Below are 57,671 nucleotides of genomic sequence, written 5' to 3'. Positions count from 1 at the left end.
CCGGCTTGAATCCTTGAGTAGGGCAAGAAGTCTGAGCTCGGGTTCACCTTTGCGCAGCTCCCATTTGACGAGCTGGCGGGCGCGGATGGCGTGTGCTGAGATCATGTTTGCTATTTGCCGCATTCTCCGACGAATTTGTAACGTGTTTCAGTGGCCGTCGGCACCATTGCGGAACACGGCCGCGGTGCGCGCGGCAGCCTCGCTCCAGCTGCTGTAACTACCGGCCCAAGAGCGCATCGATTCGCGGTCGACGGTGCCTGCCTTCGCGCGCGCTTCGGCGAGGCCGAGCGCCAGTCCGTCGACGCCGAGCTCGACCGGGTAGAGCCGCTGTCCGCCGGCGAGATCGACGAGGTGGTTGACCTCGGGTCCGATGACGGGGCAGCCCATGCTCAGTGCCAGCAGGGCGCTGCCGGACGTGAAGAAGCCGCGATGCGCAATGACGGCGCCGTCCGCCGCGGCGAAGTACAACGGCACGTCATCCTTCGAAATCCGCTTTGCGCACACCAGGATTCGCGGGTCTGCCCGGGCGAGCTCGAGGTCCGCCGACACGTCACCCTGCGGGTTTCCGGCCAGGATCAGGCGGTCCTGGTCCCTGGCGACCTTCTGGAAGGCGCGGATGATGTCGCCGATTCCCTTGTAGGGGCGCAGCAATCCGAATGACAGGGCGACGAAGCCGTCGATGGGCAGGCCGAGCTTGGTGCGGGCTGCCAGCTGCGACGGCGGCGCCGGGTGTGAGTCGATGTAGTGCGGGTGCCGAACCACGGTGCATGGCCCCGTGTATCCGAATTCCGCCGCGAGCGTCTCCTGGGCGCTGGGGAAATGGATGAACACATGGTCGACGAGCGCGAGCAGGTCCTTGCGGATACTGCGGCCCAGTTCGGGGTGTGGATCGTCGTGTGGCACGAGATTGTGCGCGGTCCAGGCAATGCGCACGCCGCGCCGTTTCAGTATTTGCAATTGCCGGTTGAATGCCGCGGCGCGCGCTTCGTATATCCAACGCACATGGCTGGTGTGCGCTTCTGTGGACCAATGCAGATGCAACCAATCGCCGGCATGTAGGCGAGCGGATTCGATGCTCAGAATATGGGGCGCAGAAACTTCCAGGCCTTCGGTGCGTAACCCATCGATCATGTTGGGCAGATACGGGTTGTCCAACCAGTGTGGCCACACCGCCACTCGAATCGGCTTTGTGTCCTTGGCGGCAGAGGTATCCAGAGCGTGCGGTGCAGGCCGAGTAAGCGGGCGAGCCATGCAGCGGACTCTACAGTTCGATGCGGCAAATCTGCCATATATCTGTGAATTACGGCCGGGCACGGATATTTCCTTTTGGTTACCAATGCGAACGGTCTCTGAGCAGCGACTTCGGGCTGGCCGGAAATTGTCGGAGTTCGACCGTCGAATACAATTCTGACGCGCACAGCAATTGCGTTGCCCGCATATCTCTGGCAAATAACGGACAGTGCCTGGGCGGTTGGCTCGGGTGTCGATCGGCAATCCTGTAACGGCGCCCACCGTGATTTTTCGGTCGTCAATCGGCGACATCGCACCTGTTGCATGACCACGGCAACGACGCGACGGGCGGATTCGGGCCCATCGGTGTTGATCGAGCAAACCCGAGGGTCCATGCCCAAATCCCCGTCCCAGGCCGGCGCCGCAGTGCTCGCGGTCAGGGGTGGCGTCGCCCAGTTGGCCGAACGGCAGTTCGCGGCGACTCGACGAGGCCCCGGCGAGATGGTGTGGTGTACTTAGCTACGACGGCTGCTGCTCTCGAATATTCCCGGGTCCGTGCGTCCCGACCGTGCGTGGAGCGCGCTCAGAATGATTGACCGGCGACCCCTCGGTGGTCGGAAAATTGCTGCTACGACGGGGAGTTCGGCTGTATGAGATTGAGCGTGATTGGAACGGGTTATCTGGGCGCCGTTCACGCCGCTTGCATGGCACACATCGGGCATGAGGTCGTTGCTTACGACACCGATGCGTCGAAGATCGCCGCGTTGTCGGCCGGCACCTCGCCGTTCTACGAGCCGGGGTTCGACGAGCTGCTCGCTACCGTGCTCGCCACCGGGCGGCTGCGCTTCACCGATTCCGCGCAGGAAGCGGTGTCCGGCGCCGCGGTGCACTTCGTCTGTGTCGGAACGCCGCAGTTGGCCGGTTCCGACGCCGCGAACATCGAGTACGTCAACAGTGCCTTCCGCGCGGTGGTGGCCAACGCTGACTGCGACGGGCTGATCGTCGGCAAGTCCACCGTCCCGGTCGGTACGGCCCAGCGCCTGGCCGCAGAGGTCGCGAAGACGTCATCAGGTCTCGAGGTCGCGTGGAATCCGGAGTTCCTCCGTGAGGGCAAGGCGATCGAGGACACGTTGCAGCCGGACCGTCTGGTGTTCGGGGTCACTTCCGAGTACGCAGAGAAGGCGCTGCAAGAGGTCTACGGGGCCCTGCTCGATGGCGGCACGCCGTATCTGACGGCGGACCTGCCGACGTCGGAACTGGTGAAGGTCGCTGCCAATGCTTTTCTGGCGACCAAGATTTCGTTCATCAACGCCATGGCCGAGGTGTGCGAGATCGTCGACGCCGACGTGACGGTGCTGAGCCGCGCGCTGGGGTACGACGATCGCATCGGTAAGCGATTCCTGAACGCGGGCCTGGGTTTCGGCGGCGGCTGCCTGCCCAAGGACATCCGTGCGTTCAGCGCCAGGGCCGGTGAGCTGGGGGCCTCGGACGCGCTCAGGTTCCTGCACGAGGTCGACAAGATCAACCTGCGCCGGCGCGAGAAGGCAGTGTCCGTGGCGCGCGCGGTCGTGGGTGGGGAATTCCTCGGCAAGAGCATCGCCGTGCTGGGGGCGGCGTTCAAGCCCAACAGTGACGACGTGCGTGACTCGCCGGCGCTGAACGTGGCTGCCGCGATGCACTTGAAGGGTGCGGACGTCCGCGTCCACGATCCGAAGGCGATCGACAACGCCAAAGCTCGGTTCCCGACGCTCGGTTACTTCGACACCGCCGAGGACGCCTGCCGGAACGCGGATCTGATCGTGCTGGCGACTGAGTGGGACGAATACACCAACATCGATCCGGCGGCGTTTCGCTCGGTCGTGAAGGAGCCGCGCCTGCTGGACACCCGCAACGTCATCGACCGGGAGAACTGGTCGCGCGCCGGATGGCAGGTGTATTCCCTCGGCCGCGGCGGATTGCACGTCTGATCCGCGGCCGCGCCGCTGCTCGACGAACTTGCGATAGAGGAGATTGATCCATGGCGGGTCAGACGATCGACGTGATCATTCCGGTCCGCGACATGGCTGATCACCTTCCGAACCTGCTTCGGCCGTTGCTCGATCAATTGTCCGAGGGTGACCGGGTCACGGTCGTCGACGACGCTTCGGCCGACGACACAGCTGCGGTCGCGCGTTCGCTGGGTGCCAACGTGGTGACGCTGACGAACAGTCGCGGTCCGTACTACGCGCGGCAGGTTGCCGCGAGCCGGTCGGACGCCGACATCCTGCTTTTCATCGACGGGCGCTGCCGGCCCCTGCCGGGTCTCCTTGATGCGCATCGGGCTCTCCAGGGGCTACCGAGAGTTGCGTTGTCCTGCACCAACGTTCGTACTTTGTCGGGGCCGACGGTGGCCGCCCGGATGGCGGCGAAGATGCAGCCGTTCATGTTGCCCCGCGGGGGCGGGGCGATGAAGGCGGTCGTCGGGATGGTGCCGGCGCGGCCCGACTACTACCCGACCTGCAATCTCGGCATCGACCGGATCGCCTTCGAGAAGGTGGACGGGTTCCGGGCCATGCGTGGCGGCGGTGACCTCGACATCTGCTGGCGGATCCAGGATCAGTCGCTCGGCATCATCGCCACCGACACCCGGGTGCTGATGGAATGGGAGCCACGGACGGCGATTCGCGATCTGGCCAGCCAGTGGAAGCGTTACGGCAATAGCAACGCGTACATCCGCTGGGCGCACCGCAACGACACTCTCGGCAAGGGCACCCAGGCCCCGGCGCGGGTCTCACCGGCGGTGGCCTGGACGACGCTGCGGGCCGAACTGCGGCGTCCGCCGTCGGAGCTGGCGGCTACCGCGATCCTCGGAATCGCTTTCCAATACGGCTATTTCGCCGCGCAGTTCAAGCGCAAGGAGTTCGAGATGCCGGTGCATTTCGACGTGGCTCGGGACACCGACTCCGCCTAGGCGAACGCCGGCCCGCGACGGCTGACCCGACTGGCTCAGCCGTCGACTTTGCCGCCTTCGACGGCGGCGCGGTACGAGCGCACGGCCATCGGGACGACGACCGCCGCGATCACCACCATCCACAACGACGCCACGGCCAGGGGCTGCCAGAACGCGCCACCGGAGGACAGCGCCCGCATGGCCGCCGCCGCTGGTGCGATCGGCTGGTAGTCGGCAAGGGGACGCAGTGCGGCCGGAATCCGCGCCGGCGGGATCAGGGTGGCGAACGCCAAGCCCATGCAGGCGGTGTTCGTCCAGGTGAGGATCATGCGGCCCTGCGGTCGCAGGGCCAGGGTGATCACGATGGTCGCGAAGACGAGCACGATGACCACCGGGACCAACAGGTAGACCAGGAACGCGATCCAGTTGCCCGAGAAACGGAATCCCATCAGGTAGCCGGTCGCCACGACGAACGCCGATGCCGCGAAGGTGCGCAGCGCCTCGGCCAGCAGGGCGCCGGTCAGGGGAGAGGTCCGTCGAACGGGCATGATCCACAGCCGGGTGAGCAGGCCGCTGTCGCGGTCGTGGGGCACGGCCAGACCGGCCCCGATGGCGCCCGACATGGCGCCGGCCAGCGTGCAGACCGGGATCAGGATGTCCAGGCCGCTGTTGCCGGTGAGACGGACCATGGACTTGCCGACCAGGATGCCGTAGATGAGGAGCAGCAGGGTCGGAAACACCAAGGCCTGCACCGGCACCATCGGGTACCGACGCCACTGGATGAAGAGTCGGCCGGCGAAGATCCAGCTCTCGGTGAGCAGTGAATGTTGGTGCTGCGAACTCCGATTCACGATGATCGCTCCTGAAGTCGAACGGCGAAGGCGCCGAACACGAGCAGCAGCCCGACCGTCCACGCCAGGCTGGCGCCGAGGTTGCCCGTATCGATGTGGCCGCTGGTGAATCCGCGCAGTGCGTCGGTGATCTGCGAAACCGGTTGGTAGCGCACGAAAGAATGCAGCCACGAAGGAAATGCCTCGACGGGCGCCAGGCCGGTCGACAGCATCACGAGGAACAGTTGGGGGATCAGCAGCAGCTGGCTGGCCACCTCGGCGCGTCCGGCCTTCGATCCGGTGGCGTCGGCACCGAACGACACGGCCAGGGTCAGGGTCAGCGCCAGCACGATGAAGGCTGCCGCATAACCGATTCCGGTGGTCACCCGGAAGCCCAGCAGATACGCGGCCAGCACTGATGCGACCAACGCCAACAGGCCGCGGATCAGGCAGTAGGCCATCCGGGCCATCAGCGGCGCATAGGGGGAGATGGGCAAGGTGCGCATTCGGGAGCCCAGGCCGCTGGCCTTTTCTCCGGCGGCCCGATCGGTGGTGGTCAGCGCACCGAACAGCATCGCCTGCACGACCACCGCCGGCAGGATGTACTGCACATAGCTCATGTCGCCGGTGGCGATGACACCGCCGAGCATGAACGTGAGGCCGATCAGCGTGGAAACCGGCACCAGTACGGCGAAGACGAGGTCCAGCCAGCCCTTGCGGAGGAGGCGGCCCGTCAGGAGTCCGAACGCCGTCACTTGGACTTGACCGGGGTGGTGAGGTGCAGGAACACCTCGTCGAGCGAGGGCCGGCGCAGCGAGATGTCGATGAGGTCGACGCTGATCTCATCCATGCGCCGAAAGACCTCGGTCAGGGTCGCGACCCCGTTTGGCGCCGGCACGGACACCGTCGTGGCGTCGGTGTCGACCTCGACCTCGTCGAAGTCGGCCAGGGCAGTCGCGATGCGCGGCAGGTCATCTGGGTTGAGCGGGGTCATCTCGCAGTAGCTGGAGCCGGTCTGGCGCTTGAGCTCGTCGGCGGTGCCGCGGGCGACGATCTGACCGGCGTTGAGGATGACGATCGAATCGCTGAGGATGTCGGCTTCTTCCAGGTACTGCGTTGTCAGCAGCACGGTGATGCCCTGGGCTTTCATGGACGACACCAGATTCCAGACGTCGCGGCGGCTGCGCGGGTCGAGGCCGGTGGTCGGCTCGTCGAGGAACAGCACCTTCGGTGGGACGACCAGGGACACCGCGATGTCGATACGCCGGCGCATGCCGCCGGAATACCCGCTGACCTGACGGTCCGCGGCGTGGCCCATATCGAATTGGGTGATCAGTTCGTCGGCCCGGCTGCGGGCTTCGCCGCGTCGCAGGCCTCGCAGGCGGCCGAACAGGACGAGGTTCTCGCGTCCGGTCAGCCGCAGATCGAGCGCGGCGTCCTGCCCGGTGACGCCGATTGCCTGACGAACTTTCCCGGGCTCCTTGGCCACGTCGTAGCCGGCGACGATCGCCTGGCCCGAGCTCGGCTTGAGCAATGTGGACAGGATCTTGACCGTCGTCGTCTTGCCGGCACCGTTGTGTCCCAGCAACGCACACACAGAGCCGGTGGGGACGGAAAAGCTCACGTCGCGGAGTGCGGGAACGGACCCGCCAAAAGTCTTGGCGACGTTAATGAGCTCGATCACGGACTCATACGATACAGAGAGCCACAGCGCATTCAATTCGCACAGCGCTCGCCGCGATGTGGACATCGTCACTATGCGCGGCTGTTTGCCCGGTGCCTCGAGACCGCGATCGGTTGCCGGATCTCTACGTCGGCGACAAATTTCCGGGCAAATGCATTGCGGCGCTCGGCGGCGTGGCGGAAGACAGTGCTGATCGGGCGGCGAACGTAGCGCCGTCTGTGCCGGTCACCGGACAGAATCGACGGATCCGGACGGTCTCGGACGGCAAGTTGGCTGAGCGTTGATGGGGTAGCGGTTGACCAGGCATCAGCTATGTCTTAGAGTTTGCTGAATTCGAAAATATCCCTTCCCTGTGCGAGGACGTGGCATGGTGCAACTCGAGGTTCTCCCAGTGAAGGCGACGCGCCGGAGGGGTCGCCCGGCGGGCACTGATTCTGCTCAGACCCGGGCCCGTATCTTGGATGCCGCGCGCGAGGTGATTGCCGTCCGTGGCTACCATGCCACCACCATCCAGGCCATTGCCGAGATCGCGGAGTTGAGCCGTCCGACGCTGCATTACCATTTCCAGACGCGCGAGGACATCTACCACTGCCTGCTGAATGAGATCGCCACCACGATCGATCTCTGCATTACCCGCGCGGGCGCGGAATCCACGCTGCCGTCCCAGATTTCGGTGCTGATCACCGAATTCCGCAATGCCGGCGTCCATGAACCGGACAGCGTCGCGCTGCTCGTCAGCTCCTACCTCGAGGCCGACCGATTGCCGGCCCCGAGGCGGGATGCGAAGGCCGCCGTCCGCAAATTCATGGATCAGGCCGTGCGCGACGCCGTGGCGCGCGGGGAGTTGCCCGCCGAGACGGCTGTGGCTCCTGTTGCCGATCTGCTGTACACCATGGTGTGGGGACTCGGGTTCTACGCCGGGCTGGTGGCCGACCGGGACCGCGTCGAGGCGGTAACTAAGCAACTGCAACTGGTGTTGCACAAGGGGTTGCTGGTGGCTCCGGTGGCAACTGAAGTATGCGTGGCCGAAGAGCGCGTCCCCGCGGGCGTCGCCGCCTTGTCGTAGTCGTCCTGACGACACAGCACCCGACACGCCGAACCGTGTCGGTGGCCCGTTTTAGACTGGCAGCCCTATGAGCCAGTTCGTGCACCTCCACAATCACACCGAGTACTCGATGCTGGACGGTGCGGCGAAGGTCAAGCCCATGATCGCCGAGGCTCTGCGGTTGGGCATGCCCGCCATCGGCATGACCGACCACGGAAACATGTTCGGCGCCAGCGAGTTCTACAACATCGCGACCAAAGAGGGCATCAAGCCGATCATCGGCATCGAGGCGTACATCGCGCCCGCGTCCCGCTTCAACACGAAGCGCGTCACCTGGGGCGATCCGAGCCAGAAGGGCGACGACGTCTCGGGTAGTGGTTCGTATACCCACATGACGATGGTCGCCGAGAACGCGACCGGCCTGCGCAATCTGTTCAAGCTGTCGTCGTTGGCTTCGTTCGAGGGACAGCTCGGTAAGTGGTCCCGCATGGACGCGGAGATCATCGCCGAGAATTCCTCGGGCATCATCGCCACCACCGGCTGCCCGTCGGGTGAGGTGCAGACGCGGCTGCGGCTCGGCCACGAGCAGGAGGCGCTCGAGGCCGCCGCGAAGTGGCAGGACATCTTCGGCAAGGAGAATTTCTTCCTCGAGCTGATGGATCACGGCATCGAGATCGAGCGCCGGGTTCGCGAGGGCCTGCTCGATGTCGGCAAGAAGCTGGGCATTCCGCCGCTGGCGACCAACGACTGCCACTACGTCACGCGCGAGGCCTCGCACAACCACGAGGCGCTGCTCTGTATCCAGACCGGCAAGACGCTCTCGGACCCGACTCGGTTCAAGTTCGACGGTGACGGCTACTACCTCAAGTCGGCCGCGGACATGCGGGCCATGTGGGACCACCAGGTACCCGGTGCCTGCGACTCCACGCTGCTGATCGCCGAGCGCGTCCAGTCCTACGCCGACGTCTGGAAGTTCCACGACCGGATGCCGATCTTCCCGGTGCCCGAGGGCGAGACGCAGGCCAGTTGGCTGCGTAAAGAGGTGCTGCGTGGCCTGGACCGGCGCTTCCCGACCGGCCCGCCGCAGGAGTACCTCGACCGTGCTGACTACGAGATCAACGTCATCGTGCAGATGGGCTTCCCGGCGTACTTTCTCGTCGTCGGTGACCTCATCAGCCACGCGCGCGAAGTCGGTATCTGGGTCGGCCCGGGCCGAGGGTCGGCAGCAGGTTCGCTGGTCGCGTGGGCGATGGGCATCACCAACATCGACCCCATCCCGCACGGTCTGCTGTTCGAGCGGTTCCTCAATCCCGAGCGCGTGTCGATGCCCGATATCGATATCGACTTCGACGACCGCCGCCGCGGCGAGATGGTGCGCTACGCCAGTGAGAAGTGGGGCAGTGACCGCGTCGCCCAGGTCATCACCTTCGGTACCATCAAAACTAAAGCGGCACTGAAGGATTCGGCGCGAGTCCACTACGGGCAGCCGGGCTTCGCGATCGCCGACCGCATCACCAAGGCGCTGCCGCCGCCGATCATGGCCAAGGACATCTCGGTGTCCGGGATCACCGATCCCACCCATGAGCGGTACAAGGAAGCCGCCGAGGTCCGCGCACTGATCGACACCGATCCCGACGTGCGGACCATTTACGAGACGGCCCGCGGTCTGGAGGGCCTGGTTCGCAACGCCGGCGTGCACGCCTGCGCGGTGATCATGAGTTCCGAGCCGCTGATCGACGCCATCCCGATGTGGAAGCGGGCCCAGGACGGCGCCATCATCACCGGCTGGGACTACCCGTCGTGTGAGGCCATCGGCCTGCTGAAGATGGACTTCCTGGGTCTGCGCAACCTCACCGTCATCGGTGACGCCCTGGAGAACATCAAGGCCAACCGCGGCATCGATCTCGATCTCGATCACCTGGGTCTGGAGGACCCGAAAACCTACGAGCTGCTGGCGCGCGGCGATACCCTCGGGGTGTTCCAGCTCGACGGGTCCGCGATGCGCGATCTGCTGAAGCTGATGCGCCCGACCGGCTTTGAGGACATCGTGGCTGTCCTGGCGCTGTACCGGCCAGGCCCGATGGGCGTGGATGCGCATACCGACTACGCGAAGCGAAAGAACGGGCTCCAGGAGATCAAGCCCATCCACCCGGAGCTCGAAGAGCCGCTGCGCGACATTCTTTCCGAGACTTACGGTTTGATCGTTTACCAAGAACAGATCATGCACATCGCGCAGAAGGTCGCGGGCTACTCGCTCGGCCAAGCAGACCTGCTGCGTCGCGCGATGGGTAAGAAGAAGAAGGAAATCCTCGACGAGGCCTACGGCGGATTCGCCGACGGCATGAAGCAGAACGGCTTCTCTCAGGCGGCGATCACCGCATTGTGGGACACGGTGCTGCCGTTCGCCGGCTACGCGTTCAACAAGTCGCACGCTGCCGGGTACGGCCTGGTGTCGTTCTGGACCGCCTATCTCAAGGCCAACTTTCCGGCCGAGTACATGGCAGGTCTACTGACCTCGGTCGGCGACGACAAGGACAAGGCCGCGGTGTACCTGGCGGATTGCCGCCGCCTGGGAATTACGGTGCTGCCGCCGGACGTCAACGAGTCGGTGCACAACTTCGCCTCGGTCGGTAAGGACATCCGCTACGGGCTGGGCGGTGTGCGCAACGTCGGCGCCAATGTGGTGCAGTCCATCATCGCGGGCCGCACTGACAAGGGGAAGTACACCGATTTCTCCGACTACCTCAGCAAGATCGACATCACGGCCTGCAACAAGCGCGTCACCGAATCTCTGGTCAAGGCAGGTGCTTTCGACTCGCTGGACCATGCCCGCAAGGGCCTGTTCCTGGTCCATGCCGACGCCGTCGACTCGGTGCTTGGCACCAAGAAGGCCGAAGCCATGGGCCAGTTCGATCTGTTCGGCGGCGGTGATGCCGGCGACGCCGGCGATGCGGCGTTCACCATCAAGGTGCCCGAGGACGAATGGGACGACAAACACAAGCTCGCCCTGGAGCGAGAGATGCTCGGCCTGTACGTTTCCGGTCATCCGCTCAACGGCGTCGCGCACCTGCTCAATGCGCAGGTGGACACCCAGATAACGGCCATCCTCGAGGGCACCGTCGCCAATGACACCCAGGTTCGCATCGGCGGCATTTTGGCGGGCGTGGTACGGCGGGTCAACAAGCAGGGATTACCCTGGGCCTCAGCACAATTGGAAGATCTCAATGGTTCGGTAACGGTGAACTTCTTCCCGAAGACCTACGCCGTGTTCGGTGCCGACATCATGGACGACGCCATCGTGCTGGTGAGCGGCAAAGCCCGAGTCGAAGACGAGCGGATCTCGATCTTCGCCAGTGACCTTGTGGTGCCGGACTTTTCGAATGCGCAAGCGGACCGTCCGCTCGCGGTCAGCCTGCCGACCCGGCAATGCACCCCGGAGAAGGTCAGCGCGCTCAAGCAGGTGCTGGCACACCATCCGGGCACCTCGCAGGTGCACCTTCGGCTGATCAGCGGGGACCGGATCACCACGCTGGAACTGGACCAGACCCTGCGGGTCACACCATCTTCGGCGTTGATGGGCGACTTGAAGGCGCTGCTGGGTCCGGGCTGCCTCGGCGGGTGATGACAGGTCCGGGCGAATTCAGAAGCGGTATCGCAGAATCCGCGCCTTACGCGCGCCGGCTTTGGTGAGCCCGGTGAGCCGAGTTGCGATACGCAGGGCACCCGGAAATAGCTCGACCTCAGGCTGGTGCGCCAGACTGGTCTCTTCGAGCAGCTGCATTCGTGGATTCCACGTCAGCGGATGCCGTGCGTCCTTGAATCCCACGTAACCCAATTGGCTGCCAACGTCTTTGAACATCTTCTGCGGTAGGTACTTGAACGCGGCCAGGCTCAGCGGTCCGAACTGCCCGTAATCGTTGAACGCCAGCTCGCCACTCTGAAAATGTTCGGTGATGCTGCGGAAAACGCCCGCGATCACCGGCTCGGTCAGGAATGCGAACAATCCGTCCGCGACGATCATCGTGGGTCGGTTGGCGGGAATCGTTGCGGCCCAGTCTGGTTCGGCTACCGATGCCACCACGGTGTGAGAGTGACCATTCGGTGGTAACAACTGGTCGCGCAGCGCCGAGATGCCTGCCAGGTCCACGGTGTACCAGTCGACTGTCGGTGCGGGAGACACCCGGTAGTAGCCACTGTCGAGACCGCCGCCCAGATCGACCACCACGGCATGGGGATTCGATGCGACGAATGCGCGTATCCGGTCGTCGAGCATCTTGGCTCGCAGGGCAGTCTGGCAGGCCACGCTGGTCTGGACCCGTAGGCCGGCGAAGTCGTAGTCGACCGCCGCCACGACGGATTCAGCCCAGGTGTCGCCAAGAATCGGGCGTGGCCCCCGACTGTCCAAGGCTCGGGCATACACGGTCAACAAGGCCGTCTGTTCCACCGGCGTCAGAGGCGTAACGGATATTCCCATCGTTCCGACGATACGCCGCCACGCGGACTGAACGATGAGGCCAAAATGTTTAGCGCCGTGCGGATTTCGCGCTGACGTCCGGCAACGCGATGCGGTTGCGGAAGGCTGCGCCGCATCGGATTCGCCAACCACTCCAGGTGCACCACGAGTTTGTGCTTCGATCATGAGCCGACCGAGGAGGCTCCCGAATGTCCGCAGCGCAGCGTCCGACCACCTTGTGTGAAGCGTTTCAACTGAGCGCGGCGGTCGATCCTGCAGCGGTCGCGTTGCGCACCGCAGACGGCGGGCCGACCCTGACCTGGGTGCAGTACTCCGATCAGGTGCGTGCCGTGGCAGCAGGGCTGAGCGGTCTCGGCGTGACCCGCGGCGACACCGTGTCGCTGATGATGAGCAACCGGGTGGCGTTCTATCCGCTGGAAGTCGGTGCGCAACATGTCGGCGCCACGTCGTTCTCGGTATACAACACCCTGCCGGCGGGCGATCTGGCGCACGTCTTCGGCAAGACGAGATCACTCTGACCATGAAGCTCAAACGCCGCCCCATCGCCGAGAAGTACGCCCCGCAGATCGACGCCCGGTACGCGCCGGAACCCGGCCCCGTCGTCCACGAGCCGACAACGACCGTCGCCGCGGCGAATTGACCGCGCGGCCCCGGATCAGGCGGTCGTGCAGGCGAACTTCAGGCCGACGCCTTCCGGCGCCGGGAGGACCGGTGTCAGACAACCGAAGGTCTGGATGCCGGCGTTGCTGAACCGGATCGCCGTGCGGCGCGCGTAGTTCACGCACACGGGTCCGGTCGCGTCGGCGCGGCACAGGTATTCGCCGAACCGCAGGCTCTGGCCGTCTTTCAGTTTGGCTCCGGTGCCTGCGGAGAAGCGGCCCGGATCGCCATGCACCGAACCGACTTCCGCGGTCGGACCTTCGAAATCGACCCAGCCACCCACCCAGTGGCCGTAGGTGTCGGCCGGCTGTGGCGGCGGGGAGGTCAGATGCGTCAGGCACGCCAGCGTGCCGTTGAAGTCCTTGTCGGTCATGCAGTTCGCACCCGATGCGGTGGTGAACGCGATGTCGGTACCCAAATTCGTGGGGGTGCCCTCGCGCGTGGCGGTATGGAATCCGGCCGGGTCGGTCGGGGTGCCGGCCTCCACCCAGGCGATGACGTCGGCGACGGGCGCGCCCGCGGGCGGCGGCGTGGTAGGTGCGGCCTTCGGCGTCGGAGCTGCGGCACGGCTGGACGGGGCGGCGGCGGACAGCGACGGCTCCGAGATCGCCACGCCGGGCTGTCCGTGCTGGTCTGACCCGGCCGAACAACCCGCAACCAGGGCACATGCCGCGAGGGCTACGGGAAGTCGCATGCCCGCCAGGGTAACCGGCACTGCCGCAACACGCGGCTCAGGCACCCCGATGATTACAGATTTTCGATAGTGTCCATTTATGCACGAACGTACCGTCCGCGTGACCATCGACAGCGGAACCATCGAGGGCTTCACGCGCGACGGTGTGCACCGCTGGCGCTCCGTGCCCTACGCCCGGCCGCCGGTGGGGCCGTGGCGCTATCGGGCGCCGCAACCCGTGCAGCCTTGGCGCGGCGTGCGCTACTGCCATGGCTTCACCTACTGTGCGCCGCAGGAACGCAAGTTCACCATGCTCAGCGTGGGCAAGTACCAACCCACGGGTGAAGACTGCCTGACCCTCAATGTGGTGACGCCCGAGCAGCACACCGGCGAGCCGCTGCCCGTGATGTTCTTCATCCACGGTGGCGGCTACATCCTCGGCAGCTCGGCCACCCCGATCTACGACGGGGCCGCACTGGCCCGCCGCGGCTGCATCTTCGTCTCCGCCAACTACCGGCTCGGCGCGCTCGGCTGCTTCGATGTGTCGGCGCTGTCGACACCCGACCAGCCTCTTGACGACAACCTGTTCCTGCGCGATCTGGTCGCGGCACTGAAGTGGGTGCGCGCCAACATCGCCGTGTTCGGCGGGGACCCGGGCAACGTGACCATCTTCGGGGAGAGCGCCGGGGCACATGCCGTGGCCACTCTGTTGGCCGTGCCGGAGGCGAAAGGCCTTTTCCACCAAGCGATTGCGGAGAGCCCGGCCAGTGGCATGGTGCGTTCGCCCGATGCGGCTGCCCAGTTCGCAAAGCACTTCGCCGAGCAGTTGGGTGCCGGCGAGCGTGACGGTGCCGCCGCCCTGATGTCGGCCAGACCGGCCGAGTTGATGGCGGCCCTGGACCGCGTGATCCACGGCGCCGTCGTCGACATGCCGGGTGCCTTCCCTGCCGGACCGACATGCGGCACCGAGTTCCTGCCGGAGGATCCGCTGATCGCCATGCGGGAGGGGCGGGCGCACCAGGTGCCGCTGATCGTGGGCAGCAATGCCGACGAGGGCCGTCTGTTCACCAAGTTCATGCAGCTGCTGCCCACCACTGAGGCGACGATCGAACGGATTCTGGCGCACGTCCCGGCGGAGCAGCGTGCCCGCATCACCGCGGCCTATCCGGGCTATCCACAGTCGGCCGACGCGTGCATCAAACTCGGCGGCGACTTCGCATTCGGCACGGCATCGTGGGAGATCGCCGCCGCGCACATGCGCCACGCACCCACGTACGCGTACCGCTATGACTACGCCCCGCCCGCGCTGCATTGGACGGGTCTGGGGGCTACGCACGCCACCGAACTGCTGGCGGTCTTCGACGTGTACCGGACACCCTTGGGTTCTGTGCTGACCGCGGCCATGGACCGTAAGTCCGCGCTGCGGATCAGCAATGACGTGCAGAACCGCTGGCGCGCGTTCGCCCGGACGGGTGTCCCCGGCGAGGGCTGGCCGCGGTACGACGCCGACGAACGCGCCGTGCTGGTGTTCGATCGCAAGACCCGCGTCGAATTCGATCCCCGTGCCGAGCAGCGCCAGGCCTGGGAAGGCTTTTCACTGGTTCACGGCTGAGTGACGGCGCCCGGGCCGCCTACTTCTTGACCACCTGGGTGCCGCCGGCGAGTTCGTCGTGCCGGCCCTGCTTGCACGGGCTGGAGCTGATGGTGACGGCGATGAAGATGTACGCGATGAACGCCAGCAGCCCGCCGACCCACGGGACGATGGTCAACAGGGTGAACGAGTTCCGGATGGCCGACTGCTTGAGGTCGGGCTTCGGCATGCCGTTGGGCCCACGCACGTGCAGGCCCAGCAGCATCTTGCCGGGTGTGGCGCCCACGGTGACCTCGAACAGCACGAAGTAGAGGAACATCCCCAGCCCGGAGAACAGGCCGGTGACCATGATGTCGGACATGGAGCCGATCGAGAATGCGCCGAAGAAGGCCAGCACTCCGACGATGATTCCGTCGATGAACCGCGCGAAGAAGCGGGGCAGCAGGTCGCCGGGATGCACCGGGGTAGGTGCGCCGTAAGCGCCTGCCGCGGGGTAGTTCTCGCCGTGAGTCATGCCGCCAATCTACTGCCGACCGGCCAGCAATATCTGGCTTAAGCGCGTAGTGGTCGCCTGGCCATCGGCGTTGCCGCCGGCGCCGTTCAGCGCATTCATGACAGCCAGGGTGAAACGTTGTCCTGGCCCGGCGAAACCGACGGTGTTGGTCACCCAGCCGCCTTGCTCGTCGGACCAGCCGTCTTTGTTGCCGGGCGCCATGTTCGGGCCGGCGCCCCAGACACCCCACTGCTGAATGGGGTCGACGTTCTGCATGGCGCTCACGATCCACGCGGTTTCGTTGGGCCGCAGCCGGGTCAGCATGTAGTTGACCATCTGGTCCAGGTCGTCGGTGGTCGACTTCTGAAAACCCCAGTAGGGGAACATGTCTCCGAATCCGCGTTGCGGTTGTACCCGGGTCATGCCGAAATGCGGGAAGTCGTTGTTGAAGATGGTGTGGTCCGGTCCGCCGTACCGGGTCCACAGGGTATCGGCGGCATCGTTGTCGGACGTGTGAAGCATCTTGCCCATGAGGGCGACGTCGTTGTCGGTGAGCCGCAGCAGGCCGGCGCTCTGCCGGGCGAACAGATCCACCACGATGCCGAGCTTGATGGTCGAAGCGGTCCAGACCATGTCCCCGGCGTGCGAATTGCGATACACCGCACCGGTTTTGCGGTCGCGCAGCACGTAGCCGACGGTGCCCGGCCGGGTCGACAGGTAGGCGTCTGCTGCCGCGACGCGTTGTTGGGCATCGCAGGCGGCAGTGCATTCGGCCCGCGCGGTGGGCAGTGCGGGCCCGGCCAGCAGTGCCGCGACCAGTACGGCCCTGATCAGTTTCACGCCGGTAGCCTCCCAGATCTCGGTCAGTCTCATTCGATGCCGACCGCCTCGGGACGAGGCCACGTCGGCAGCGGCACCGGCCCGTCGCCCGGTCGCAACCGGTCGAGCACCGCCCGCAGCGGCGGCCAATTGGTGCGGCCCTTGCGGGTGACGGCATAGGCGGTGTGGATCACCGTCGGCCCGGCCAAGGGGACGACCTTGATGCCCGCGCTGGTGGGCCGCTCCAGCGGCAGCAGCCCGACGCCGTAGCCGGCGACGATCAGGTCCTCGACCAGCTCCAGGCTGTCGATCTGGTGGGCGATGCGCGGGGTGAATCCGCTCAGCGCACCCAAGGTGCGGACAGCGTCCTCGTCAGCGGTGTTGCGGGAGTTGACGATCCAGGTCCGGTCCGCGTACTCGGACAGTTCGGCGGGGCCGTTCGCCTCGTCGGCCCGCAGCCCAAGGCCCCACGGAATCGACCACAGCGCAAAGCCTTCCAGCAGCGGACTGGGCGAGGCCGGGGCCAGGTTGTAGTCGTAGGTCAGGGCCAGGTCCAGGTCGTCGTTGGTCAGCAACGCGAACGCCTCGATGGGCTCGTATTCGCTTATCGCGACGTCGATTCCGGGATGCTCGCGGGTCAGCTCGGCCAGGATCGGCAGCAGCGAGACGCGGATGCCGGTCGCGAATCCGCCGATCCGCAGGGTGCCGACGGGTTCGGCGCCGGAATCGAGGTCCAGGCGCGCCGCGTCGACGGCCGCCAGGATCGTCACCGCATGGTCGGCCAGGCGTTGTCCGGCCGGGGTCAGCCTGACGCGGCGGCCCTCCGGCTCGATCAGCTGCGTGCCGGCTTCCTTGGCCAGGGCGGCGATCTGTTGCGACACCGTCGACGTCGTCAGATTGAGGTTCTCGGCGACGGCCCGCATCGACCCGAGGCGCGACAAGGCCAGCAAGAGGCGGAGCCGGCGGGTGTCCATCTAACTATTGTCCAGGAAATCTGGACGGTTCCGCGTGGTGTGGCCCGAAGTTATGAATATTTAGCCAATGTGCGACGATCCGAAAATGACCGCACGTCCTGCGCACTTCACCCCGATCGACGCTGATCGGGTTCAGCCGACCCGATTCGCCCAAAGCCTGTGGGGTGAAGACCACCTCAACGGCCCGGCGGTGGTCGGCCTGGCTGCCCATGCGCTCGAGGTCGCGTTCGGCTTGCCTGACTTCCTGCCGGCCCGGCTCACCGTGGACCTGTTCCGGGCCGCGCGCGGGGTGCCGACCACGACCGTGGTGAAGTTGGTGCGCGACGGGCGCCGGGTGCGCAATTCCGAGTGCGATGTGGTGCAGGACGGCGTCACCGTCGCCCGGGCGACGCTCGTGCAGTATCGGCTCGCCGCGGCGCCGCCAGGTGAGGAATGGTTCCGCGCAACCGATTTCGAGCCGCCCGCGGTGATCGACGACGACCTGCCGCCCTACATGAATAGCGACGCCGTCGGCTGGACGCGGGCCATCGCCGAGCACCAGAACACCAGTCGCAAGCGCTACGTCAACCGGTCCATCGACGTCATCGAGGGCCAGATCAACACGCCGTTCGTGCGGGCCGCGATGGCGGCCGAGGGCACCAGCCTGGTGACCAATCTGGGCACCGCAGGCGTCGGATACATCAATGGCGACCTCACCGTGGCGTTGTCCCGGTTGCCGCGGGACACCTGGGTGGGTGCCGAGGCTGATTCGCACTGGGCGGCCGACGGCATCGCGGTCGGCACCACCACGCTGTACGACAGCGCCGGGCCGTTCGGCACCGGGCTGACCACGGCAGTCAGTAACCCGGGCGCGCAGATCGACTTCGGCCACAGCCGGTTCCCCGACCGGATTCGGCGCGAGCTGTAGCCTCAGGTCCGTTCACGATTTGCGAACGATATGTCCACGATTATCACGTGGACATGAACGTTCTGGCTCCCGTTCAATACAACGATGACCACCGCAGCGGCGCGCAACGGCGCACTCATGACCGTCGCGTCCATGATGTCGGTGCAGCTGGGTGCTGCTCTCGCGGTCAAGCTGATGGACGGTATCGGCCCGGCCGGTGTGGCCTGGCTCCGCCTGGCCTGGGCCGGCGTGTTGATGCTGCTGTTCGTCCGACCACGGCCGGCGTCGTTCACCCGATCGGCGTTCGTGTCCTGCGTCCTGCTGGGAATCACCACCGCCGGATTCACCCTGCTGTTCATGGTGGCGGTGTCCCGAATCCCGCTCGGCACGGCCAGTGCCCTGGAATACCTTGGCCCCCTTGTCATTGCGGTGATGAAGGGGCGTGGACGCGGGCGGTGGCTGTTCCCGGCGATGGCCGGCACCGGCGTCGTGCTGCTGACCGAACCGTGGGCGGCTGCCGTCGACCCGGTGGGCGTGCTGGCCGCGCTCGCATCGGCGGTCTGCCTGGCCGCCTACATCCTGCTGACCCAGCGCGTGGGTGACGAGGTCACCGGCATCACCGGTCTTGCGGTGTCCATGCCGGTCGCCGGGCTGGTGGTCACCATGGTGGCCGGTCCGTCGGTCATCGGGCACCTGACGCCGCACCTGCTGCTGGCCGGTCTGGGCCTGGCCATCCTGCTGCCGGCGATCCCATTCACCTTGGAGATGCTGGCCCTGCGCCGCCTCACCGCGGCAGCCTTCGGCACGCTGATGAGCCTCGAGCCCGCGTTCGCCATGATGCTGGGGCTGCTCATCCTGCATCAGGTGCCGGGGCTGCCCGCCCTCGCCGGAATCGCACTCGTCGTGCTGGCCGGTATCGGTGCCGCGCGCGCCGGCGCCCGACCCGCAGCCGAGGCTGGCCATCGGGAACCGGCGCTCGTGGTCGAATAGGGGTATGACGCCACCGGCCACCGCGCTCACCGCCGCACCGTTCACCGGCCGCACCCCCAGCCGTGCCGGGGACATGTCGGTGGAAACCCATGGCATCGCGCCGGTTCCGGCAGACCGCCGGTACGGCACCCCGGGCCGGCTGTTCACGGTCTGGTTCGCCCCGCAGATCAACATGACGTGTGTCTTCACCGGCGCGATGATCGGTGCGCTGGGCCTGGGCTTCTGGCTGGCTCTGCTGGCGATGATCGTCGGCACGGTCCTCGGCTCACTGGTGGTCGGCTACCTGTCCACGCTCGGCCCGCGCACCGGTACTGCGCAATTGCCCGGCGCGCGCATGGCTTTCGGCGGTCTGATCGCGGTTCCGGCTGTCCTGCAATGGCTCTCGTCGGTGGCGTGGGACGCGCTGGTCGGCCTGTTCGGCGGCGAGGCGCTGGCGGTGCTGCTGGGTATCCCATTCTGGGTGGCGGTGCTGATCGTGCTGGGCGTGCAGGGCGCGGTCGGCTTCATCGGTTACGAGTTGATCCACCGGTTGCAGGCCGTGCTCACCGTGGTGTTGTTCGCGACGTTCGTGGTGTTCGCCGTCAAACTCGTTGGTGGGCATCAGGTCGTGACGCCGCCGACCGCGCACGGCGCGGACCTGACCGGGGCCTTCGTGCTGGCAGTGACCATCGCGCTGAGCCTCGCGGTGTCCTGGGCCAGCTATGCCGCCGACTTCAGCCGCTACCTCCCCGTGGACTCCGCGCCGCGCAAGGTGTTCGGATTCAGCTTCGCCGGACTGGCTGCTGCGTACGTCTTCGTCGAGACCATCGGCATCGCCGCGGGGAGCCTGATCACCGACCAGACCGCCGAGGGTGTGCGGTCGGTGATGGGCGGGGGAGCACTGGGGGCTGTCGCGCTGCTGATCATCGCCCTGGCGTCGGTCGGCTCGGGCGTGATGAACGACTACAGCGGATCCCTGGCCTTGCAGACGCTGGGCGTGCGGGTGCGGCGCCCGATCTCGTCACTGGTGGTGACGGCGCTGGCGTTCGGGCTGATCCTGTGGCTCCACACCGGCGACACCGCAACGCGATTCACCAATGTGCTGCTGCTGATCAGCTACTGGATTCCGGCCTTCGCGGCCATCGTGATCATCGACTGGCGCCGCCGCAGCCGTGGCCGGCAGACCGTGGACCCGGCCGCGGAGACGACGCCGCGGCGCGACGCAGTCGCCGCCTTGGTCGCGTTCGTCGTGGCCTACGGTGCCGCGATCCCATTCATGAACACCACGCTGCTGCAAGGACCTGTCGCCGTTGCGTGGCATGGCGCCGACGTCGCCTACTTCGTGAACTTCTTCGTCGCGTTGGTGATCTACGGGGGATATCGACGCTTCCGGGCAGCGTGACTCAGCGCACCGTCGCGAAGAACGCCCGCACGTCGTCGACGAAAAGCTCGGGCTGCTCGAAGGCGGCGAAGTGACCGCCGCGCGCCATGGTGGTCCAGTGGGTGACGTTGTACCCGGTCTCGCACCACGACCGCGGTGCCCGCAGAATCTCTTTCGGGAACGACGCGATGCCGGTGGGCAGCTCCACTTTCGAGCCGCCACCGAAGACGCGGAAGCTTTCCCAGTACATCCGGGCTGACGACGCCGCCGTGGCGGTGGCCCAGTAGATCATCACGTCGTCGAGCATCTCGTCGCGGCTCAGCGCGCTCTCCACGTTGCCGTCGTGGTCGGTCCAGGACCAGAACTTCTCCACGATCCACGCCAATTGCCCCACCGGTGAGTCGACCAAGCCGTAGCCGATGGTCTGCGGGCGGGTGGACTGCTGCTTGGCGTAGCCCGAGTCCTGGTCCTGGTAGTGCTTCAGCGCCGCGAGCGCGGATTGCTCCTCGGCGGTGAACTCCGTGGTGCCGGCCGCGGGACGACCCATCGGCATGTTGAGGTGAATCGCGATGCAGTGTCCGACGTTTCGCCCGATCTGAGTGGTCACCGCGGCACCCCAGTCGCCGCCCTGGGCGCCGTACCGGGTGTAGCCGAGGCGCACCATCAGTTCTTCCCACGCGCGCGCGGTCCGTTCGACGTCCCAGCCGGTGGCAGCTGGCTTGCCGGAGAACCCGTAACCGGGCAGCGAGGGACACACCACGTGGAAGGCGTCCTCGGCGCGGCCGCCGTGCGCCGTCGGATTCGTCAGCGGTTCGATGATCTTCTGGAATTCGGCGATCGAGCCGGGCCAGCCGTGCGTGATGAGCAGCGGCAGGGCGTCGGCGTGCCGGGACCGTTGATGAATGAAATGGATGTCCAAGCCGTCGATTTCGGTGACGTACTGGTCGAACCGATTGAGCGCGGCCTCACGGGCCCGCCAGTCGTAGCCATTGGCCCAGTAGTCGGCCAGCTCGCGGGTGTAGCTCAGCGGGATGCCCTGGCTCCAGTCGTCGACGCACTCGGCTTCCGGCCAGCGGGTGTTGGCCAGCCGGTGGCGCAGGTCGTCCAGCACCTCGTCGGGCACGGCGATCTGAAACGGTGCAATGTCGGTCACAATCAACCATTCTTACCGGCCGGCTCCGACGATCACCACGTCGAGGGTGCGCGGACCGTGTACGCCTTCGACGCGCTGCAGTTCGATGTCGCTCGTCGCGCTCGGCCCGGAGATGAACGTCAGTGGACGCGACGGGTCCAGGGCCGCGAAGGCCTGCGGCACGGTATCGACGATCTGGTCGGCCCGGATGACGCAGATGTGATGGTCGGGTACCAACGTCAGCGCACGACGGCCCTGTGCCGCACCGGCATCCAGCACGATGGTGCCGGTGGCTGCGATCCCGAGGGCACAGCCGGTCACCACCGCATCGACACTGTCCAGCACGTCGAGGCCGACGGGTGGTTCGTCGACGACGGTGCGGATGCCGCTCACCCAGTCCGGTGGCAGGTCCGCGGGCATCACGGCGATCCCGGAGACCAGCGCGCCGATCGTCGTCGCCGCCTCGTCCGGTCTGACGCGATGCACCTGCGCCCGGTAGTCGGCCACCGTCTCGGCGAACCGCTCGACGTCACCGCTGCCGGTCGACGGCTGCCGCTCGTAGTCGCGTGGCACCGGCACCGCGGCCGGGGTGTCCGTCCCGAGCGCGGCGCGGATGCGTCCCAGTACCACCGCCCGTGCGTCGCTCATCGGTCCGCATCCCGGTTGCGGGCCCACCACTGCCGGAAGGTCTCCGCCGGTGGCGCCGGAATGTCGCGACTGCCAGTCCATTTCGACGCCGGCCAGGGCAGCCTGCGGATGCGGTGGTCCTCGCCGGCGATGAGCCGTCCCGCGCCGAGGGCCTTCTCCGCCAACTCGAACCGCGACGCGGATCCCATGGCCCAGCCCGCCGCCTTCATCGCCAGATCCTGTCCGGAGGGCAGGACCCCACGCCCTCCTCTTTCCTGATCCACCTGCACCGCACGCAGATGCACCAGGATCGACGGGATGTCGATGAGCACGGGGCAGGCCTCGAAACAGGCGCCGCACAGTGTGGAGGCGTACGGCAGGCTGGCGTTCGGATCGTCATGCCCGGTGGTCCCAGTCAGCTGCGGACTCAGGATCGCCCCGATGGGTCCCGGGTACACCGAGCCGTAGGCGTGCCCGCCCGTGCGTTCGTAGACGGGACAGACATTCAGGCAGGCGCTGCACCGAATGCAGTGCAGCGCAGAGCGTCCCACCTCATCGGCGAGCACCCGGGTCCGGCCGTTGTCGAGCAGCACCAGGTGGAACTGCTGGGGGCCGTCGCCGGGATGCACGCCGGTCCACATCGAGGTGTACGGGTTCATCCGTTCCGCGGTCGACGACCGGGGCAGCAGCTGCATGAACACTTCGAGATCGGTGAACCGGGGGATCACCTTCTCGATGCCCATCACCGTGATCAGGGTTTCGGGCAACGTCAGGCACATCCGTCCGTTGCCCTCGGACTCGACGACGGCCAGCGTCCCGGTCTCGGCGACCCCGAAGTTGGCGCCGCTGACGGCCACCTTGGCGGACAGGAACTTTCGCCGCAGATGTGCCCGCGCGGCCATCGCCAGCACCCGGGGCTCGTCGGTGAGCTCACCGGCGCCGGGCATCTCGCGTTCGAAGATCGCCCGGATCTCCGCACGGTTGCGGTGGATGGCCGGCACCAGGATGTGGCTCGGTTTGTCATGTCCGAGTTGGACGATGAGCTCGGCCAGGTCGGTTTCGATCGGTGCGATGCCCTGGTCTTCCAGGTATTCGTTGAGCCCGATCTCCTGCGTGGCCATCGACTTGACCTTGACGACCTCGTCGCTGCCGGTGGCCCGGATCAGCTCGGCGACAATGCGATTGGCCTCGAGCCCGTCGCGGGCCCAGTGCACGGTGCCGCCGCGTGCCGTGACATTGGCTTCGAGTTCCTCCAGCAGTTCCGGCAGCCGGGCCAGCACGTCCTGCTTGAGGGCGCTGCCGGCCGCCCGAAGCTGTTCCCAGTCATCGCACTCGGCAACGGCGGCAAGACGTTTGGCGCGGATGGTCGCGGTGGCATGGCCCAGATTGTGACGTAGTTGCGGATCCGTCAGTGCGGTGCGGGCGGCCTGCGGAAAACTCTGCTCGCCGCGCAGATTGCCCACGCCGGGCTGCCCGAGAAACACCGCGGTCATGGTGTGGCCGCCAGGATTTCGGCCAGATGCACGGTGCGGACGTCGCTGCCGGCGCGGCTCAGGCCACCCCCGATATGCATGAGGCACGACGAGTCGCCCGCGGTGCACACCTCGGCGCCCGTCGTCGCGATGTTCGACATCTTGTCCGCGAGCATCGCGGTGGACACATCGGCGTTCTTCAACGCGAAGGTGCCGCCGAAGCCGCAACAGGATTCGGCCTGCGGCAACTCGACCAGGGTCAGGCCCCGGACGTTGCGCAACAGGCGCAGTGGCTTGTCGCCGACACCGAGCATTCGTAGCGAGTGGCACGTCGGGTGGTAGGTGACGCGGTGTGGATAGTAGGCGCCGACATCATCGACGCCGAGCACGTCGACCAGGAACTCGGAGAGCTCAAAGGTTTGTGCCGCAACCGATTCGGCTCGGGCGGCCAGGTCGGTGTCACCGGCACGCCGGGCCACCATCGCATGCTGGTGGCGCGCCGACCCGACGCACGATCCCGAGGGCGCCACGACGGCATCGAAGCCGCTGAATACGTCGACGTGGTTGCGCACCAGGGGCACGGCCTCGCGCAGGTAGCCGGTGTTGACGTGCATCTGCCCGCAGCAGGTCTGCCCGGCGGGAAACGCCACCTGGTGGCCGAGGCGTTCCAGGAGCCGCACCGTGGCGATGGCGGCAGCCGGAAACATGGCGTCGGCGAGGCAGGTCGCGAACAGGGCTATCCGCACCGGCCGACAGTACCTCTAACCGGCGTACCGGTCCGCCACGTCGAGCGCGCGGTCCAGGATGGCGAGTCCGGTGCGGACCTCGTCGTCGCTGGCATTGCACGGCGGCACCACGTGGATGCGGTTGAAGTTGGTGAACGGCATCAGGCCGTTCTCCTTGCAGAAGGCGACGACCGCGTTCATCGCGTCGCTGGTGCCGCCGTAGGGCGCCAACGGTTCCCGCGATGTCTGGTCCTTGACCAGTTCGACGGCCCAGAACACGCCCGCGCCACGCACCTCGCCGACGCTGGGGTGCCGCTGCGCGAAGTCCCGCAGGGCAGGTCCGATGATGTCCGCACCCAGGCGGGCGGCGTTCTCGACGATGCCTTCGTCACGCATGGCGTTGATGGTCGCGACCACTGCCGCGGCGGCCAGCGGGTGCCCGGAGTAGGTCAGGCCCCCCGGATAGGCGCGTTCGGCGAAGGTCTGGTTGATGGCGTCGCAGATCGCGACGCCGCCGAGCGGCACGTAACCGGAGTTGACGCCCTTGGCGAACGTCAGCAGATCCGGAACGACGTCAAAGTGGTTGATGGCGAACCATTTTCCGGACCGGCCGAAGCCGGACATCACCTCGTCGGCGATCATCATGATGCCGTACCTGTCGCACAGTGTGCGCACGCCCGCCAGGTAGCCGGACGGCGGCACCATGATGCCGGCGGTCCCCGGGATGGACTCCAGGATGATCGCGGCGATGGTCGATGCGCCTTCGAGTTCGATGACTCGCTGCAGCTCGTCGAGGGCCCGCGCCGATTCCTGCTCCTCGGTTTCGGCGTGGAACACCGAGCGGTACAGGAACGGTCCGTTGAAGTGCACGACGCCGGCCGCGCCGCGATCGTTGGCGAACCGCCGCGGGTCGCCGGTCAGGTTGATCGCCAGGTCGGTGCCACCGTGGTAGGAGCGGTACCGGGCGAGCACCTTGTGCTTGCCGGTGTGCAGCCGGGCCATGCGCACGGCGTGCTCGTTGGCGTCGGCGCCGCCGCCCGTGAAGAAGATGTGGTTCAGGTCGCCGGGGGTCAGCTCGGCGATCAGCCGGGCGGCCTCGGAACGTGCGGCGTTGGCATGCTGCGGCGCGATGGTGCACAGCGTGGCGGCCTGTTCCTGAATCGCCGCAACGACTTTCGGGTGCTGGTGGCCGATATTGGTGTTGACCAGCTGAGAGGAGAAGTCGAGCAGCCGGTTGCCGTCGCCGTCCCAGAAGTAGCTGCCTTCGGCCGCGGTGACGGTCATGGGCTTGAGCGCGGCCTGGGCCGACCACGAGTGGAAGACGTGGGCGCGGTCCAGCGCGTAGGCGCGCTCGGCTTCGGCGCGCATCGAGTCGACGGTGTGGCCGGCGGGCAGGAGGTGGTCTGTGGCGAGGGTCATGTCAGGTCCTCTGTCTGGGTCGCGCGATCAGTTGTTCTCGGGGAAGCCGAGGTTGATGCCGCCGTGGCTGGGGTCGGCCCAGCGCTGGGTGACGGCCTTGGCGCGGGTGAAGAACTGCACGCCTTCGGGGCCGTAGGCGTGGGTGTCGCCGAACAGCGAGGCCTTCCAGCCGCCGAAGCTGAAGAACGCCATGGGAACCGGGATCGGGACGTTGATGCCGACCATGCCGACCTCGACCTCGTTCTGGAACCGGCGGGCCGCGCCGCCGTCGTTGGTGAAGATCGCGGTGCCGTTGCCGTAGGGGTTGTTGTTGATCAGTTGCAGGGCCTCGTCGTAGGTTTCGACGCGGACGACCGACAGCACGGGGCCGAAGATCTCGTCGGTGTAGACGCTCATCTCGGGGGTCACGTTGTCCAGCAGGGTCGGGCCGAGCCAGAAGCCTTGGGAGAGATCGTCGGTGCCGTCCACCACAACATTGCGGCCATCGAGCACGACCTTGGCGCCCTCGGCTTCGCCGGCGTCGATGTAGGAGGCCACCTTGTCGCGGTGCACCTTGGTGATCAGCGGACCCATGTCCGAGTCCTTGGTGCCGTCTCCGGTCTTGATGGAGGCGGCACGGTCGACGATCTTGGCGACCAGGTCGTCGGCGATCGGTCCGACCGCGACGCAGGCCGAGATGGCCATGCAGCGCTCACCGGCCGAGCCGAAGCCCGCGTTGACCATGCTGTCGGCGGCCAGATCCAGGTCGGCGTCGGGCAGGATCACCGCGTGGTTCTTGGCGCCGCCGAGGGCCTGGACGCGCTTGCCGGAGGCGGTGGCGGTCCGGTAGACGTACTGCGCGATCGGGGTGGAGCCGACGAACGAGACGGCCTTGATCGCGGGGTTGGTCAGCAGCTCGTCGACGGCGGTCTTGTCGCCCTGCAGGACGTTGAAGACGCCGTCGGGCAGGCCGGCTTCCTTCCACAGTTCGGCCATCCACAGCGACGAGGACGGGTCCTTCTCCGACGGCTTGACCACGACGGTGTTGCCGGCGGCGATGGCGATGGGGAAGAACCACATCGGGACCATGGCCGGGAAGTTGAACGGCGCGATGATGGCGACCGGGCCGAGGGCCTGCCGGATGTTGTAGACGTCGACGTTGGTGGAGGCGTTCTCCGAGTAGCCGCCCTTGAGCAGATGCGGGATGCCGCAGGCGAATTCGACGACCTCGATGCCACGGGCGACCTCGCCCATGGCGTCGGAGAGCACCTTGCCGTGTTCGGCGGTGATGATCGCGGCCAGCTCCTCGCGGCGGGCGTTGAGCAGCTCGCGGAAGGTGAACAGGGTCTGCACGCGCTTGGTGATCGAGGTGTCGCGCCAGCCGGGGAAGGCGGCGACGGCCGCGTTGATGACGGCCTGCGCGTCCTCGACGCCGGCCAGTGTGACCTGACCGGTGACCTCGCCGGTGGCCGGGTTGGTGACCGGTGCCGACTGTCCCGAGGATCCGGTGAAGATGTCGTTGTTGATCCAGTGCGAGATGGTCTGCGTGGTGGTCATCGTCGAGGTTTGCCTTCCTGGTCGGTGCGGGGTGTGCACTCAGCTTGCCCCGCGGCAAGCCCCGAAATGGCCGTCAATCTGTATCAAGTTGCGTCTCTAGATTTACACTTTGTAAATGCCGACCGTCGCCGAGATCGTCGCCCTGCCGGTCATCCAGCAGGGCGAACCCGAGATTCTCTGTGCGCACGGGCTCGACCGCCCGATCCGCTGGGTCCACGTCAGTGACGTCCCGGACCTGTCGGACGTCCTGCAGGGTGGCGAACTGGTGCTGACGACCGGCGCCGCGCTGCGGGCGGCGCCGCTGGACTACCTGCGGTCGGTCGCGGCGGCACACGCCGTCGGCGTCGTCGTCGAACTGGGTGCCGGCGCCGTGCCGCTGCCGGTCAATGTCGGGGCCATCGCCGAGGAACTGGGGCTGGCCCTGGTGGCGGTGCGCCGGGTGATCAAGTTCGTCGAGGTGACCGAACAGGTGCACCGGGTGATCGTCGCCGATCAGTACCAGGAGGTCGATTTCGCGCGGCAGACGCACGAGGTGTTCACCGATCTGAGCATGCGCCGGGCCACACCGGCCGGGATCGCCGAGGCGGCGGCGAATCTGCTCGGTGCGCCCGTCGTGCTCGAGGACCTCACCCACCAGGCGATGGCGGTGGCGACTGCGGGACATCCGACCTCGGATGTGTTGCGGGACTGGCAACGTCGATCCCGCCAGCACGAGACCGGGGCCGAACGGACCGACGACTGGGTGATCAGCGAGGTGGGTCGCGGCGAGGACGCGTGGGGCCGCCTGATCGCGCTGAGTCCCTCCGACGACGTGGCCGCCAGGTTCACCATGGTGCTGGAGCGGGCCTCCCAGGCGCTGGTGCTGCACCGCATGGCAGAACGCGGCCGCACGGACATCGAACATCAGGCGCAGGCCGGGTTGCTGGAAGACGTTGCGCGCGAACGCATCCGGTTCGAGGACGAAGCGACCGCACGCGCGTTCGCGCTGGGTCTGCGTCCGGCGTCGCAATACCTGCCCGCGACCTTGCGGATCGCGGGATGGGCCCCGAAGGATGGTGCGGACGCCGATCCCGTTTCAGAGCAACGTCGCAGTGCCCGTCTGCTCGACGCCGTGACCCGGTCGGTGAAAGCGTTGGGCCACAGCGGATTGTTCTCGTTGCGCGGGCCCGGAGAGATCGCCATGGTGCTGTCGCTGAACATGCGCCCGGGCAGCGCGCTGGAACCGCTGGGTCGGGCGTTGCGCCGGGATGCCGAACGTGCCGTCGACGCCCATGGCCTGGTGCTCGGCGTCGGCACGCCGGCGCCGGGGTTGATCGATGCCATTCACCGCATCACCGACGCCGCGCACGTCGCCGAGGCCGCGCTGTCTTTGCCTGCCTCGCAGCGGGTCTGCTTTCGGGTCGCGGACATCAGGCTGCGTGGCTTGCTGTCGATGCTGCGGACGGACCCGCGGCTGCAGCGGTTCGCCGAAGGGGAGTTGCGCGCGCTGATCCTGCACGACATCGAGTCCGCTGCCGGTCTGCTGGACGTGCTGCGCGGATACCTGGAACTCGGCGGCAACAAGTCGGCGCTGGCGTCGCGCCTGCATCTGAGTCGGCCGTCGCTCTATGCGAAGTTGAACCGTATCGAGCAGATTCTGGGCGTCGATCTCGCCGACGGTGAGTCGGCGACCTCACTGCATGTGGCGCTGCTGATCCTCGAGACACGAAACGCGTTCAGTGGCGGCGGCGCAACGCTGTGACATGCTTTTCGACGTGTCGGGCACATCGCAGAACCGCCAGGGCAATGCCACCCGCGCCAAGTTGGTGAAGACGGCCGAGAAGCTGTTCGCCGAGCTGGGCGTGGACGCCGTCTCGGTGCGTTCGGTCAACGCCGCGGCCGGCCTCGGCGCCGCGTCGGTGCACTACCACTTCGGTTCCAAGGACGAACTGCTGCGCGCGGTGGTGCTGGACCTCGGCGCCGCGGTGGGCTCGGCCATCCAGGCGAATGTCGATGTGCTGGCAGCGGATTCGGCCGCGCCGTCGCCCGACGCGTTGGTCCGCGCCGTCACCGCACCCTATCTCGATCTGTTGCGTCGCCAACGCACCCGCGGGATGCGCTGGATCAAGATCATGGCGCAGATCACCCAGGCCGGTCCGGCCGACGAAACCATCGAGCCCAAGCTGCGCGTCGCCCTGCTGGCGCAGGTCCGCCGGACCTTCCCGAACGCGGCCGAGGACCGGCTGGAGGCGCGCTGGGCGGTGTCGATCATGGGCTTCGTACAGGGCCTGAGCCGGGCCGACGAATGGGACCGGGCCAAGCTCTCCTCCCCGGCTCTGGAAGCGTTCTACGAAGACCTCGTGACGTTTGTCGTCGGCGGCACCGAGCGCCTGCTCAATTCCTGACGCCGAAGGTGAAGTAACTACCTGAAAATTCGCGGATAGCTCGCGACCTCCCGCGCGCCCGTATGCCTCTACCTGCGCAAAGCCGGACCCGGCGCGGCTGATATTTATGGATCACTTGATCCAATCGAGTGATCGGATTACAGTCGGCCGAGAAAGCCGAGACATCCCTCACCGAGAACCAGGAGACCACCGTGAGCAGCGCTGCCCAGTGGAGCCCGACGTCCATGAAATTCGGGGCGTTCCTCGCCCCGTACCATCCGCTCAACGCCGACCCGGCGCTGCAGTTGCGCCGCGACATCGACCTGATGACCCACCTGGACCACCTCGGTTTCGAAGAGGCGTGGATGGGGGAGCACCACTCGACCGGCGCCGAGATCGTCCCGGCGCCCGATGTGTTCATCGCCGCCGCGGCCGAGCGCACCGAGCGCATCCGCTTCGGCACCGGTGTGATGTCGCTGCCGTACCACCACCCGCTGATCACCGCGGACCGCATCACCCAGCTGGACCTGCAGACCCGCGGCCGGCTGATCGTCGGTACCGGCCCCGGCAAGATCCCGCTCGACGCGCACATGATGGGCATCACGACCACCAACCAGCGCCGCATGCAGGGTGAGGCCCTGGAGGCCGTGCTCGCACTGCTGCGCGGTGAGGTCGTCAACATGGAGACCGACTGGTTCACCCTGCGCGACGCCCGCGCTCAGCTGCCGACCTACAACCCGGCCGGCATCGAGGTCGCCACCGCTTCGACCATCTCGCCCAACGGTTCGGTGCTGGCCGGCAAGCACGGCCTGTCGCTGCTGTCGCTGGCTGCCAGCTCGCAGGCCGGCTACGAGTCGCTGGACCGCAACTGGGGTGTGTACGAACAGGTTTCGGCCGAAAATGGCTACGTCGCCAACCGCGAAACCTGGCGTCTGGTCAACCCGATGTTCATCGCCGAGACCCGGGAAGAAGCCGAGCGCGCCGTCAGTCGCCGCATCCACGCCATCGCCGAGTACGTCAACCGCCAGCAGGGCATCAACCCCGACTGGGCGCAGACCCCGGCCGGCATCATCGACTACTGGCGCAATGAGTCGCTCGGTGAGTTCGGCCAGGCGATCATCGGCACGCCGGAAGACGCCATCGCCCAGATCGATCGCTTGATCGAGAAGACCGGCGGCTTCGGCACCCTGCTGATCATGCACGTGGACCTGGCCGACTGGGAGAACACCAAGCGCAGCTACGAGCTGTTCGCGTCCGAGGTCATCCCGCACTTCCGCCGTCGCAACGTCGCCCGTCAGGCCAGTCTGCAGTTCGCACAAGACAACTCAGAGGTGCTGATCGGCAACCTGGTCGGCGCCATCACCAAGGCGTACACCGACTACTACGGGCAGCCGACTGACCTGCCCGCCACTCCGGCGCCCGGTGGCGGAGCCGCCGATCAGGCAGGCGCAACGATCTCGATCTCGACAGGAGCGCACGCATGAGGGCAGCACAGTTCATCGACGGCCAGTTCACCGTGACCGACGTGCCGGAGCCGCCGGCCACCGGTGCGGGCCAGCTGCGGATCAAGGTGGCCGCCTGCGGCATCTGTGGCAGTGACCTGAGCATGTCCAAGGACCCCTGCCGGTTCGTGGCCGTCGCCGCAGGCGCGGGCTTCCCGTTCGCTGTTTTCGACGCCACTCGTCCGGTCGTGCTCGGCCACGAGTGGGCCGGCACCGTCATCGAAACCGGGCCGGGTGTCGAGGATTTCGCTGAGGGCGACCGGGTCACGGGGCTGGGTATCACCACCGAACAGAACGGGATGCCGACGATCATCGGCTACTCGAACGACTACCACGGCGCCTTCGGTGAGTGCATCGTCGTCGACGCCTTCTGGGTCCGGCACGTGCCCGACGGCTTGTCGCTCGAACATGCCTCCTTGGCCGAGCCGCTGCACGTCGGCGAGATGCACATGCAGCAGTCGGGCCTGAAGCCCGCGGACACCGCGCTCGTGATCGGCTGCGGCTCGATCGGTTTGGGCACGATCCTGGCTGCCAAGGCCGCCGGGGCGCACCTCGTCATCGCCTCGGAACCGTCGCCGAAGCGGCGTGAGTTGGCCGCCAAGATGGGCGCCGACATCGTCGTCGACCCGAACGAACAGGACCCGATCGAGGTCTACAACGAATTGCTGGCCGGCGGCAAGACCGGCGGCGGGCTGCTGATCGCCTACGAATGCAGCGGGCGTGTCGGCACGCTCAACACGCTGACCCACACGCTGCCGTGGGGTTCGCGGATTCAGGTGGTGGCCTCGCCGTTCGCCGAGGAGACCATCATCCCGGTGGTGGCCCAGATGCGGCAGATCGCGATCAACTTCGGGCACGGCCCGTACGAGCAGGCCTACGAGAAGGTGCTGGCCCGACTGGCCGCCGGCGAGATCGACGCCGAGGCCCTGATCACCGGACGTACCGGGCTCGACGGCATCGCAGATGCGTTCACAGCACTGCGAAATCCCGACGAGCACGTCAAGATCCTGGTACTGCCGTCTTGATCGTGAGCAGCGTTACCGACGTGTAGCCGTGTCGATCACGGGACAGGCGGGCCTGGGTGCGGCACAGTTAACTGTATGGCCGGTCAAATGATTCCGAAGCCCAGCGACCTGAAGGCCGCAGCCCAGTCCGCGGTTGATGCCGCCCAGTCCGCCGTCGAGATGACGCAGGCGGTGGCCAGCGGTGCTTTGCGCATCCCGCCGGCCTCCGTCCAACTGGCCGCCCAGGTGCCCGATCTCATCGAGAACCTGGCGGTGGCCACCGAGCGGCTCAACACCACGATCGACCGCACCGAGCGGTTCATGGCCATGGCCGACCCCATGTTCCGCACGCTCGACGCCCTGCTGCCGCAACTCGAGGCGCTGGTGAATACCGGCAATGAGGTGTTCCGGCTGCTGTCGAACATCCCGGGGGTGTCGAGGCTGAACCCCTTCAGCGGCGGCGCCAAGCCGCAAGACAAGTGATTTCGGCGTGATTTGTAGCGTTCGCCGCTACAAATCACGCCGAAGTCGCAGGGCGCAGCAGATTTCCGCGAGGACCCTGTCGGGATACTCGGTCAGGTCGAGCCAGGTGAACCGCAGCACCTGATAGCCGGCCAGCGCGATCTTGTTCTGCCGTTCACGATCGTTCTGAAAATCGGCCGCACTGCTGTGAAATGCGAAGCCATCGGTCTCGATGGCGATTCGTTCGCGGCGGAATAGGGCATCGACCTTGTATCCGGCGACCGGATGGTTGGCCTGCCAGCCGGTGATCTTGTTGTCGCGCAACAGCTGGACCAACAATCGTTCGGCCGCGGATCGCGCTCCGTCGGCAGCGGCCACAAGGAGTCGGCGCGATGCCGGCGAACCATGGCGACCTTTGTTGCGTAAATGTGCGTCCCACAACGGCTGCAATGCGACGTGACGCTGCAGAGCAGTGTCCATCAGCCGCACGCCACCGCCGCGCCGCACTGCAGCCTCGACCACTGTCAGTGGCAACGCGGTGACTCGCATGCCATTGCGGTCAACGATGTCGGCCGGATGTAGGTCTCGACGCCGTACCCGGGTACCCGTGCGTCCTCGGCCGTTGCTGTTGCGTGGCACCGTGACTTCGACGATGTCTGGTGAGTACTTGCAGAGCTCGTGCCACCAGGCGGCTGCCAGGCCGCTCGCGGTCGCTTGTGGTCCGTAACCCCATACGGCAATACGGATCCGGGCCGCATCGGTGAGCGGCCGGTCGTCGACGAAGAAGACACCGGGCGAACACCGCAGCCAGCGGCCGGTCTTCACCCTCCGCTCGACCGCGTGGCGGTCGAGCCCGGCCGTGGACGCTTGAGCCAGCGTGATGACGCCGTCGTGGGCTCGCAAATAGCCGTCGAGAACGTCGTGATCCACATGTTTATGGACGCGCCGGGCCGCCGGCTGGTTCCACCCAAGATCCGCGAGCGATTTCGGCGTGATTTGTAGCGGCGAACGCTACAAATCACGCCGAAATCACTGGAGGGCGGCGAAGCGGATTGCCAAACCGTCGATGAACGACGTCAGGGCCAGTTCGAAACCCGCTGCGTCGATCTGGTCGGCCTTGCCGCGCAGTAGGTGTGCCTGGCCCATGTGCGGGTAGCGGTCGCGGTAGACCTGCACGTCGTCGGTGAAACCGCGGGAGAACGAGCCGACGGTCGAGCCGAGGACCAGTGAGCGGGTCGCGGCGCCGATGAGCGTGGCTTCGCGGGGCGGCCAGCCGGCCCCGACCAGGCCGCCGTGCACGGCATCGGCGATCCGCAGACTCACGTCGCGACGGCCCGGCCCGGTCGCCAGGTAGGGCACGAGATTCGGGTGGGCGGCCAGGGCCGCGCGGTGCGAGCGGGCCCACGCCGTCAGCGCGTCCTGCCAATCGTCGCCGCGGTCGAACCCCGACGTGTCGATTTCTCTCGCCACCTGGCTAGCGACGGCGTCGAGCACGTCGTCTTTGGTGGGGTAGTGCTTGTACAGCGACGACGCCTGGACGCCCAGTTCGGCAGCCAGCTTGCGCATCGACATCTCCGCGAGGCCGTCGCGATCGATCAGTTCCAGCGCGGTGTCACGGATGAGTTCGCGGTTGAGCAGTGGTACGCGGGGCCTGCCCATCTGCGTCTCCCTTGAATTAGCGAACGTTGTTAGCTTATTGTGACAGCAACAAGCTAACACTGTTCACCACTTTTGAGGAGATGTCTGTGAAACGCGAGGTCTACAGCGAAGAGCACGAGGATTACCGGTCGATGATCCGGTCCTTCGTTGAGTCCGAGGTGAGCCCGGTCTACGACGAGTGGTTCGAGAAGGGCCTGGTGCCGCGCGACTTTTACTACAAGCTCGGCGAACTCGGCATCTTCGGCGCGGAAATCCCGGAGGAGTACGGCGGCGAGGGCCTGACCTCGTACAAGTTCCAGGCGATCCTCACCGAGGAACTGGCGCGTGCCGCGGTGTCGTTCGGTGGCTCCAGCGTGCACGTCGGCCTGTGTCTGCCCTACATCCGCGACATCGGTAACGAAGAGCAGAAGAAGCGCTGGTTCCCCGGCATGCTCAGCGGCGAGATCATGTTCGCGATCGCGATGACCGAACCCGGCACCGGCTCCGACCTGGCCGGAATGCGCACCACCGCAAAGCTTTCCGAGGACGGCACCCACTACGTCCTCAACGGCTCGAAGACCTTCATCACCGGTGGCGTGCACGCCGACCGCGTGATCGTCTGCGCCCGTACCTCCGCTCCCAAGGAAGACGACCGTCGCTTCGGCATCTCGCTGCTGGTGGTCGACACCAAGCTGGAGGGCTACTCGGTCGGCCGCAAGCTCGACAAGCTGGGCCTGCGCTGCTCGGACACCGCCGAGCTGAACTTCACCGACGTCAAGGTCCCGGTCGAGGACATCCTCGGCGAGGCCAACCAGGGCTTCAACTACCTCGGTCAGAACCTGCCCCGTGAGCGGCTCGGCATCGCCGTCAGTGCCTACGCGCAGGCCAAGGCCGCCGTCCGGTTCGCCGTGCAGTACACCAAGGACCGCACCGTTTTCGGTAAGCCGGTCTCCTCGTTCCAGAACACCAAGTTCGAGCTCGCCGCCTGCCAGGCCGACGTCGACGCGATGGAAGCCGTCGTCGACCGCGCCATGGAGGCCCACGACCTCGACGAGCTGTCCGCCGCCGACGCTGCCAAGGCCAAGCTGTTCTGCACCGACGCAGCGGCCCGCGTGATCGACCGCTGCCTGCAGCTGCACGGCGGCTACGGCTACATCAACGAGTACCCGATCGCCCGGCTGTACGCCGACAATCGCGTCGGCCGCATCTACGGCGGCACCAGTGAGGTCATGAAGATGATCATCGCCAAGGACATGGGTCTGTAAATTCCTGCTGTCGCAGTGTGCGAAGGCGCCCGCCGGAGTAACTTCACTCTTGGGCGCCTTCGGCATTCGGGCGGGTGCCCGGATCGAAGGAACGACGTAAGTGGCAGCCCCGCGACACCACGTGCACGTGTGCGACCACCCGCTCACGCGGGCGCAGGCGCGCCGGCTGAGTCGGCGATTCGCCGTCGCCGGAGTGCAGATCGAGCCCGGACGCCTGCAGGAGATCGCGGCGGGCGCGGCCACTGTCGGGGACGAACACATCGACGTCGCCTTCGCGATGGTTGCCGTCGGTTATGTCGAGGAATGCCACAACGCAAAATTGACGCGCATTCGCCGACGAATGGGCCGCTGGCTGCTGGTTGGTGCGATGATCGTGTTGAGTCTGTGTCTGCTCATCAGTTTGGCGATGGCCATGCTGACACTGATGCAGCCCACATTTACCGGGAGTTGAGCATCGAGAACGTATTGACGCGCTGGGCGATGGGGGTCATCGCCTTCGCGATGATCGTGGTCGCGGCTGTGCTGCCGTGGTACACCGCGCACAACGACCATGGCCGCGGCGCCATGAGCGGCTGGGGGATCTGGGACATCAGCGGGCACCTCGGCGCCGAGCTGCGGCCGCTGCCCTTCGCGGTGCTGATCCTGCTCGCGGCCGGCAAGATGATCGCTGCCGCCGTGCGCGCGATGTTCGGCACCGCGTTGGCCGCGGCCATCGCCTGCTTCGTCGTCAGCCTGCTGCCGTTGATGACGGGCGGCGCGGTCGACCGGCGCTTGGCCGGAAGTGATTCTGTCGCAGTGGTTCTCGGTCAGGCGGTCTACCCGATGATCACCATCGCCTTTGTGGCCTGTGTGGTGAGCTGGATCGGCTATGCCCGATGCGTGCTGCGCGCGGCGCCGAAGGCCGAAGTCGCGGTGCAGCCGGTCTGACCGGCATTCCACTGATCGGACTTTCTGCCTGCCCGAGCCCCCGCCCTGCGATTTACTTCGGCCATGGGTGCACAGGAACTGTTCAGTGGTGGGGTTGCGGTCATCACGGGGGCCGGCTCGGGGATCGGGGCCGGCTTGGCCCGGTACGCGGCCCAACTGGGTATGACGACCGTGCTGGCCGACGTGAATGCCGATGCGGTCGCCGCGCTGCGTGACGAGCTGACCGCGGCCGGCGCGACCGCCGTGGACGCGGTGTGCGACGTCCGGGACGCCGAGGCCGTGCAGGCCCTGGCCGACCGGGTCAACAGCGACATCGGCCCGGTGCGCCTGTTGGTGAACAACGCCGGCATCGAACAGTTCGGCTACCTGTGGGATACCCCGGTCGCCAACTGGGAGCGCGTCATGGACATCAACGTCAGCGGCGTCTTCCATGGCGTGCGGGCCTTCCTGCCCGCCATGTTGGCGTCGGGCGAACCGTCGTGGGTATGGAACATGTCGTCCGTCGGCGGCGTGTCGACGGTCCAGCTGCAGGCGCCGTACATCGTCAGCAAGCACGCCGTGCTGGCGCTGACCGAATGCCTGCGAGTCGAGATCGAACTGGCCGGCCACGACAACCACGTCTGTGTACAGGCGGTCTTGCCGGGCCCGGTTCAGTCGAACATCTTCACCGCCGCCGGTGGCGTCGAGAGCACGGCGGATGACGACGCCGCCACAGCCTCAGCGTCTGAGCGCACCGCCATGCACCAGCTCTCCGCCATGGATCCGCTCACCGCCGCCGAGGTCATCTTCGACCAGTCGGCGGCGGGTGGCTTCTACCTGACCACGCACCCCGAGGCCATTGCCGGCGCCATGACCGAACGCGCCCGCGTGCTCAGCGAGCAGGCGGTGCCCAAGCTGCGCAACCGCCGGTTCGCCGCCAACTGAGCTCGCCGGCTCACACCAGGGACGCCAGGAGTGCGGCCAGGCCGTACTCGAAAACCGCGTCGTAGTCGGTGGGCGAGCGCAAGGCCTCGACAAGCTTCTGATCGGGCCAGTCGTCGCCCCACAGTGACGCGTCTTCCTCGTCGTGCTCACCGCTGCGGATGGCCGAAAACTGCATCAGCGCAGACGAAATCACGTGCACCTCGATGGACCGCAAGGCCAGGGCCGCCTGATTTCCGGTGATCCCCAGCGCGGCCAGTTCGGCGGCGAGGGTCTGTTGCACTGGCTGGAACAGTGACGGTGTGCGGTCGCGTTCGTGCGCGATCGCCATCAGGTGCTGGCGTTCGATGAGCGCGGTGCGCTGCGCGCGGGCCAGGGCGGTGATGCGGTCTTTCGGGTTGTCGCCGACGGCGGGCAGGCTGGCCATCACGTCGATCAGCCGGTCGATCAGGTGGTCGAACAGTTTGTCCCGTCCACCGACGTGCCAGTAGATGGATGTGACGGCGACACCGAGATGCTCGGAAAGGCTCCGCATGGAAAATCCGGAGACGCCATCGCGTTCCAGCAATGCCGCGGCGGTATCGAGGATCAGTTGAGCGTCAACAGTTTTCGACGTGCCGTCGGACCCACGCTGGGATGCCTGCGCCATGACCACCTGCTTCCGGTATGCCGAACACCTAATCACACCCAATCGCGACCAGTCGCTAGATCTACGTCTCATCACGGTGTAACACTGTTACAGTACTGCCGCTGACTGATGGTCGCGGGTGGCAACGAGGGAGCAGATGTGTTCGATCTGAAGATCACCGGTGGCACTGTTGTCGACGGCACCGGCGCCGACCGGTTCACCGCTGATGTCGCGATCAAGGACGGCAAGATCGTCGAGGTTCATCGGCGCGGTCCGAATGACCCTGTGCTGTCCGGTGATTCGGCCGAGACCATCGATGCCGGCGGCAAGATCGTCGCTCCGGGGTTCGTGGACATCCACACCCACTACGACGGCCAGGTCAGCTGGGACAGCGTGCTGGAACCGTCGAGCAACCACGGGGTGACGACGGTGGTCGCGGGCAACTGTGGCGTCGGCTTCGCGCCGGTGCGTCCCGGCCAGGAGGAATGGCTGATCCGGCTGATGGAAGGCGTCGAGGACATTCCCGGCACCGCCCTCACCGAGGGCATCACCTGGGGCTGGGAGACTTTCGGCGAATACCTCGATGTCGTCGGCCGGCGTGAACTCTCGGTCGACATGGGTACCCAGATCGCCCACGGTGCGGTCCGGGCGTACGCCATGGGGGAGCGCGGCGCCCGCAACGAACCCGCCAACGCCGACGACATCAAGGCCATGGCGAAACTGGTCCAGGAAGCGATCGAGGTTGGGGCACTGGGCTTTTCGTCGTCGCGCACGCTGGCACACCGCGCCATGGACGGCGAACCGGTGCCGGGCACGTTCGCCGCCGAGGACGAGCTGTTCGCCCTGGGCCGGGCCACCGCGGCCGGCGGGGCAGCGGTCTTCGAGCTGGCGCCGCAGGGCGCTGCCGGCGAGGACATCATCGCGCCGCGCAAGGAACTCGACTGGATGCGCCGCCTCGGCGAGGAGATCGACTGTGCGTTGAGCTTTGCGCTCATCCAGGTCGACGCCGATCCGAATCTGTGGCGTGAGCAGCTCGACCTGTCGGCCGCGGCGCATCAGGCGGGCAGCCGGTTGTTCCCCCAGGTGGCGGCGCGGCCGTTCGGCATGCTGCTGGGTTTCCCTGGCCATCACGCATTCACGCACCGCCCGACCTACCGCCGGCTGGCCGCCGAATGCACGCGCGAAGAGCTCGCCGAGAAGCTGGCAGAGCCCGCGGTGCGGGCCGCGATCCTGGCGGAGGACGACCTGCCGATCGACCCCACAAAGCTGTTCGACGGCATGTTCATGCTGGCGCAGAATGCGGCAAATCGCTTGTACGACATCGGTGAACCGCCGGACTACGAGCCGACCGTCGAGCGCACCGTCGCGGCCATCGCGCAGCGGCGCGGCATGGATCCACTCGCCGCGATGTACGACCTGATGCTCGAGGCCAACGCCGGGGCCATGCTCATGTACCCGATGTTCAACTACTCGGACGGCAACCATGACGCCATCCGCGAGATGCTCACGCACCCGGCCGGGGTGCTGGGGCTCTCTGACGGCGGCGCGCACTGCAGCATGATCTGTGACGCCTCGTACCCGACGTTCCTGCTCACGCACTGGGCCCGGGACCGTCACCGTGGCGAGAAGCTGCCGTTGGAGTACGTCATCCGGAAGCAGTCGCACGACACCGCCCAGCTCTACGGCATGTCCGACCGCGGTGTGATCAGCGTGGGCAAGAAGGCCGACATCAACGTCATCGACCTCGATGCGCTGACGTTGCACGCACCCAAAATGGTGCATGACCTGCCCGCCGGTGGAAAACGCTTGGTGCAGGGCGCAAGTGGCTACGACGCGACGATCGTCAGCGGCACCGTCACCCGCCGTCACGGCATCGATACCGGCGCCCGTCCGGGCCGGCTGGTCCGCGGCATCCGCTAGGTCGATGCGGCGGCCCGGCGGCGGGTTTGCAATCGCGATGATTTCAGGGGGCTGCGGTGTCTCCATTCGGCGATGGCGTCGGATGGCAAGCGCTGAAAGCTGCGGCGCAGATTCTCTGGTCGACTCCGCGATGTGGGCCCCCGAATTCTGCTGAGTCGCGCAACGGGCGCACGCCAGTGCTGGGGCGATGGCGTCAAAGTTGCTGACCTGCAGCTGTTTTGACGGTACGGCCCCTATGTACCGCGGCGTCGGGGGTGTCGTCGGCGACCCGGCCCGCGCGACTCTGGGTGTGGTGGTGCGATCGGTCGATGCGCGTCGGACCGAACCTGCCCGCCGGTAGCGCGATTATTCCCTTTCCCTGGCGCTGACGGTGTCGCAGCTGCCGCGATCTGCGCGCGGCTCGGCAAAGTGGTCGTATCCCGTCAGGAAAGCAGGTCGCGTGATGCCCGATTCGTCGAACCGATTCCATCTGGCAGTGGCTTTGGACGGCGCCGGATGGCACCCGGCCGCGTGGCGGGAAGCCGACGCGCGACCCGCAGACCTGTTCGGTGCCGGGTACTGGACCGATCTGGCCGTCGAGGCAGAACGCGGCTCAGTGGATCTGGTGACCATCGAAGACTCGCTTGCGGTGCAGTCCGACGATCCGTTCGAGCCCGACGATCGAACCGATCGGGTCCGCGGCCGGTTGGACGCCGTGCTCATCGCCGCCCGCGTCGCACCTCGTACTCAGCGGATCGGGCTGGTGCCGACGACGGTGGTCACCCATACCGAGCCTTTTCATGTGTCGAAGTCCATCGCCACGCTGGACTACGTGAGCGCCGGGCGGGCCGGCGTTCGTGTGCAGATCGCGGGCCGCCGAGATGTGGCCGCCCATTTCGGGCGGCGTGAACCGGCAGTCGAACGACAGATCCGTGAATACTTCACCGAGACAGCCGATTACGTCGAAGTGTTGCGTCGCCTCTGGGACAGCTGGGAGGACGACGCGGAGATCCGCGACGCCGCCACGGGACGATTCGTCGACCGGGACAAGCTGCACTACATCGACTTCGAAGGCCGCTGGTTTTCGGTCAAGGGCCCGTCGATCACGCCGCGCCCGCCGCAGGGCCAGCCGATCGTCGCGGCCCTGGGCCACGGCGGCGCCTCCTACGAGTTGATCGCCGGCAGCGCAGACATCGGGTTCGTGACCCCGCGTGACGCCGAGGATGCGGCAGACATCGTCGGTGAGATCCGTGCCCTACAACAGGCTGTGGGCCGGGGTTCCGAGAAGCTGCACATCTTCGGCGACCTGGTGGTCTTTCTCGACGACAGCGAGTTGGCGGCCCAGGCCCGTCGGCGTCGGCTCGATGACCTCGCCGGATCCGAATATCGCAGTGACGCGCGAATTTTCGTCGGTACCGCGGCTCACTTGGCCGACCTGCTGCAGGAATGGCACGCCGCTGGGTTGACGGGCTTCCGGCTGCGGCCGGCGACGCTGCCCCACGACCTGCGCCAGATCACCGAGCAGCTCGTGCCCGAACTGCGCCGACGGGCGCTGTTCCGCGGCGAGTACGAAGCGAACACGCTCCGCGGGTTGCTCGGCCTGCCGCGTCCCGCCAACCGCTATGCGCTCGCCTGAACCACTGAAACACGCAGAATCCGAGGATCAGCCAATGAGCAAGCCAGTCAAGCAAACTCACCTGGCCGCGCACTTCCCCGGGGTGAACAACACCACCGTGTGGAGCGACCCGGCCGCCGGCAGCCACATCGAGTTCAGCTCGTTCATACATTTCGCCGAGACCGCTGAGCGCGGGAAATTCGATTTCCTGTTTCTGGCCGAAGGGCTGCGGCTGCGGGAACAGAACGGACTCATCTACGACCTCGACGTGGTGGGCCGTCCGGACACCTTCACCGTGCTGGCGGCGCTGGCTGCGGTGACGGAGCGAATCGGGTTGACCGGCACCATCAATTCGACATTCAACGAGCCCTACGAGGTAGCCCGCCAATTCGCCTCGCTGGACCACCTGTCCGCAGGCCGTGCCGCCTGGAATGTCGTGACATCGTGGGATGCGTTCACGGGGGAGAACTTTCGCCGTGGCGGCTTCCTCGCCGAGGACCAGCGTTACGAGCGGGCCAAGACGTTCCTGGCGACGGCGCTCGAGCTCGTCGACTCGTGGCGCGGTGGCGAGATCGTGGCAGACAAGGCTGCCGGCGTGTTCTTGTCCGATCCCGACGCCGGGGCCTTCGATCACACGGACAGTCACTTCGACATCCACGGCCGGTTCAACGTGCCACGCAGCCCCCAGGGCCGGCCGGTGATCTTCCAGGCAGGCGATTCAGACGAGGGCCGGGAGTTCGCGGCATCGGCTGCCGATGCGATCTTCTCCAGGCACAGCACGCTGGAGGCAGGCCAGGCGTTCTACACCGATGTCAAAGGCAGGCTGGCTCGGTACGGGCGCCGTCATGACGAGTTGCTGATCCTGCCGGCCGCCACCTTCGTAATCGGCGACACGGACCAGGAGGCGGCCGACATCGCGCACGAGGTCCGGCTTGCCCAGGTCTCTCCACAGACCGCGATCAAATTTCTCGAACAGCTCTGGAACCGGGACCTTTCCGACCATGATCCGGACGGCCCGCTGCCCACCGTGGATCCGGTCGTGGGGGAGAACACCATCGCCCGCGGTCGGGCCAGCGTGCGCATGTTCCGCGACCCCCTCGCGACCGCCGCCGAGTGGAGGGCCAAAGCCGAGGCGCAGAACCTCAGCAGCCGTGAGCTGATCATCGAAGTCACCGGCAGGCAGTCGTTCATCGGGTCGGCTCAGACGATCGCGTCGACCATCGACGACTTCGTTCAGGCCGATGCCAGTGACGGATTCATCCTGGTCCCGCACATCACGCCCGGCGGACTCGATGTGTTTGTCGACCAGGTGGTGCTGCTGCTGCAGGAGCGCGGCACGTTCCGCACCGAATACGCGGGCAGTACGTTGCGCGACCACCTGGGGCTGGCGCCGCTGCCGCGACCGGCGCGCCGCACGAACCCGTCCACCGAGGTGGCGTCGTAGACCATGGCGACTCCACTGACAGTGCTCGATCTGGTGCCCATCTCGTCGGGTTCGACTGCGCCGCAGGCGTTGCGCAACAGCATCGACCTCGCAAAGCGCGCGGAGGCGCTCGGCTATGCGCGCTACTGGTTCGCCGAACATCACCTCAATCCCGGTATTGCCGGCACGTCGCCGGCGGTGCTGCTCGCGCTGACCGCTGCGGAGACCTCGACCATCCGGCTGGGTTCGGGCGCGGTACAGATGGGGCACCGGACCGCGGTGGCGACGGTGGAGGAGTTCGGCCTGCTCGACGCCCTGCATCCCGGCCGGTTCGACCTCGGCCTGGGGCGCTCCGGCGGCAAGCCGCGGGAAGCCAAGGTGCCCGTACCCGCCGCGGCAGCCACCCGGGTCAATGGCACTGGCGGAAACGGACTGCTGATCCCCGGGAAGTTCGATCCGTTACCGCTGTTGAAGTCCCCGCGGTTCGCACTCCAGCGGGCGCTGCTCCAGCTGCCGGGCGCGCAATCGCAGGACTACACCGACCAGATCGACGACATTCTTGCGTTGATCGCAGGCGGCTACCGCAACGCGGATGGGTTGACGGCACGGGTTGTGCCGGGCGAAGGTGCTGACCTCCAGATCTGGATCCTGGGCAGCAGCGGCGGTGAGAGTGCCGACGTTGCCGGCACGCGAGGGCTGCGCTTCGCCGGCAATTATCACGTCGCGCCGGCATCGGTCCTGGAGGCGACCGACGCCTACCGGGCCGCGTTTCGGCCGTCGGCCGAGCTCGCCGAGCCCTACGTCGCGGTCTCGGCCGACGTCGTCGTCGCCGAAGACGAGGCCACCGCCCGGGAACACGCCGCCGGCTACGGCCTGTGGGTGCGCAGTATCCGGACGGCTGAAGGCGCGATCCCGTTTCCGGCCCCGGCCGAAGCCCGGACACACGCCTGGACCGCCGCCGAACGCGACCTCGTCGCCGACCGAGTGGATACCCAGTTCGTCGGATCGGCCGCCCAGGTCGCCGACCAGCTCGAGCGGTTACGCGACGCCACGGCGGCCGACGAGCTCATCATCACGACCATCACTCACGACCACAACGACCGGGTGCGGTCCTATGAGCTGCTGGCCGAGGAATGGTCCCGCAGGTGACCTGTCTGGCCAGAACCCGGACGGCCCAGTCATTTTCGACGGTTTCGGGGCGGCTCGTCCCCTGGGAGTGTCGAGCGCCACTGCCGTTGGGTTGATCTGCCCCCTAATCTGGACACATGACATCGAGCAGCGCCCTGTTCCAGATCGAGGACTGCATCGACGAGGCGGGGCGGGTGAAGCTGCCGCCCACCGCGACGCTGATCGCCTTGATCGACGGGAACATCGCACATCTGCCCGACATGGTGGCCTACCGTTACCTGGATTACTCCGGCTCCGATGTGCGGACGACAGAACTGACCTGGTCCGAACTCGGGGTGCGCCTGGCGGCCATCGCGGCCCGGGTACAGGCGGTCGCCGCGCGTGGTGATCGAGTTGCCATCATGGCGCCGCAGGGCCTCGACTACGTCGCCGGGTTCTTCGCGGCGATCAAGGCCGGCGCCATTGCGGTGCCGCTGTTCGCGCCCGAATTACCGGGGCATGCCGAACGTTTGGACACGGCGCTGCACGACGCGCGACCAGCTGCGATCCTGACGACGGCGTCGGCGCGGTCCGCCGTCACCGAATTCCTGTCCGCCCACCCGGATTTGGGCAGTCCGACGGTCGTCGCCGTCGGTGAGGTGCCGGACGACGAAGGCGTCGCGTTCGATCCCGTCCACATCGACATCGACGACGTCTCTCACCTGCAGTACACCTCGGGCGCAACCCGACCGCCGGTCGGCGTCGAGATCACGCACAAAGCCGTGGGCACCAATCTGATTCAGATGATCCTGTCCATCGACATGCTGGACCGCAACACCCACGGCGTCAGCTGGCTGCCGCTGTATCACGATATGGGTCTGTCCATGATCGGCTTTCCTACCGTGTACGGCGGACACTCAACGTTGCTGTCTCCCACCGCATTCATCCGTCGGCCGCTGCGGTGGATCCAGGCGTTGTCCGACGGGTCGAAGGTCGGCCGGGTGGTCACCGCCGCACCGAATTTCGCCTACGAGTGGTCGGCGCATCGTGGTGCGCCGGGCCCCGGCGACGACATCGACCTGGCCAACGTGGTGATGATCGTCGGTTCGGAGCCGGTCAGCATCGACGCCATCAAAACGTTCAACGCGGCGTTCGAACCGTACGGGCTGCCGAAGACAGCGATCAAGCCGTCCTACGGCATCGCCGAGGCAACACTTTTCGTCTCCAACATCGCACCTGACGCGGAGGCGACGGTGCGGTACTTCGACCGCGACCAGCTCGCGGCGGGCTTCGCCGTGGCGGTGTCCGAGGATGCACCGGGCGCGGTCGCGCAGGTCTCCTGTGGGCAGACGGCCAGCAGCCTGTGGACGGTGATGGTGGACCCGGCCACCGGAACCGAGCAGCCCGACGGGCGAGTCGGCGAGATCTGGTTGCAGGGCAACAACATCGGCCGCGGCTACTGGGGTCTGCCGGACGAGACGCGTGAGGTATTCCAGGCTCGGCTTCGGTGCGTCCTACCGAAGGACAGTCACGCTGACGGCGCCGATGTCGACGGATGCTGGATGCGCACAGGCGATCTGGGCTTCTATCTCGACGGCGAGTTGTACGTGACCGGGCGGCTGGCCGACATCATCACGATCGACGGGCAAAATCACTATCCGCATGACCTCGAGGCCACCGCTGCTGACGCGTCAGCTCTGGTGCGGCGGGGGTACGTGGCCGCGTTCACCGTGCCCGTCGATGGTGGCGACCAGCTCGTGATCATCGCCGAGCGCGCATCAGGCACGGCCCGCAGTGATCCGCAGCCGGCGATCGACGCGATTCGCGCGCTGGTGGCCGAGCGCCACGCAGTGACCGTCGCCGACGTCCGGTTGCTGCCCGCGGGCGGTATCCCGCGCACCACCAGCGGGAAATTGGCCCGCCGCGCCTGCCGCGCCGCGTATCTGGACGGGACGCTCTAGGCCGGTTCTCCCGCGAGCAGACGCAAAACTGTCGTTTCTGGACGTGATTCGACAGTTTTACGTCTGCTCGCGCTTACTGCCATCCGACCCGCTATGAGGGGACTCATAGTCAAGCGGGTAATCGTCCTCAGGTGGAGCGATCATGTGCGGATTGTTGGGCGCCATTGACTCCTGGTTATGATTCGGATCATAATTCGGACCGAATGATCCGCCCGCCAGGAGCTGCCCATGCCGACCGATACCCGTCAGTCGATGGTGCTTGCCGCCGTCGAGCTGTTGCGCGAGCGCGGCGTCGACGGTGTCACGCTCGACGATGTGCTCAGCCGGAGCGGGGCACCCCGGGGGTCGATCTATCATCATTTTCCGAGCGGGCGTGCCCAGATCATCGACGAGGCCGCGCAGCTCAGCGGTGATGCGATCTCCCGGCTCATCTCCAATGCCGCGGACAACGGACCCGCCGCCGTCGTCGATGCAGTCACAGCCTTCTGGCGAAAACTACTGCGCCAGAACAATTTCGCCGTCGGGTGCCCGGTGGTGTCCATCGCCGTCAGCGCCCAGCCGGACTCGGCACTGGCACAGCACGCCAATCAGATTTTCCGCACCTGGCACGAGTTGGTCACCGATTGTCTGACGGCGGATGGCCTCGACACCGCGGTCGCGCGACGGCTCGCCACCACGTCTCTCGGCGCGATTGAAGGTGCGATCACCATGTGCCGGGCCACGTCGAGCCTGCGGCCACTCGAGGACGTCAACACCGAACTGAAGGTCCTGTTGGCGGCCCGGACACTTTTCGCCGCAGAACCTGCGGCCGAAACCGTGAGGCGCCCAGCCAAACGGACTGCACGGAAGGGAAGTTGAAATCGTGGAATGGACCGGTGCGGTGTATGCCGACGCCCCGACCGTCGAGGTTTCGACGTGGATCGACGCGCCCGTGGCACGGGTATGGGAACTGGCATCCGACATCACGGTGATGCCCGAGTGCAGCCCGGAGCTGCAGCGAGTCGAGTGGCTCGACGGCTGCGACGGACCTCGTGCCGGCGCCCGATTCGTCGGCTACAACAGCCACCCCGCACTCGGTGAATGGTCGACGGAATCCGAGATTGTCGAGTACGAACCACAACATGTGATGGCTTGGGCCATCGGAGATGCCGAGAACCCGACCGCGACCTGGCGGCTGAGCCTGAGCCCCGAGGGCACCGGAACCCGGCTCGCGCAATGGGCTCAGCTGGGACCCGCGCCGTCGGGCTTGTCTCTGGCGATCGCCCGGATGCCCGACAAGGAACAGAAGATCGTGTTCAACCGGCTCCGCGAATTCGAGTCCGGTATGCAGTGCGCACTGGAGCACATCAAGCGACGGGCTGAAAGCTGATGCGCGCGGCGACAACCATCGAGGCCGCCAGCCTCGGAACCTGGGACCACCAAAGGATTTTCGTCTCCGAAGCCGAGAAGATGGGCCTCGACATCTGCTGGGTGGCCGAGGCCTGGGGATCCGACGCGCCGTCGGCGTTGGGTTACTACGCCGCGTGCACCGACCGGATGTTGTTGGGCTCGGGCATTATTCAGCTCGGCACTCGTACCCCGGTGGCCATCGCCCAGGCGGCGGTCACGTTGTCGAACCTGTCGGGCGGACGCTTCTTGCTGGGTCTTGGCGCCTCGGGACCGCAAGTGATGGAAGGTTTGCACGGCGTGCCGTTCGCCAAGCCGCTGGGCCGGATGCGGGAAACCATCGACATCATCCGGCAAGCCATCGCGGGCGATCGGATCACGTACACCGGCAAGCAGTTCCAGATCCCGATGCCCGGTGGCGACGTCAAGCCGATGCGCTTGTCGATGCGGGCGGAGCACGAAATACCGCTGTACATAGCCAGTCTCACGCCCGCCATGCTGCGCCTGACCGGCGAGGTCGCCGACGGCTGGCTCGGCACCAGCTTCGTGCCGGAGGGCGCAGACGACGCCTACTTCGCCCATCTCGACGACGGACTCGGTCGCTCTGGCCGGACCCGCGCCGACTTGGACATCTGCCAGGGCGCCGAGGTGTCCTTCGCACGCGACGAAGCGCAGCTGAAAACGATGATCGACGCGCGGAAGTCCGAACTGGCGTTCAGCCTCGGTGGAATGGGTTCGGCCTCAACCAATTTCTACAACCAGGCGTACAGCCGCCAGGGCTGGGCTGACGTCGCCGCGGCGGTTCGGGAACGCTGGCAGGCCGGGGACCGCGACGGTGCGGCGGCGTTGATCACCGACGACATGATCCTCGCGACCACCCTGATCGGCACCGCGGACATGGTGCGCGATCGTCTGCAAGTCTGGTGCGACGCCGGCGTCGACACCGTCCGCATCTACCCGGCGGGCGACACCATCGAGGAACGATTCACCACTCTCGGCGCGGCGATCGACCTGGTGCATTCGATCAACCGGTAACCCGTCACGTGTAGGCGACGTGGACGCCGTGGATGTGGCCTTCGAACGGGAAGGGTGCGCGTTCGCGGTAGTCCATTGACACCGGCGAGCCGAGGCAGGTGCCGATGTCGAGGCAGTCGTTCGCGGTGAACAGCAGCGGGGCACTGATCGGAACCTGGCCCGAGGCCACTGTGTCACCGTCGACCGCGATGACGATGTCCAGCGGGCCGCCCGCACGTGGCTCGGCGTACTGGGTCGTCACGGTAATGGTGTGCCGCCCCGGCGCGATCACGCCATCCGATTGGATCTTCGTCTTCTGCAGGATGAACAGGTTGTACTCGTAGCGCACCTGGCCGTTCTCGAAGTAGCACGTCAACCCGCCCGCGCCACTGCCAAGGGCGTACAGCACGCCGGACGCGTCCTCCGGGATATCCGCGTCGATGGTCACCACGTTGTTCTTGTTGCCCAGCCCGGGCGCGCAGAATTCCGGCATCCGGATCATGTCGCCGGAGAACTTCCACTCCCTGAACGGCGGCGCGATCCGCAGCTCGGGGTGATACACCGGCACCCACAGGCCGCCACCGATCGGCAGCACCGCGTTCTTCGCCGCCTCGATCGCGAACATCTCGCGCATCTGGGCCAGCTTCTCAGGCATCTGCGCCGCGAGATCGTTGGCTTGCGTCCAGTCCTGGTCCAGGTGGTACAGCTCCCACACGTCCTGGTCGGGGGTCCAGGTTGCCATGCCGGGCGGGAGGCCGGGGATCCACGGCAGCCGCGGTCCGACCGCGCCGGCGAACCACCCGTCGTGGTAGATGCCCCGGCTGCCCATGATCTCGAAGTACTGAGTCTTCTTGCCGCCCTGGGCATCCCGATCAACCAGCGTCTGCGCGAAACCCGCACCCGCCAGCGGCATCTGCGCCTCCCCGGACACGGTGCGCGGTGGTTCGATCCCGACCACCTGGTAGATGGTCGGCACGACGTCATTGCAATGCAGGAAATGCGGGCGCGGCGTCGGATCGGCCGCCACCTTCGCCGGCCACCGCACCGCGAGCGGATTGCGGGTGCCGCCCAGGTGCGAGGCCATCAACTTCATGCCCTTGTACGGCGTGGACCCGGCCCATGCCCAGCCCGCGTGGTACTGGTTGTCGACCAGCGGAGAACCGAGGACGTCCAGCCCGCCGAGCTCGTCGAGGGCGTCGATGTGCTGACGGACGGTCGTCGGAATTCCGTTCTGCGCCAGCAATTCCGAGATGGTGCCGTTCTGGCCTTCGCCCGAGGAACCGTTGTCGCCCCAGATGTACAGGAACAGCGTGTTGTCGGCGTAGCCCAGCGCTTCGAGTTCGTCGGTGATCCGGCCGACCTGAACGTCGACGTGCTCGGCGTACCCGGCGGCGACCTCCATCAGGCGCCGCTGGAACGGCTTCTCGTCCTCGGGGATGTCATCCCAGGCGGGCAGCTGCTCGTCGCGCTCGGTGAGTTCGCAGTCGGCGGGGATCCAGCCCTTGTCCTTCGCCCGCTCGAATACTCGCTGCCGGTAGGCATCCCAGCCGTCGTCGAACTTGCCCGCGTACTTGTCTGCCCAGTCCTTCATGATGTGGTGCGGGCCGTGCAGGCAGCCGCTGGCCCAGTACATGAAGAACGGCTTGTCGGCGTTGAACGCCTTGTGTCGCCGCAGCCACGAAATCGCGTCGTCCGCCAGATCTTCGGACAGGTGGTAGCCCTCTTCGGCAGTCTTCGGCGGGGCGACGACGGTGGTGTTGCGGACCAGGTTGGGCTCGTACTGCGACGCCTCACCGGCGAGGAACCCGTAGAAGTACTCGAAACCCAAACCGGTGGGCCAGTTTTCGAACGGACCAGCGGCGGTGGTCTCCTCGGCCGGGGTGTTGTGCCACTTGCCGAAAGCCGACGTCGCGTAGCCGTACTGCTTGAGCACTTCCGCGACGGTGGCGCTGGACCGCGGAATCTTGCCCGCGTACCCGTCCCAGTCATTGGCGAGTTCGGCGATCTGTCCGTTGCCGATCTCGTGGTGGTTGCGGCCGGTCAGCAGCGAGGCCCGGGTCGGCGAGCACATCGCGGTGGTGTGAAATCTGTTGTAGGAAACGCCTTCAGCGCACACCCGGTCCAGTGTCGAGGTGGTCACCTCGCCGCCGAACGTCGATGGCAGGCCCGGACCGGCATCGTCGACGAGGACGATGACGATGTTGGGGGAGTCGTCGTGCAGGTGCTTGGGGACGGCGCGCGGTTGGTACGTCGACTCCTGCAGCGTCCGGCCCGCGATGCTGGCGGACGGAACCGGTGGGAACGGCAACACACCACCGCCGGGCAGCACCGGCGCGACGACACCTGTGTCAGACAACTCGACCCCTCTTTCTGCGAATGACCGCAAGCGGATTTCCCCGATCGTGCCGTCCACTGTGCCGCATGTCACTGACGGTCACGTCAGCGGGGCGTGGTGAGCGCCGGGAAACTCAGCCCCGGTAGCCGTCCAGGAAACCGGTCAGCCCGGACGGCGTGTGCGGGCCGATGGCGATCTGTTCGACGACGCCGATCCCGGTGCGCGCGCCCATGGTGGCCTTCACGACGTTCTGCAGATGCAGCGACGTGAAGTCGGTCGGGTCGAAATCGTCCAAACGGATTGATTCCCGGCCGATTTCGTACTGCCCATGGTTGGAGCCGTGTCCCCAGTGCGGGTGCCAGTAGCCGATGCCACGCATCCGGAACGTGTAGAGCTTCTCCAGCTCGATGTGGGTCTCACCCTCGATGGGGTCGGTGAACCACAGATGGGCACGCCGGATCTCGCGTCGCCCGGGCTCCCAGTCGAGTTCGTAGCCGATGTCGTAGCACTCGCGTACCCCGACCCGGCTCCACGGTGCGGCACCGGCCGGCAGCGGATCCAGAATTTCGGCGGTCTCGAGCCATCGTCGCCCGTCTTCGTGCTCGTGGAACGCGTAGTGGGTGAACCGATCCTCGAAATGCAGTGGCGCCCAGAGCCAGAAGACCTGGAATGGCATGGGCTGTCGCACCATCGGCAGCTGCTCGCCGACCGGCCGGATTCCCCACGAGCGATCCCGCGTCCCCGGGACGTCACCAGCCGCGACCGCCAGGTCCTCGCCGTCGACCGTGATCGTCCCTTCCCACGACCCCCACTGGGTGAGCCTGGTGTGGTCGGTCAGCACGATGCCTTCGGCGGTGCGTCGCTGCTGACGTGGCTCCTCCACGGCCACTGTGGTGGCACGGAAAGTCAGGTCGCAGGAGATGTTGTGCTCGTTGGAGTCGACGACGTAGCGGATGGTGCGCAGCGGCTCGAGCACCTCGATGCGGAAGGGGCCGACGGTCGCCGACCGGTCCAACGGCATCGCGCCCGACCCGAAGATCGAATGCTCGACACCGTCTTTCACCACGCTGAAGGCGGCGTCGATGATTCCGCGAACGGGGTAGAACCCCATGGCCGCACCGAAGTAGAAGTCGCCATCGCGCTGGTGGCCGTTGAACCAGTAGCGGTCGTAGTGGTTGGGGTCGCCACTGGCCGGCACGCCCACCGGGTCGGCCGAGGCGTGGATCGGATAGTCGTCGAAGGGAGTCAGCACGGTGTCAGCTCCCCGGCTCGCTGATCTTCACCAGCATCTTGCCGATGTTGGCTCCGGTGAACAGACCGTTGAGTGCGTCGATGCTGGATTCCAGTCCGTCGTAGACGGTTTCGCGATGCACCAGCAGGCCCTGCTGCTCCCAGCCGCTCAGCGCGGCGAAGGCCTCGTCGAAGCGTGCCCACTCTTCGAGCGCGATGAAGCCCTGCATCGTCGAGGCCGTGGCGAGCAGGTTCACGTAGTTGGACGGACCGGGGTGATCACCGTTGAGGTACGTGGTGATGATCCCGCACATGACCACGCGAGCCCGGTGGGCAAGGTTGCCCAGCGCGGCATTGAGGATGTCGCCGCCGACGTTGTCGAAGTAGACGTTGATCCCGCCCGGGCAGGCCGCCTTCAAAGCGGCGGGGAAGTCGTCGGCCTTGTAGTCGACGCAGGCGTCGAAGCCGAACTCCTCGACCACGACGCGGCACTTCTCCGGACCGCCTGCGATGCCGACGACGCGAGCGCCGGCGATCTTGGCGATCTGGCCGGCCACCGAGCCGGTGGCGCCGGCCGCGGCGGACACCACGACCGTCTCGCCGGGCTGGGGTTTTCCGACGCCCGTCATGCCGAAGTAGGCGGTCGCGCCGGTGGGCCCGTAGATCGACATCACCGCGAGGGGGTCGGTGTACCCGACCACCGGCGTGCTGAACAGATCGTCGCGGATGATCGCGTAGTCCTGCAGCCCGGTCAGTGTGGTCACCAGGCCGCCAACTTTGTATGCGGCACAGCGTGATTCGACGACCTCGCCGATACCGGCCACGCGCACCACCTGGCCGAGTTCCAGCGCCGGGAGGTAACCGGGTTCGCCGTCCAGCCAGGTCCGGGCGGCGGCGTCGATGCCGACATACCTCGTCCGCAGCAACGCCTCGCCCTCCGCGGGGACCGGAGCGGGCGCCGTCACCATCTCGGTGTCGTCGGGGGAGACCAGCCCATTGGGACGGCGGCGCAGCAGGACTTGACGGTTATCTCGGTTCATCGTGTCGTTTCTATGGGAAGCGATTTTTCATATTGATTATTAAAAGTCGCCTCGGTTATCGTCAACCCCGAATGTGAAAGTGGTCGCCAGGAGGGTCGGATGAGCGTGCCCAACGCAGCACCCCGCCGCGGGAGGCCGCCGCGCATCGACCAGAGCGCCATTGCCGCAGCGGTTTTGGAGATCGGCACCGAGAACGCCACCATGCGTCGGGTCGCCGAGCATCTCGGTGTCAGCCTGCCCGGGCTCTACCATCACGTGAAGAACCAGCACGACCTGCTGCGGCTGGCCACCGCCAGTGCCCTGACGAACTCGCCGCCGCCGCGCTACACCGGCGGGCACTGGGCGACGTGGCTACGCGACTACGCGTCCTACATCCGGACCGTGCTGGCGTCGGAGCCAGCGCTGGTGGAGAAGTTCGTCAGCGGGGCCGTCGGCCACGACGTCGAGATGGAGTACACCGCGGAGGCGGTCGAAGCGCTTGCCGCGCAAGGCTTGTCGCCGAGCGACGCCCTCGCGGTGTGGGCGTCGGTGAGCACGATGGCGGTCGGCAGCGTCACCGAGGCCCATCGGGAGTATCTCTACGCCGAGGGTGGGCAGCCGTGGCTGGCCCGGATCCTCGAACTCACCGACGCGCGCCCGCCCTCGGAGTACGCGACGTTGCGTGCCATCGCGACATCCGGCGACGATCCGTTCGGCGACGAGGCGTTCCAACATCGAATGACGTTGTTGCTGGGCGGGATCGCGGCCCACTACGGCCTGCCAGCGGAACCCTGACCGCAACGCCACACCGACCACAAACGCCGAAACGGCATACCAGCAGAACAAGTTTCGAGAACTTGCCTGCCGGAATGCCGTTTCGGCGGAAGTTGGATCAGCTGCGCGGGTACGTCGGGTATTCGATACCTGACAGGAACTGCACGACGCGGACCACCTGGCACGAGTAACCGAACTCGTTGTCGTACCAGCAGTACAGGATCGCCTGGTCGCCATCGACGATGGCGGCGTTCGCGTCGATGATCGATGCGGCACGCGAACCGATGAAATCGCTCGACACGGCGTCGGTCGCGGCGGTGTAGTCGAGGTTGCGGCTCAGCGGACCCGACAGCGACGTCTCGCGCAGGTGCGTGAGCACCTCCTCCTTCGTCGTCTCCTTTTTGAGCTGCAGGCTCAGGATCGCGATCGACACGTCAGGGGTGGGGACGCGGATCGAGTTACCCGTGATCTTGGCCTTGAGCTCGGGCAGGGCCTTGGCGACGGCCGAGGCGGCACCGGTCTCGGTGATCGTCAGGTTCAGCGGCGCCGAACGGCCACGACGGTCGGCCTTGTGGTAGTTGTCCAGCAGGTTCTGGTCGTTGGTGAACGAGTGGACCGTCTCGACGTGGCCGCGGATGATGCCGAACTTCTCGTCCATCGCCTTGAGCGGCGGCACGATCGCGTTGGTGGTACACGACGCGCACGAGAAGATCTGCTGGCTGACGTCCTGGCCGAGGTGGTTCACGCCGTGCACGATGTTCGGCACGTCGCCCTTGCCCGGTGCGGTCAGGACGACCTTCGAGATGCCCGGACGCAGGTGCTGCTCCAGGCCCGCGCGGTCGCGCCACTTGCCGGTGTTGTCGATGAGGATGGCGTCGTTGATGCCGTGCTCGGTGTAGTCGACCTCGGACGGGTCGTTGGCGTAGATGAACTTGATGACGTTGCCATTGGCGATGAGGAGGTTGTTCTCCTTGTCGACCTTGATGGTGCCGTTGAAGTGCCCGTGTACCGAGTCGCGGCGCAGCAGGGATGCGCGCTTCTTGAGGTCGTCGGCGCCACCGCTGCGGACCACGACGGCCCGCAGGTTCAGGCCGTTGCCGCCACCGGCCTTCTCGACGAGCAGCCGCGCCACGAGGCGACCGATCCGGCCGAAGCCGTAAAGCACCACGTCGCGCGGGCACTGCGGCTCACCCTTGTTGTCACCGGTGACCGCGGAAAGCGAGTCGGCGACGAAGTCGGCGACCGAGAGGCCGCGTTCGTCGGCGCGGTACGCGTGCACCAGCAGGCCGAGGTCGATCTTGGCCGGACCAAGGTCCAGGTTCGCCAGAGCCTCCAGGAACGGGAAGGTCTCGACCACCGACAGCTCTTCGCCGGCGATCTGCCGGGCGAAGCGATGCGTACGCAGGATGCTGATGACCGACTTGTTCACCAGTGACCGGCTGTGCAGCAGGACGGTGACGCCGCGCGTGCGGTGCAGAGTGCCGACGATCGGAATCATCGCCTCCGCCAGGGCTTCCTGGGTGTTCCAATTGGCAAGTTCTGGTGTATTCAACTCATCTGTCCTACGGGTCGCTTGGCCGATCGCGCTGAGCAGCGCATTCATGTTAGCGATCGGCATTTCCGGCTCTGCAGGTTGCTCCCGCTGGCAGGGCACGTAGGGGTTGACAGCTGCCCGAACAGGGCTTATCTACGCCGCCACGCTGGGCGCTCAGTGAATGGCGGGCTGAATCCGGCGGAGGACCGGGACCAGTCCGGCGAGCGCCGCAATGTTCGCCACCACGATGAGCGCGATGGTGTACGCGGGGGAGATGTCGTAGACGGTGCCGAGCACGCCGCCCGCGATGAGCAGCGCGACACCGCGCAGCAGGGCCAGCCAGCCGAACGCGATGGCCCGCAGGTTCGCCGGGACGAGCTCGGTGACCACCGACTTGACCGTCGAATCGAGCACCCCGTTGACGACGCCCCAGACCGCGACGCCGGCCCAGACCAGGGTGCGGTCGCCGGTGAAAGCGATCGCGGAAAATGCGGCGGCGATGGGAACGGCGAGCAGGGTGACCGGTCCGCGCTTGTCATAGACCCGGCCCATCACCAGGCCCGAAGCGCCGTCGACGGCCATCGCGACCGCGAACAGGATCGGTACCTGGGCGTCGGTGAGCAGCCCGGTGCGCTGGGCGTGGAAGGCCAGTAGCGGGAATGACGCGACGCCGCAGGAGAGCAGGCCGATGGCGACGACGTACTGCCAGAACTGGACCGGCAGCGCTGACTTGGCGCCGGCGGGCTGGGCCGCTGCGGTGTCGCGGGACGTGGCGTCCGTAGCCGTGGGCTCCGCGTGCACCGGTTCGTAGTCACGGGGGTCGGGAACGCGCAACCGGAGCCAGCCGAGCAGGGCCAGCACCAGCACACCGGGGACGATGAGTACCCCGAACGCCAGCCGATAGTCGCCGGCATGGGCGCTGAGCACCGCCGCCAGCAGCAGCGGCCCGGCGATCGCGCCGGTCTGGTCGAGGGCCTGGTGCACGCCGAACGCGCTGCCCCGACCGGTGCTTGTCGACGCATGCGAGAGCAGGGTGTCCTTCGCCGGTGAGCGCACTGCCTTGCCGAGGCGCTCCGTTCCGTACAACAGCAGTGCCGGCACGAGCGAGCCCGTGACGCCGATCAACGGGACGCTCAGCACCGTCAGTGCGTAGCCGGTGATGGTCCAGGCCCAGTAGTGCTGCGTGCGTGACACGGCGTAGCCGGCGACAACCCGTAGTCCATAGCCGATGAATTCCCCTGCGCCGGCGACCAATCCGACAATGGCGGCCGACGCGCCGAGGGTGGCCAGGTAGGGACCGATGATGCTGCGGGCGCCCTCGTACACCATGTCCGCGAGCAGGCTCACCACGCCGAAGACGAGGACGAAATGCCAGGGCTTGAGCGGTCGGCCGGTCACTGGTCGATTGTGCACGGGGGTCCGGCGGCCACCAAGGCAACCCGAACTGTCACCGATGTCCTGATGCAGAACTGTGGCGCGTGTCAGACCCCTCCGGTAGACTCGAACGCATGTTCGATCATTGCGGTATCGGTGGCACGGGAGTCCTCGCGCACGATGCCTCGACGGTCGATGCCATGGCGCATTTTGCGCGAGTGGAAGCGGTGGCCGCGTCCGGCCGGTTCGTGGCGATCGCGGATCTGGTGGAGCTGCGGGTCGACAATCAGGGTGATCGGCAGTGGTGGGCCTGCGATGGCTGGGACGCGGCCTGCGCGGAGGTCGGTGCCGCGCTGGGGATTGGCCCGAAGGAAGCATCGGGCCAGCTGTCGATGGCGATCGCGTTGCGGTACCGGCTACCGCGGGTGGCCGCGGTATTCGCCGCTGGTGGAGTGTCGGCGCGGACGGTGGGCACGATCTGTTGGCGCACCCGTCTGGTTGAGGACCCGAACCTGATGGCGGTGATCGATGCCGCGCTGGCCGGGGCGCTGTCGGAATGGGCGGGCCTGTCGCGCAAGAAGATCGAGAAGAAGATCGACGGCTGGGTGCACAAGTTCGACCCGGCCGCGGTCCTCAAAGTGCGGTCCGCCGCGCGTCGCCGTGGGGTCGGGGTCGGCAAACCCGATGACGACACCGGGGTCGCCTCCATCTGGGGTGCCCTGCTCGCGACTGATGCCGAAC

The 57,671-nt window shown here is 66.7% G+C and carries 51 protein-coding genes and 1 pseudogene (1 of these 52 running past the window's edge); 27 read left to right on the top strand and 25 right to left on the bottom strand.

Translation table 11 applies throughout. The features are described 5' to 3' along the window. Both TL10_RS19700 and TL10_RS19695 read right to left on the bottom strand, forming a co-directional pair. Positions 1-105: the beginning of an FkbM family methyltransferase gene (locus TL10_RS19700; protein ID WP_043396352.1), read on the bottom strand. It extends 666 nt beyond the left edge of the window; only the first 105 of its 771 coding nucleotides appear in the window; it begins with the start codon at positions 103-105; its stop codon lies off the left edge, out of view. 42 nt (positions 106-147) lie between these two features. Continuing rightward, positions 148-1,251, bottom strand: coding sequence for a glycosyltransferase (locus TL10_RS19695; protein WP_157850379.1), 1,104 nt, complete (start codon positions 1,249-1,251; stop codon positions 148-150). A 629-nt stretch (positions 1,252-1,880) separates the two neighbouring features. Here TL10_RS19695 and TL10_RS19690 point away from each other — a divergent pair. Then, entirely contained in the window at positions 1,881-3,197 is a 1,317-nt protein-coding gene (locus tag TL10_RS19690; protein WP_043986932.1) for a UDP-glucose dehydrogenase family protein, read from the top strand. Between the two features lie 50 nt (positions 3,198-3,247). After that, a complete protein-coding gene (locus TL10_RS19685; RefSeq protein WP_043396343.1) occupies positions 3,248-4,180 on the top strand; it encodes a glycosyltransferase family 2 protein in 933 nt (310 codons plus the stop codon). A 35-nt stretch (positions 4,181-4,215) separates the two neighbouring features. On the opposite strand, the gene TL10_RS19680 is transcribed toward TL10_RS19685, so the two are convergent. Genes TL10_RS19680 through TL10_RS19670 form a run of 3 tightly spaced genes read right to left on the bottom strand, consistent with a single transcriptional unit; the run spans position 4,216 to position 6,673 of the window. Further along, positions 4,216-5,010: an ABC transporter permease gene (locus tag TL10_RS19680; RefSeq protein WP_043986931.1), complete on the bottom strand. Its 795-nt coding sequence runs from the start codon at positions 5,008-5,010 to the stop codon at positions 4,216-4,218. After that, a complete protein-coding gene (locus tag TL10_RS19675; RefSeq protein ID WP_043396337.1) occupies positions 5,007-5,744 on the bottom strand; it encodes an ABC transporter permease in 738 nt (245 codons plus the stop codon). Before TL10_RS19675 ends, TL10_RS19680 begins: the two co-directional genes overlap by 4 nt. Then, positions 5,741-6,673 carry a daunorubicin resistance protein DrrA family ABC transporter ATP-binding protein gene (locus TL10_RS19670; RefSeq protein ID WP_043396335.1) on the bottom strand — a complete coding sequence of 311 codons (933 nt, stop codon included), beginning with the start codon at positions 6,671-6,673 and terminating at the stop codon, positions 5,741-5,743. Before TL10_RS19670 ends, TL10_RS19675 begins: the two co-directional genes overlap by 4 nt. Positions 6,674-7,040: 367 nt before the next feature. On the opposite strand from TL10_RS19670, the gene TL10_RS19660 reads away from it, so the two are divergent. Next, positions 7,041-7,739: a TetR/AcrR family transcriptional regulator gene (locus tag TL10_RS19660; protein ID WP_081936702.1), complete on the top strand. Its 699-nt coding sequence runs from the start codon at positions 7,041-7,043 to the stop codon at positions 7,737-7,739. A gap of 67 nt (positions 7,740-7,806) precedes the next feature. Continuing rightward, on the top strand, positions 7,807-11,340 hold the full coding sequence (dnaE, locus tag TL10_RS19655; protein ID WP_043396331.1) for a DNA polymerase III subunit alpha: 3,534 nt from the start codon (positions 7,807-7,809) through the stop codon (positions 11,338-11,340). An 18-nt stretch (positions 11,341-11,358) separates the two neighbouring features. Here the strand turns inward: dnaE and TL10_RS19650 are convergent, their stop codons facing one another. Next, positions 11,359-12,192 carry a class I SAM-dependent methyltransferase gene (locus tag TL10_RS19650; RefSeq protein WP_043396329.1) on the bottom strand — a complete coding sequence of 278 codons (834 nt, stop codon included), beginning with the start codon at positions 12,190-12,192 and terminating at the stop codon, positions 11,359-11,361. Positions 12,193-12,380: 188 nt separating this feature from the next. On the opposite strand from TL10_RS19650, the pseudogene TL10_RS19645 reads away from it, so the two are divergent. After that, a pseudogene (locus TL10_RS19645) lies at positions 12,381-12,689 on the top strand (AMP-binding protein); the annotation flags it as partial. Positions 12,690-12,847: 158 nt separating this feature from the next. Here the strand turns inward: TL10_RS19645 and TL10_RS19640 are convergent. Then, positions 12,848-13,546 carry a hypothetical protein gene (locus TL10_RS19640; RefSeq protein WP_043986948.1) on the bottom strand — a complete coding sequence of 233 codons (699 nt, stop codon included), beginning with the start codon at positions 13,544-13,546 and terminating at the stop codon, positions 12,848-12,850. A gap of 79 nt (positions 13,547-13,625) precedes the next feature. Between TL10_RS19640 and TL10_RS19635 the strand changes: the two genes are divergently transcribed. After that, positions 13,626-15,137, top strand: coding sequence for a carboxylesterase/lipase family protein (locus TL10_RS19635; protein WP_043396323.1), 1,512 nt, complete (start codon positions 13,626-13,628; stop codon positions 15,135-15,137). A 19-nt stretch (positions 15,138-15,156) separates the two neighbouring features. Here TL10_RS19635 and TL10_RS19630 read toward each other — a convergent pair whose 3' ends face one another. The 3 genes from TL10_RS19630 to TL10_RS19620 are packed head-to-tail and all read right to left on the bottom strand — an operon-like array spanning position 15,157 to position 17,402. Then, complete coding sequence (locus tag TL10_RS19630) at positions 15,157-15,630, bottom strand: RDD family protein (RefSeq protein WP_043396322.1); 474 nt, start codon at positions 15,628-15,630, stop codon at positions 15,157-15,159. 9 nt (positions 15,631-15,639) lie between these two features. Continuing rightward, a complete protein-coding gene (locus TL10_RS19625; RefSeq protein WP_231575592.1) occupies positions 15,640-16,449 on the bottom strand; it encodes a serine hydrolase in 810 nt (269 codons plus the stop codon). A gap of 29 nt (positions 16,450-16,478) precedes the next feature. Further along, positions 16,479-17,402 (bottom strand): LysR family transcriptional regulator, encoded by a 924-nt coding sequence (locus TL10_RS19620; RefSeq protein ID WP_043396319.1) that lies wholly within the window; start codon positions 17,400-17,402, stop codon positions 16,479-16,481. Positions 17,403-17,487: 85 nt separating this feature from the next. On the opposite strand from TL10_RS19620, the gene TL10_RS19615 reads away from it, so the two are divergent. The 3 genes from TL10_RS19615 to TL10_RS19605 all read left to right on the top strand — a co-directional run bounded on the left by TL10_RS19615 (position 17,488) and on the right by TL10_RS19605 (position 20,659). Continuing rightward, on the top strand, positions 17,488-18,309 hold the full coding sequence (locus tag TL10_RS19615) for an acyl-CoA thioesterase domain-containing protein (RefSeq protein WP_043396544.1): 822 nt from the start codon (positions 17,488-17,490) through the stop codon (positions 18,307-18,309). Between the two features lie 84 nt (positions 18,310-18,393). Continuing rightward, complete coding sequence (locus TL10_RS19610) at positions 18,394-19,278, top strand: EamA family transporter (protein WP_043396317.1); 885 nt, start codon at positions 18,394-18,396, stop codon at positions 19,276-19,278. A 4-nt stretch (positions 19,279-19,282) separates the two neighbouring features. After that, positions 19,283-20,659: a purine-cytosine permease family protein gene (locus tag TL10_RS19605; RefSeq protein ID WP_043396315.1), complete on the top strand. Its 1,377-nt coding sequence runs from the start codon at positions 19,283-19,285 to the stop codon at positions 20,657-20,659. 1 nt (position 20,660) lies between these two features. Here TL10_RS19605 and TL10_RS19600 read toward each other — a convergent pair whose 3' ends face one another. Genes TL10_RS19600 through TL10_RS19575 form a run of 6 tightly spaced genes read right to left on the bottom strand, consistent with a single transcriptional unit; the run spans position 20,661 to position 27,549 of the window. Continuing rightward, on the bottom strand, positions 20,661-21,782 hold the full coding sequence (locus TL10_RS19600; RefSeq protein ID WP_043396541.1) for an epoxide hydrolase family protein: 1,122 nt from the start codon (positions 21,780-21,782) through the stop codon (positions 20,661-20,663). Between the two features lie 21 nt (positions 21,783-21,803). Beyond that, positions 21,804-22,418 (bottom strand): LutC/YkgG family protein, encoded by a 615-nt coding sequence (locus tag TL10_RS19595; protein ID WP_043396314.1) that lies wholly within the window; start codon positions 22,416-22,418, stop codon positions 21,804-21,806. Next, entirely contained in the window at positions 22,415-23,890 is a 1,476-nt protein-coding gene (locus tag TL10_RS19590; RefSeq protein WP_043396311.1) for a LutB/LldF family L-lactate oxidation iron-sulfur protein, read from the bottom strand. Before TL10_RS19590 ends, TL10_RS19595 begins: the two co-directional genes overlap by 4 nt. Further along, positions 23,887-24,615, bottom strand: coding sequence for a (Fe-S)-binding protein (locus TL10_RS19585; protein ID WP_043396308.1), 729 nt, complete (start codon positions 24,613-24,615; stop codon positions 23,887-23,889). Before TL10_RS19585 ends, TL10_RS19590 begins: the two co-directional genes overlap by 4 nt. A 15-nt stretch (positions 24,616-24,630) precedes the next feature. After that, positions 24,631-26,013, bottom strand: a complete 1,383-nt coding sequence (locus tag TL10_RS19580) for an aspartate aminotransferase family protein (RefSeq protein WP_043396305.1) — start codon at positions 26,011-26,013, stop codon at positions 24,631-24,633. A 27-nt stretch (positions 26,014-26,040) separates the two neighbouring features. After that, entirely contained in the window at positions 26,041-27,549 is a 1,509-nt protein-coding gene (locus TL10_RS19575; protein ID WP_043396302.1) for a CoA-acylating methylmalonate-semialdehyde dehydrogenase, read from the bottom strand. A gap of 115 nt (positions 27,550-27,664) precedes the next feature. Between TL10_RS19575 and TL10_RS19570 the strand changes: the two genes are divergently transcribed. From TL10_RS19570 to TL10_RS19550, 5 genes are all read left to right on the top strand, one after another. After that, positions 27,665-29,290: a PucR family transcriptional regulator gene (locus tag TL10_RS19570; RefSeq protein ID WP_043396299.1), complete on the top strand. Its 1,626-nt coding sequence runs from the start codon at positions 27,665-27,667 to the stop codon at positions 29,288-29,290. Between the two features lie 13 nt (positions 29,291-29,303). Further along, positions 29,304-29,933, top strand: coding sequence for a TetR/AcrR family transcriptional regulator (locus TL10_RS19565; RefSeq protein ID WP_043396538.1), 630 nt, complete (start codon positions 29,304-29,306; stop codon positions 29,931-29,933). A 191-nt stretch (positions 29,934-30,124) separates the two neighbouring features. Then, a complete protein-coding gene (locus TL10_RS19560) occupies positions 30,125-31,396 on the top strand; it encodes an LLM class flavin-dependent oxidoreductase (RefSeq protein ID WP_231575591.1) in 1,272 nt (423 codons plus the stop codon). Continuing rightward, positions 31,393-32,439 (top strand): alcohol dehydrogenase catalytic domain-containing protein, encoded by a 1,047-nt coding sequence (locus TL10_RS19555; protein ID WP_043396295.1) that lies wholly within the window; start codon positions 31,393-31,395, stop codon positions 32,437-32,439. Before TL10_RS19560 ends, TL10_RS19555 begins: the two co-directional genes overlap by 4 nt. A gap of 75 nt (positions 32,440-32,514) precedes the next feature. Further along, complete coding sequence (locus TL10_RS19550) at positions 32,515-32,901, top strand: hypothetical protein (protein ID WP_043396291.1); 387 nt, start codon at positions 32,515-32,517, stop codon at positions 32,899-32,901. A 27-nt stretch (positions 32,902-32,928) separates the two neighbouring features. Here TL10_RS19550 and TL10_RS19545 read toward each other — a convergent pair whose 3' ends face one another. Beyond that, complete coding sequence (locus tag TL10_RS19545) at positions 32,929-33,810, bottom strand: DUF559 domain-containing protein (RefSeq protein ID WP_043396288.1); 882 nt, start codon at positions 33,808-33,810, stop codon at positions 32,929-32,931. Between the two features lie 99 nt (positions 33,811-33,909). Further along, positions 33,910-34,539 (bottom strand): TetR/AcrR family transcriptional regulator, encoded by a 630-nt coding sequence (locus tag TL10_RS19540; protein ID WP_043396286.1) that lies wholly within the window; start codon positions 34,537-34,539, stop codon positions 33,910-33,912. Positions 34,540-34,625: 86 nt separating this feature from the next. Here TL10_RS19540 and TL10_RS19535 point away from each other — a divergent pair, with 86 nt between their 5' ends. Beyond that, the gene (locus TL10_RS19535) at positions 34,626-35,783 is read left to right on the top strand and encodes an acyl-CoA dehydrogenase family protein (protein ID WP_043396283.1); all 1,158 of its coding nucleotides are present in this window, start codon (positions 34,626-34,628) and stop codon (positions 35,781-35,783) included. A gap of 43 nt (positions 35,784-35,826) precedes the next feature. Here the strand turns inward: TL10_RS19535 and TL10_RS30995 are convergent, their stop codons facing one another. Further along, positions 35,827-36,093 carry a hypothetical protein gene (locus TL10_RS30995; protein WP_131630771.1) on the bottom strand — a complete coding sequence of 89 codons (267 nt, stop codon included), beginning with the start codon at positions 36,091-36,093 and terminating at the stop codon, positions 35,827-35,829. On the opposite strand from TL10_RS30995, the gene TL10_RS19525 reads away from it, so the two are divergent. Both TL10_RS19525 and TL10_RS19520 read left to right on the top strand, forming a co-directional pair. After that, entirely contained in the window at positions 36,087-36,710 is a 624-nt protein-coding gene (locus TL10_RS19525) for a hypothetical protein (protein ID WP_131630770.1), read from the top strand. The genes TL10_RS30995 and TL10_RS19525 overlap by 7 nt on opposite strands. Positions 36,711-36,773: 63 nt before the next feature. After that, positions 36,774-37,634: an SDR family NAD(P)-dependent oxidoreductase gene (locus TL10_RS19520; RefSeq protein ID WP_043396277.1), complete on the top strand. Its 861-nt coding sequence runs from the start codon at positions 36,774-36,776 to the stop codon at positions 37,632-37,634. A gap of 10 nt (positions 37,635-37,644) precedes the next feature. On the opposite strand, the gene TL10_RS19515 is transcribed toward TL10_RS19520, so the two are convergent. Continuing rightward, a complete protein-coding gene (locus TL10_RS19515; protein ID WP_043986944.1) occupies positions 37,645-38,280 on the bottom strand; it encodes a TetR/AcrR family transcriptional regulator in 636 nt (211 codons plus the stop codon). Between the two features lie 138 nt (positions 38,281-38,418). Here TL10_RS19515 and TL10_RS19510 point away from each other — a divergent pair, with 138 nt between their 5' ends. From TL10_RS19510 to TL10_RS19475, 8 genes are all read left to right on the top strand, one after another. Beyond that, on the top strand, positions 38,419-40,179 hold the full coding sequence (locus TL10_RS19510; protein ID WP_043396530.1) for an N-acyl-D-amino-acid deacylase family protein: 1,761 nt from the start codon (positions 38,419-38,421) through the stop codon (positions 40,177-40,179). A 442-nt stretch (positions 40,180-40,621) separates the two neighbouring features. Next, positions 40,622-41,794 carry an LLM class flavin-dependent oxidoreductase gene (locus tag TL10_RS19505; RefSeq protein WP_043396272.1) on the top strand — a complete coding sequence of 391 codons (1,173 nt, stop codon included), beginning with the start codon at positions 40,622-40,624 and terminating at the stop codon, positions 41,792-41,794. Between the two features lie 34 nt (positions 41,795-41,828). After that, positions 41,829-43,217 (top strand): NtaA/DmoA family FMN-dependent monooxygenase, encoded by a 1,389-nt coding sequence (locus TL10_RS19500; RefSeq protein WP_043986929.1) that lies wholly within the window; start codon positions 41,829-41,831, stop codon positions 43,215-43,217. 3 nt (positions 43,218-43,220) lie between these two features. Next, on the top strand, positions 43,221-44,345 hold the full coding sequence (locus TL10_RS19495; RefSeq protein WP_043396265.1) for an LLM class flavin-dependent oxidoreductase: 1,125 nt from the start codon (positions 43,221-43,223) through the stop codon (positions 44,343-44,345). 116 nt (positions 44,346-44,461) lie between these two features. Beyond that, positions 44,462-46,264 carry a fatty acyl-AMP ligase gene (locus TL10_RS19490; protein WP_043396263.1) on the top strand — a complete coding sequence of 601 codons (1,803 nt, stop codon included), beginning with the start codon at positions 44,462-44,464 and terminating at the stop codon, positions 46,262-46,264. Between the two features lie 228 nt (positions 46,265-46,492). Next, positions 46,493-47,122: a TetR/AcrR family transcriptional regulator gene (locus TL10_RS19485; RefSeq protein WP_051954899.1), complete on the top strand. Its 630-nt coding sequence runs from the start codon at positions 46,493-46,495 to the stop codon at positions 47,120-47,122. Between the two features lie 4 nt (positions 47,123-47,126). After that, positions 47,127-47,633: an SRPBCC family protein gene (locus TL10_RS19480; protein WP_043396260.1), complete on the top strand. Its 507-nt coding sequence runs from the start codon at positions 47,127-47,129 to the stop codon at positions 47,631-47,633. Then, positions 47,633-48,685, top strand: coding sequence for an LLM class flavin-dependent oxidoreductase (locus tag TL10_RS19475; protein WP_043396258.1), 1,053 nt, complete (start codon positions 47,633-47,635; stop codon positions 48,683-48,685). The genes TL10_RS19480 and TL10_RS19475 overlap by 1 nt, the downstream gene beginning before the upstream one ends. A gap of 4 nt (positions 48,686-48,689) precedes the next feature. Here TL10_RS19475 and TL10_RS19470 read toward each other — a convergent pair whose 3' ends face one another. From TL10_RS19470 to TL10_RS19460, 3 genes are all read right to left on the bottom strand, one after another. After that, positions 48,690-51,020: an arylsulfatase gene (locus TL10_RS19470; RefSeq protein WP_043396525.1), complete on the bottom strand. Its 2,331-nt coding sequence runs from the start codon at positions 51,018-51,020 to the stop codon at positions 48,690-48,692. A 112-nt stretch (positions 51,021-51,132) separates the two neighbouring features. Then, on the bottom strand, positions 51,133-52,251 hold the full coding sequence (locus tag TL10_RS19465; RefSeq protein ID WP_043396255.1) for an Rv3169 family protein: 1,119 nt from the start codon (positions 52,249-52,251) through the stop codon (positions 51,133-51,135). Positions 52,252-52,255: 4 nt separating this feature from the next. Continuing rightward, positions 52,256-53,269 carry an NADP-dependent oxidoreductase gene (locus TL10_RS19460; protein ID WP_043986928.1) on the bottom strand — a complete coding sequence of 338 codons (1,014 nt, stop codon included), beginning with the start codon at positions 53,267-53,269 and terminating at the stop codon, positions 52,256-52,258. A 99-nt stretch (positions 53,270-53,368) separates the two neighbouring features. Between TL10_RS19460 and TL10_RS19455 the strand changes: the two genes are divergently transcribed. Beyond that, complete coding sequence (locus TL10_RS19455; RefSeq protein ID WP_043986927.1) at positions 53,369-54,043, top strand: TetR/AcrR family transcriptional regulator C-terminal domain-containing protein; 675 nt, start codon at positions 53,369-53,371, stop codon at positions 54,041-54,043. A gap of 97 nt (positions 54,044-54,140) precedes the next feature. Here the strand turns inward: TL10_RS19455 and TL10_RS19450 are convergent, their stop codons facing one another. Both TL10_RS19450 and TL10_RS19445 read right to left on the bottom strand, forming a co-directional pair. After that, the gene (locus TL10_RS19450) at positions 54,141-55,574 is read right to left on the bottom strand and encodes a glyceraldehyde-3-phosphate dehydrogenase (protein WP_043396523.1); all 1,434 of its coding nucleotides are present in this window, start codon (positions 55,572-55,574) and stop codon (positions 54,141-54,143) included. A 156-nt stretch (positions 55,575-55,730) separates the two neighbouring features. Next, positions 55,731-56,954, bottom strand: coding sequence for an MFS transporter (locus TL10_RS19445; protein ID WP_043986926.1), 1,224 nt, complete (start codon positions 56,952-56,954; stop codon positions 55,731-55,733). Between the two features lie 110 nt (positions 56,955-57,064). Between TL10_RS19445 and TL10_RS19440 the strand changes: the two genes are divergently transcribed. After that, positions 57,065-57,671, top strand: a 607-nt coding sequence (locus tag TL10_RS19440; RefSeq protein ID WP_043986925.1) for a DUF222 domain-containing protein, incomplete at its 3' end; no start/stop codon positions are given.

The sequence above is a fragment of the Mycolicibacterium llatzerense genome (assembly GCF_000878195.1).
Lineage (GTDB): Bacteria > Actinomycetota > Actinomycetes > Mycobacteriales > Mycobacteriaceae > Mycobacterium > Mycobacterium llatzerense.
The sequence above is the reverse complement of the archived record's forward strand: the minus strand, read 5'-3'. Positions and strand labels throughout refer to the sequence as shown.

Coding starts and splice junctions, on each gene's coding strand:
- TL10_RS19695 (WP_157850379.1), bottom strand. CDS start 1,251: ATGGCTCGCCCGCTTACTCGGCCTGCACCGCACGCTCTGGATACCTCT.
- TL10_RS19690 (WP_043986932.1), top strand. CDS start 1,881: ATGAGATTGAGCGTGATTGGAACGGGTTATCTGGGCGCCGTTCACGCC.
- TL10_RS19685 (WP_043396343.1), top strand. CDS start 3,248: ATGGCGGGTCAGACGATCGACGTGATCATTCCGGTCCGCGACATGGCT.
- TL10_RS19660 (WP_081936702.1), top strand. CDS start 7,041: ATGGTGCAACTCGAGGTTCTCCCAGTGAAGGCGACGCGCCGGAGGGGT.
- dnaE (WP_043396331.1), top strand. CDS start 7,807: ATGAGCCAGTTCGTGCACCTCCACAATCACACCGAGTACTCGATGCTG.
- TL10_RS19650 (WP_043396329.1), bottom strand. CDS start 12,192: ATGGGAATATCCGTTACGCCTCTGACGCCGGTGGAACAGACGGCCTTG.
- TL10_RS19640 (WP_043986948.1), bottom strand. CDS start 13,546: ATGCGACTTCCCGTAGCCCTCGCGGCATGTGCCCTGGTTGCGGGTTGT.
- TL10_RS19635 (WP_043396323.1), top strand. CDS start 13,626: ATGCACGAACGTACCGTCCGCGTGACCATCGACAGCGGAACCATCGAG.
- TL10_RS19630 (WP_043396322.1), bottom strand. CDS start 15,630: ATGACTCACGGCGAGAACTACCCCGCGGCAGGCGCTTACGGCGCACCT.
- TL10_RS19620 (WP_043396319.1), bottom strand. CDS start 17,402: ATGGACACCCGCCGGCTCCGCCTCTTGCTGGCCTTGTCGCGCCTCGGG.
- TL10_RS19615 (WP_043396544.1), top strand. CDS start 17,488: ATGACCGCACGTCCTGCGCACTTCACCCCGATCGACGCTGATCGGGTT.
- TL10_RS19610 (WP_043396317.1), top strand. CDS start 18,394: ATGACCACCGCAGCGGCGCGCAACGGCGCACTCATGACCGTCGCGTCC.
- TL10_RS19605 (WP_043396315.1), top strand. CDS start 19,283: ATGACGCCACCGGCCACCGCGCTCACCGCCGCACCGTTCACCGGCCGC.
- TL10_RS19595 (WP_043396314.1), bottom strand. CDS start 22,418: ATGAGCGACGCACGGGCGGTGGTACTGGGACGCATCCGCGCCGCGCTC.
- TL10_RS19590 (WP_043396311.1), bottom strand. CDS start 23,890: ATGACCGCGGTGTTTCTCGGGCAGCCCGGCGTGGGCAATCTGCGCGGC.
- TL10_RS19580 (WP_043396305.1), bottom strand. CDS start 26,013: ATGACCCTCGCCACAGACCACCTCCTGCCCGCCGGCCACACCGTCGAC.
- TL10_RS19575 (WP_043396302.1), bottom strand. CDS start 27,549: ATGACCACCACGCAGACCATCTCGCACTGGATCAACAACGACATCTTC.
- TL10_RS19570 (WP_043396299.1), top strand. CDS start 27,665: ATGCCGACCGTCGCCGAGATCGTCGCCCTGCCGGTCATCCAGCAGGGC.
- TL10_RS19555 (WP_043396295.1), top strand. CDS start 31,393: ATGAGGGCAGCACAGTTCATCGACGGCCAGTTCACCGTGACCGACGTG.
- TL10_RS19550 (WP_043396291.1), top strand. CDS start 32,515: ATGGCCGGTCAAATGATTCCGAAGCCCAGCGACCTGAAGGCCGCAGCC.
- TL10_RS19540 (WP_043396286.1), bottom strand. CDS start 34,539: ATGGGCAGGCCCCGCGTACCACTGCTCAACCGCGAACTCATCCGTGAC.
- TL10_RS19525 (WP_131630770.1), top strand. CDS start 36,087: ATGCCACAACGCAAAATTGACGCGCATTCGCCGACGAATGGGCCGCTG.
- TL10_RS19520 (WP_043396277.1), top strand. CDS start 36,774: ATGGGTGCACAGGAACTGTTCAGTGGTGGGGTTGCGGTCATCACGGGG.
- TL10_RS19515 (WP_043986944.1), bottom strand. CDS start 38,280: ATGGCGCAGGCATCCCAGCGTGGGTCCGACGGCACGTCGAAAACTGTT.
- TL10_RS19505 (WP_043396272.1), top strand. CDS start 40,622: ATGCCCGATTCGTCGAACCGATTCCATCTGGCAGTGGCTTTGGACGGC.
- TL10_RS19500 (WP_043986929.1), top strand. CDS start 41,829: ATGAGCAAGCCAGTCAAGCAAACTCACCTGGCCGCGCACTTCCCCGGG.
- TL10_RS19495 (WP_043396265.1), top strand. CDS start 43,221: ATGGCGACTCCACTGACAGTGCTCGATCTGGTGCCCATCTCGTCGGGT.
- TL10_RS19490 (WP_043396263.1), top strand. CDS start 44,462: ATGACATCGAGCAGCGCCCTGTTCCAGATCGAGGACTGCATCGACGAG.
- TL10_RS19485 (WP_051954899.1), top strand. CDS start 46,493: ATGCCGACCGATACCCGTCAGTCGATGGTGCTTGCCGCCGTCGAGCTG.
- TL10_RS19475 (WP_043396258.1), top strand. CDS start 47,633: ATGCGCGCGGCGACAACCATCGAGGCCGCCAGCCTCGGAACCTGGGAC.
- TL10_RS19460 (WP_043986928.1), bottom strand. CDS start 53,269: ATGAACCGAGATAACCGTCAAGTCCTGCTGCGCCGCCGTCCCAATGGG.
- TL10_RS19455 (WP_043986927.1), top strand. CDS start 53,369: ATGAGCGTGCCCAACGCAGCACCCCGCCGCGGGAGGCCGCCGCGCATC.